Origin of the sequence: Gordonia paraffinivorans NBRC 108238, assembly GCF_000344155.1 — a bacterium.
Lineage (GTDB): Bacteria > Actinomycetota > Actinomycetes > Mycobacteriales > Mycobacteriaceae > Gordonia > Gordonia paraffinivorans.
Genome location: NZ_BAOQ01000009.1, coordinates 1 through 57,671, shown reverse-complemented (window position 1 = coordinate 57,671; position 57,671 = coordinate 1). Strand labels below are relative to the sequence as shown.

Sequence of the window (57,671 nt, the reverse complement as noted above, 5' to 3'; positions counted from 1 at the left end):
GACCGGCGCCACACCACAACTGGCCACCGCCGTGCTGCGCGAACTCCGCATGGTCAAGGACGGCGCCGAGATCGAGGCGCTCCGTCGCGCCGGCTCCGCCATCGACCGGGTGCACGCCCGTATGGGGGAATGGCTGGTCCCCGGCCGCACCGAACGCGAGGTCGCCGACGACATCCGCGCCGCGATCCTCGCCGAGGGCCACAGCGAGGCGGCGTTCATCATCGTCGGCTCCGGACCCAACGGCGCCGATCCGCACCACGAGTTCTCCGATCGCGTCATCGAACGCTCCGACATCGTCGTCATCGACATCGGGGGACCGGTGGAACCGGGCTACAACTCCGACTCGACCCGCACCTACTGCTTCGAGCAACCGCCGACCGAGATCGCCGACGCCTACGCTGTGCTGCACGACGCGCAACGCGCCGCGGTGGCGGCGGTCCGGCCCGGTGTCACGGCCGAATCGGTTGACGCCGCCGCACGCGATCTGCTCCGCGCACATGGCCTGGCGGACAAGTTCATCCACCGCACCGGCCACGGCATCGGTCTGTCGGTCCACGAGGAGCCCTACATCGTCGAGGGCAACGACATCGTCCTGCGCCCGGGGATGGCCTTCAGCGTCGAACCGGGCGTGTACTTCTCCGGTCGCTGGGGAGCGCGCATCGAGGACATCGTCGTCGTCACCGAAGACGGTTGCGAGTCGCTCAACAACCGGCCGCACGAGCTCGTGCAGCTCTGACGCCGCGCCCTCAGCCGAAGAACACCGCCGAGCCCATGACGCGCTTCACCTCGATCTCGATGGCGACGCGGCGCGGATTCGGCTGCGGCTGCCGGTACCGGCGCGCGTAGCGCTCCTCGGCGTCGCGGACCCGTTCGGGCTCACGGGTCACCCGGGCCGGCCCCTCGAGTGTCAGCCACCGCGGGCCGTCGATGTTGGTGACCGACGCGTATCCGCCGCGGTCGACGTTGCGGACCTTCTGGCTGCCCTCGACGGTGATCACGCGGGCGAGACCGGCCTCGGGATCCCAGGTGAACCCGACCGCGACGACGTGCGGCGTGCCGTCGGCGCGCAGCGTCGCGAGCGTCCCGAGGTGGCGTTCGGTGAGGAATTCCGTGGCGGCGGGCCCGATGTCGGCGGCTGTGCGTGGCATGGCAGCAACGCTAGCGCGACACGGCGGTGGGGACCGCGCCGGGCTGATGCATACTGCTGACCATGGCGTCTCACCGGTCCCCAGGCTCCCTCGTGCTCTTCGGCGGACGCAGCGAGATCGGCGTGGCGACGGCCGAGAGACTCGCCGAGGGCCGCACCGTCGTGCTCGCCGCGCGCCGGCCCGACGACCTCGCCGACGAGACCGCGAGGCTCCTCGCCGCCGGGGCCACCGAGGTGCACACCGTCGCCTTCGACGCCGACGACACCGATGGCCACCCCGCCCTGATCGCCTCGCTCGCGCAGCGGTTCGGGCCGATCGGCATCGCGATCGTCGCCTTCGGCATCCTCGGCAACCAGGAACGCGCGGAGAACGACGTGGCCCACGCCCTGCAGATCGCCCACACCGACTACTACGCCCACGTCAGCGTGCTGATCCCGCTCGCCAAGGCCCTCCGCGAGCAGGGGCCGGGCGGGCAGGGTTCGGGCACGATGATCGTCTTCTCCTCGGTCGCCGGCATCCGAGTGCGTCGCGCCAACTACGTCTACGGATCCACCAAGGCCGGTCTCGACGGCTTCGCCAGCGGCATGGCGGACTCCCTGCACGGCACCGGCGTCCGGCTCCTGCTGGTGCGCCCGGGTTTCGTGATCGGCTCGATGACCCGTGAACTCATGGAGTCCGGCGTGAAGCCCGCCCCGATGTCCAGGACCCCCGAGCAGGTCGCCGACGCGGTGGCCCGCGCCTACCGCAAGGGTCGCGGCGAGGTCTGGGTCCCGTGGATGCTGCGGCCGGTCTTCTTCGGGATGCGGCTGCTGCCACGCGCGATCTGGCGGAGACTTCCCCGGTGACCCCTCGTCCGGATGCCCGGCCGAGGTTCGTGGTCGTCGGGATCGGCGCCGACGGCTGGCGTGGGCTCGGTGACACCGCACGCGACGAACTCCGGAACGCGCGCGTGATCTACGGCGCCGCACGGCAGCTGGCCCTGCTGGACGAGGTCGCCGCCGAGCTGGCCGGAGAGCTAGTGTGCTGGCGATCCCCGATGTCGGAACACCTCGCCGAGGTCCTGGCCTCCGTGCCGGACCCCGCGGGTGTCACGGACACCGTGCACATCCTCGCCAGCGGCGATCCGATGTTCCACGGGGTCGGTGCGAGCATCGTGGCCCGCGTCGGCGCCGACCGGGTGCGTGTGTATCCGGCCGTGTCGAGCGTGAGCCTGGCATGCGCCCGCCTCGGCTGGGATCTTTCGACCACGCGGATCGTCAGTGCCGTCACCGCCGACCCGGAGATCGTCCTCACCGAGGCCACCGACGGCGCCCGCGTCCTGGTCCTCAGCCGTGACCGGACCACTCCGGCGGCAGTCGCGACGATCCTGTCCGACAACGGATTCGGGGACTCGACGCTGACCGTTCTGGAGCAACTCGGCGGACCAGCCGAACGCGTGTACTCCGGCACCGCCGGCACCTGGCCCCATTCGGACGGCGACCCGCTCAACATCGTCGCGGTCGACTGCATCGGTCCGCGGGTCTCCCGCGCGCCGGGACGCCCCGACGACTCCTACGAGCACGACGGGCAGATCACCAAGTCGACGATCCGCGCACTGACCGTTTCGGCACTGGAACCCGCCGGGCCGCAACTGCTCTGGGACATCGGGGCGGGTTCGGGGAGCGTGTCGATCGAGTGGCTCCGCACCGACGGGCGGGGCCGGGCTGTCGCCTTCGAGCGTGACCGGGTCCGCGCCGAGCGACTCTCGGCGAACGCCCGCCGCCACGGCGTCGCGCACCGACTCGACGTCCGCGGTCCGGCACCCGAGTCGCTCGCCGGCGCGCTTGCCGACGCGGGGGCTCCCGATGCCGTCTTCATCGGCGGCGGACTCGACGACGGCCTGCTCACCACCGCGTGGGAGGCATTGCGCGCCGGCGGTCGCATCGTCGTCAACGCCGTCACCGTGGAGAACCAGGCGATCCTCATCCGCAGGCGTGAGGAACTCGGGGGCTCGCTTCGCCGTTTCGTCGTGGAAGCCCTGTCCCCGCTGGGCACCATGAGCACCTGGCGGCCCGCCCTGCCGATCATCCAGTGGGCGGCCACGAAGCCGACCGGCACGCCCCCGCGCACGCCCACCCCGGAGGAGGATGTCTCGTGACCGTCTACTTCATCGGCGCGGGACCAGGGGCACCCGACCTGATCACCCTGCGCGGCGCTCGCCTGCTCGGCGAGTGCCGGACCTGCCTGTACGCGGGATCGCTGGTACCGGGCGAGCTGCTCGACCTGTGTCCCGACGGAGCGACACTCGTCGACACCGCACGCATGCCGCTGACCGACATCATCGACCACGTCGTCGCCGCCCACGACCGCGGCGACAACATCGCGCGACTGCACTCCGGCGACCTGTCCATCTACTCGGCGCTGGCCGAACAACAACGGGAACTCCGCGCACGCGGGATCCCGTACGAGATCGTTCCCGGCGTCCCGGCGTTCGCGGCCGCCGCCGCGGCACTCGACACCGAGCTCACCGTGCCCGGCGTCGGGCAGAGCCTGCTCATCACGCGCGTATCGACGCTGTCGACCGACATGCCGCCGGGGGAGGACCTCGCCGAACTCGCCGCCACCGGCGTCACCCTCGCACTGCACCTCGCCGCGCACCGGGCCGAGCAGATCGTCGAGGACCTGACGCCGTACTACGGGGCCGACTGCCCGACGGCGACCGTCGCCTTCGCGAGCCGTCCGAACCAGCAGGTCGTCCGCTCCCCGTTGCACCGGCTCCCCGAGGCACTCGACGCCGCGGAGATCCGCAAGACCGCGGTGATCTTCGTCGGCAGGGTCCTCGACGCCGCGGCCCATCCCGAGGTCACCGACAGTTACCTGTACTCGCACGCTCGGATGACCAAGCTCCGCAAGGACCCCCACCCGTGAGCGACCATCCCGAAGGTCGGCTCGGGCCGACCGCCGAGCAGCAGCCCGAGATCCTCGTCCTCGGCGGCACCGGGGAGGCCCGCACCCTCGCCGCGATGCTGGACGAGGCCGGAGCCGCGTTCGTCAGCTCCCTCGCCGGGCGCGTCGCCAACCCGCGCCTGCCCGTCGGGCCGGTGCGCATCGGAGGATTCGGCGGCGCGGACGGTCTGCGGGAGTGGTTGATCGCCAACCGGATCCGAGCCGTCGTCGACGCCACGCATCCGTTCGCCGCGACCATGACCCGCAACGCCGCCCGGGCCGCGGCCGACGCCGGTGTGCCCCTGCTGCGCCTGCGTCGCGATCCGTGGATTCCCTCGGAGGGCGATCATTGGGTCCGGGTGCCCGACCTTTCCGCCGCCGCACGAGAGGTCCGCCGCCGCGGGCGCCGGGTCTTCCTCACCACCGGACGTCAGGACGTGGGCGCCTTCGCCGACATCGACACCGCATGGTTCCTCATCCGCGTCGTCGACCCGCCGACGTCGGAACTCCCACCGCACCACGAGATCCTGCGGTCACGCGGGCCGTACCACCACGACGCCGAACTCGAACTGCTCCGCAGTCGGCAGATCGATCTTCTGGTCACCAAGAACAGCGGGGGACCGCTCACGAGGGCCAAGCTCGACGCAGCGGCCGAACTGGGCATCGAGGTCGTCGTCGTCGACCGGCCGGCCGAACCCGACCTCCCGACCGTCTCAGATGCCGCCGAGGCCCGCGCCTGGCTCCGGCGGCTGCTCGGCTGATCCCACGGCCGACGACCCCGCGCCATCGGGCGCAGGCTCCTCGCCGCCGACCTCATAGCGTCGCGGCGTGTAGACGAGCCGGCCCGCTGCGCGCGGCACCGACCTGGTCGTCGACGAACCGATGACGATGAGAGTGCGCATGTCGACCACCTCCGGATCGAACTCGCCAACCGTCGTGGTCGTCACCGATTCCTCCGGGCCGCCCACGTCACGGCCGAGCACCACCACGCGGTCCGGCGAGACAGTCTGCAGCAGAGTGTGTTTCAAGGCGCCGACCTGCCAGGTCCGGCTCGCCGACCCCGGGTTGTAGATCGCGATGACCAGGTCCGCGGCCAGCGCGGCCCTGATGCGTCGTTCGATCACCGACCACGGCTTGAGCCGATCCGACAGCGAGATCACCGCGAAGTCGTGTCCCAGCGGGGCGCCGACCGCCGCGGCGACCGCGTTCGCGGCCGTCACGCCCGGCACCACGCGAACCGCAACGTCGTGCCACCGGGGTTCGGACGCCACCTCGGCGACCGCCGCGGCCATCGCGAACACACCGGGGTCGCCCGACGAGACGACCGCGACCCGGGCGCCGCGCCGGGCGAGATCCAATGCGAACTCGGCTCGTTCGGACTCGACCCGGTTGTCGCTGGGATGCACCCGCTGACCCGGTCGGGGCGTGACCCGCTTCAGATAGGTGGTGTAGCCGACGAGGTCGGTCGCCCGCGCCAACTCGGTGCGCACCTCCGGCGTGGTCCAGCTGTCGTGGCCCGGGCCGAGGCCGACGACCACCACCTCACCGGGCACCGGTTCTGCTTCGAAACGCGGATTGTTCCGTCGTCCCGGCACGACGATGATCGAGAAGTACGGCACCTCTGCCGGATTCACCTCAGCGGCGGGCATCACCTTTTCGACCGTCGTCGACGCCCGCTCGACGTAGAACGCCTCGTCGAGGCGGCCGGCCCGGCGCAGGGCCTCCCGCACCCGTTCGAACGTGCGGCCGAGCTTCATCACCACGATGGCGTCGGCCGAACGGAACCGGAACAGCAGTTCTTCGGTGGACGCGGTGCCCGGCACCACCGTCAGCGTCTCGTCGCCCTCGACGAGTGGCACGCCCGTCGCGGCCGAGGCCGCGCTCACCGACGTGACGCCCGGCACGATCTCCGCCTCGAAGTGCGGGGCGAGTCGCTTGTGCATGTGCATGTACGAGCTGTAGAAGAGCGGGTCCCCCTCGGCGAGGAGCACCACATCGCGTCCGGCGCGCAGGTGTCCGGCCAGCCGCTCGGCGCTCTCGGCGTAGAAATCGTCGAGTGCGCCCTGATATCCGCCGGGATGATCGGTGGTCTCCGTGGTGACCGGGTACATGAGCCGTTCCTCGGTCTGCCCGTCGTGCAGGTAGGGTTCGGCCACCGACCGGGCGATGCTGTTGCCGTGGCGCGCACAGTGATACGCGATCACGTCGGCCGTGCTGATGGCGCGCGCCGCCTTCACGGTCATCAGCTCGCTGTCGCCGGGACCGAGCCCGACACCCCAGAGCTTGCCCTGCTTCACGCCGTCTGCGACTCCCGACACGCTCACTCCTTCGGTGTGGCCAGCGCGTTGACGGCCGCCGCGGTGATGGCCGACCCGCCGCGTCGGCCGAGGACCGTGATGAACTCCAGGTCGGTACGGGCGGCCAGCGCCGCGCACGACTCCGCGGCGCCGACGAACCCGACCGGTGCGCCGACGATCGCCGCGGGCCTCGGCGCGCCCTCGTCGATCATGTCGAGCAGTGCGAACAGCGCGGTCGGTGCGTTGCCGACGGCGACCACCGACCCCTCCAGTCGCGGAAGCCAGAACTGCAGTGCCGCAGCCGTTCTCGTCGTTCCCATCCGCTCGGCGAGCTCCGGGAGGCCGGGCTCGGACAAGTGGCAGAGCACCTCGTTGTCGGCCGGCAGGCGCTTGCGGGTGATCCCCGACGCGACCATCGACGCATCGCACAGGATCGGTGCGCCCGCCTCCAGCGCGCTCCGGGCGGCGGCCACCACGCCGGGCGTCGCGACCACGTCGCGGGTCAGGTCGGTCTGGCCGCACGCATGGATCATCCGCACCACCACGGTGGCGACATCGGGTGCGAACGCGGACAGGTCCGCTTCGGCCCGGATGGTGGCAAAGGACTGTCGATAGATCGCAGCGCCGTCGCGCAGGTACTCGCTCATGGTGCGGTCGAGCCTAGCGGCGCCGCCGCTCGTATCCGCCGTCGGGCGTGGCCTGCACCAGCAGATGTGCGGTGCCGGGCGAGCCGCACCGGCGTTCGCATCCCACCCAGTGCTCGCGGTCGGCGACCGGCGATCCGGCCCGCACGTGGGCCAATAGGTGGTCACGTACCCGGGTGTGTGCGGACCCGCAGCCGGGCGCGCCGACGCAGCAGCTCAGGCGGGCCCACGGGGACGAGGCGTCGAAGATGAGCCCCATCGGGGCCAGAACCCGCACGACTGTCTCGGCGACGCCCTCGGAGAGGTCGCAGATCAGGATCTCGCGGTCGGGGGTGAACACGATCGGCTTGTCGACGGCGGCGAGGAACTCGGCCAGGCGGGCGGGAAGCCGGCCCAGTTCGACGACGCATCCCAGCAGCACCGAGCCGTCGTCCTGGTCGAACCAGCCGACGACGGGCGCGGCGTCCTCGACGTCGTCACCCGGCCGTTCACCGACGACCGGGTCGTGCCGGTCTGCGAGTTCGCGGTGCAGGCGGGCACGGTCCTCGTCGCCGAGGTCCCGGACACGCCACGCGCCGGGCGCGATGTCCTGGAGGCCGGTGGCGACCGAGATCAGCGAGGCGACGATGCCCTCGGTTCCGGAGACCGAGCCGATCGGGGCGCCGTCCACGACGATGTCGGCGACCAGGGGTTTGCCCGGCTGCAGCACCGCGCACGCGTCCGGACGGCGGCGGACGATGTCTCCACGGCCGTCGTCGACGCCGAACAGGAAGCGCCCGGAGACGGCGTCGGCGTCAGGGTGCGAACGCAGCGCGTCGTCGAGCGCCTTCAGGAGCGGACCGGCGTCGGCGGCGCCGCCGATGCGTCCGGTCAGCGGACTGACCTCGATGTTGCGGGCCTTGTCGTGGGCCGAGTCCGGCGCGAGCCCGGCCGACACGACCGCCTCGGCCACGGCCTCGACGTCGGCGATCCCTCGGAGCTGGATGTTTCCGCGCGCCGTCAGTTCCAGGAACCCGTCGGCGTGAGCAGCCGACGCCTGGGCGAGTACGCCGAGCTGATCGGCGCGGATCCGGCCGCCAGGCAGGCGGATCCGGGCGAGAGCGCCGTCCCGGGCCTCGTGGGTGGTGAACACCCCGGGGCAGCGGTCGGCCGATGTCCGGACCTTGGTCATCCCACCAGGGTACGACCGGCGTCGCGGGCCGGGCGGGGAGCAGTGGACCCACGTCAGCGCGCCGACGGCCGGCACCCGTAGGCTGTCAGGCACAGCGCGAGGCGGCTGAAGCCGGTGAGAATCCGGCGCGGTCGCGCCACTGTGAGGGTGACGGGCATCCCCGACACCCGAGTCAGACCAGCCTCCTCGCACGAGACCCACCGCCACCGGGCGCGCAACCCGGCGAGGAGACCCGATGATCCTGCTTCTCTCGACCTCGGACACCGATCTGCTGACCGCGGCCGCCGCCGACGATGCCGTCCCCGGGGTCAGCTTCCGAGGTGCCAATCCCTCGCGGCTGCTCGTCGACGACATCGACGGCCTCGCCGCCGGAGCCGACCTGATCGTGGTCCGCATCCTGGGCGGGGTCCGGGCGTGGGAGGACGGACTCGCAACGGTGGAGGCGACCGGAAAACCCCTGGTCGTGCTCTCCGGCGAACAGCAACCCGATCCGGACCTGATGGCCCACTCGACCGTCCCCGCCGGTGTCGCGGCCCAGGCCCACGACTATCTCGCCGCCGGTGGCGTCGACAACCTGGTCAACCTGCACCACTTCCTGTCCGACACGGTGCTGTTCACCGGCCACGGCTTCGAGCCGCCACAGCAGACCCCTACCTGGGGAATCCTCGATCGCGCCGCGCGAGAGGTGCCGGTCGACGCGCCGACCGTCGCGGTGCTCTACTACCGGGCGCAGCACCTGGCCGGCAACACGCGCTACGTCGAGGCGCTCTGCCGGGCCGTCGAAGACCGCGGCGCCCGGGCGCTCCCGGTGTTCTGCGCCTCCTTGCGCACCGCTCCCGACGAACTCATCGACCTGCTCGGCACCGCCGACGCGCTCGTGGTCACCGTGCTCGCCGCCGGCGGCGCCACCCCGGCGACCGCCTCGGCCGGCGGCGACGACGAGGCGTGGAACGTCGAGCGGCTCGCAGCCCTCGACATCCCGATCCTGCAGGGCCTGTGCCTCACCGGTTCCCGCGCCGCATGGGAGGAGAGCGACGACGGGCTGTCGCCGCTCGACGTCGCGACCCAGGTGGCGGTCCCCGAGTTCGACGGCCGGATCATCACGGTCCCGTTCTCGTTCAAGGAGTTCGACGACAACGGCCTGCCCTGGTACCAGCCCGACCCCGAACGCTGTGCCCGCGTCGCCGGTCTCGCCGTCGCCCATGCCCGTCTGCGCCGGATTCCCGCCGCGGACAAGCGCATCGCGATCATGCTGTCGGCCTATCCGACCAAACATTCCCGAATCGGCAACGCGGTCGGCCTCGACACGCCCCGCAGCCTGGTGCGCCTGCTGGTCGCGCTGCGCGACGCCGGCTACGACCTCGGACCGGAAACCGGACCCGACGCGATCCCGGGTCTCGCGCAGGAGGATTCGGATGCGCTGATCCACGCCATCATCGCCGCCGGCGGCCAGGACCCGGACTGGCTCACCGAGGAGACCCTCGCGTCGAATCCGATCCGCATGCCCGCCGCCGACTATCGCGCCTGGTTCGACACGCTCCCGGCAGGACTGCGCGACGCAGTCACCGAGCACTGGGGCGAGGCGCCCGGAGAACTGTTCGTCGACCGCAGCCGGAATCCGGACGGCGACATCGTCATCGCCGCCCTGACCTTCGGCAACATCGCGATCATGGTGCAGCCGCCCCGCGGCTTCGGTGAGAACCCGGTCGCGATCTACCACGATCCGGACCTTCCGCCGTCGCACCACTACCTGGCGTCCTACCGGTGGATCGCCGCCAGGCGCAACGGTGTCGAGGGCACCGGGGTCGGTGGATCGGGGTTCGGGGCCGACGCGGTCGTGCACGTCGGCAAGCACGGCAACCTCGAATGGCTGCCGGGAAAGAACCTCGGCATGTCTGCGGCGTGCGGAACAGACGCCGCCCTCGGCGACCTGCCGCTGATCTACCCGTTCCTCGTCAACGACCCGGGGGAGGGGACACAGGCCAAACGCCGGGCCCACGCCGTTCTCGTCGACCACCTGATCCCGCCGATGGCCCGTGCGGAGTCCTACGGCGACATCGCACGACTCGAGCAACTCCTCGACGAGCACGCCAACATCTCCGCCCTCGACCCGGCGAAGCTCCCGGCGATCCGTCAGCAGATCTGGACACTGCTCACCGCGGCCAAGATGGACCGCGACCTCGGTCTCACCGAGCGTCCCGACGAAGAGGTCTTCGACGACATGCTCCTGCACGTCGACGGCTGGCTCTGCGAGATCAAGGACGTCCAGATCCGCGACGGTCTCCACGTGCTCGGCGATCCACCGCGCGACGATTCCGAGGTGGACCTGGTGCTCGCGATGCTGCGCGCACGCCAACTGTGGGGCGGGACCACCGCGCTCCCGGGCCTGCGAGAGGCGCTGGGCCTGGCCGAGGACGGCAGTGCCGACCGCGGCGCCGTCGACACCGTCGAGGCGCGCGCCCGGGAACTCGTCGCCGCGTGCGCGAAGGCGGACTGGTCGGAGGCGGCCGTCGCCGAGGTCGCCGCCGGACTGCCCGAACCGGTGGGCGAGGTGCTGCGCTTCGCCGCCACCGAGGTCGTGCCGCGCCTGCGGCAGACGACGATCGAGATACCCCGCATCCTGCACGCGCTCGACGGCGGTTTCATCCCGGCCGGCCCGAGCGGTTCGCCGCTGCGCGGCCTGATCAACGTGCTGCCCACCGGTCGCAACTTCTACTCGGTCGACCCGAAGGCCGTGCCGTCGCGACTCGCATGGGAGACCGGCCGCGCCATGGCCGACTCCTTGCTCGAGCGTTACCTCTCCGATCACGGCGCCTATCCGTCGTCGGTCGGCCTGTCGGTGTGGGGGACCAGTGCCATGCGCACGGCCGGCGACGACATCGCCGAGGTGCTCGCCCTGCTCGGCGTGACGCCGGTGTGGGACGAGATGTCGCGCCGGGTCGTCGACCTCGAACTCGTCGACCTCGCCGAACTCGGGCGTCCGCGGATCGACGTCACGGTGCGCATCTCGGGCTTCTTCCGGGATGCCTTCCCCCACGTGGTGACCATGCTCGACGACGCGGTCGCGCTGGCGGCATCCGCAGACGAACCCGATGACGCGAACTTCGTCGCCGCGCACGTGCGGGAGGCGCTGGCCGAGCACGGCGATCGCCGTCGCGCCGTGACGCGCGTCTTCGGGTCCAAGCCCGGCACCTACGGGGCGGGAATCCTGCAACTCATCGACTCCCGCGAATGGCGCAGCGACGATGACCTCGCCCGCGTCTACACCGAGTGGGGCGGCTACGCCTACGGTCGCGACCTCGACGGCGTGCCGGCGGTCGACGACATGCGCGCGGCCTACAAGCGGATTGCGGTCGCCGCGAAGAACACCGACACCCGCGAGCACGACATCGCCGACTCCGACGACTACTTCCAGTACCACGGCGGCATGGTCGCGACCGTGCGCGCGCTGACCGGCAGATCCCCCGAGGCCTACATCGGCGACAGCACCCGGCCCGACGCCGTGCGCACCCGCACGCTCTCGGAGGAGACCGCCCGGGTGTTCCGGGCCCGCGTGGTCAATCCGCGGTGGATCTCGGCGATGCAGCGTCACGGCTACAAGGGCGCGTTCGAGATGGCCGCGACCGTCGACTACCTCTTCGGCTACGACGCCACCACCGATGTGGTCGCCGACTGGATGTACGAGAAGCTCACCGAGTCCTACGTCCTCGACGAGACCAATCGCGAGTTCATGCAGCAGTCCAACCCCTGGGCGCTGCACGGGATCGCCGAGCGCCTGCTCGAAGCCGTCGAACGCGACATGTGGCACGAGCCCCCGGCGGATCTCCTGGACCGATTGCGCAGCGTCTACCTGGACACCGAGGGCGACATCGAGGCTCGGGGAGAATAGGCGGGGGACCGACGGGAGAAAATCCGGCCCGTCGTTCGTTGCATGACCAAGCAGCACCCGACAGACAGGTGAGAGGACACCATGGCATTGCGCTGGTTCGCCGTTTACGCACTCCTGGAGATCGCCGCGTTCGTGGCGATGGCGATGACGCTCGGATTCCCCTGGGCGGTGCTCATCACCATCGGCGCCGGCGTCCTCGGCTTCCTGACGCTGCGCCGGCAGGGTCGCAAGGTCTTCGGCGAGCTGCGCCGCGCCGCCGACAACCAGGTCGATCCGCGCGAACCCCTCGCCGACACCGCCGTGGTCGCCGCCTCGACGCTGCTGCTGGTCATCCCTGGCGTGGTCTCCACCGCCGTCGGCATGCTGATGCTCTTCCCGCCGACCCGCAAGCTCCTGCGCCCGCTGGTGGCGGTGCTCGCGGCGCGGCGTGCCGCGACGCTCATGGACCGCGCGGGGCTGTATGCGACCGGCACGTACCGGCGCACGAGCGTCACCGTCGACGGGAGCGTGGTCGACGGCGCGGTCGTCGACGCCGCGGGTTCCGGCACCCAGGGCCCCGGCGCCGGACCGGCACCGCTGATCACCCCGCAACTCCCGCCCACCCGCTGACCCCGGGGTCACCCGCGGCAAGGCACACTTGACGATCGTGGCAACCCAACTGCTCCTCGGCGGAATCGTCTACTCGGCGGCCGTTCCCGACGCGACCGCGATGGCCGTCACCGACGGCATGGTGGTGTGGGTCGGAACCGACGACGTCGGCCGCGCCCTGCACCCCGACGCGGAGGTCATCGACCTGAACGGGCTGTTCGTGACGCCCGGCTTCGTCGACTCCCACGTGCACCTGACCTCCACCGGTCTCGCGCTCGACGGCCTCACGCTCAACGAGGCGACGAGCCGCACCCACTGCCTGCAGCTCGTCGCGGAGGCGGTCGCCGCCGACGCCGCGGCCGGCCACGACGAGGGCGAGCTGTTGTGGGGGCTGGGCTGGGACGACTCGACGTGGGAGGGTGCCGGTCCCGAGGACGGCCGTTTCCCCACGACCAGCGAGCTCGACGCCGTCGTCGGCGCCCGACCCGTCTATCTGGCGCGGGTCGATGAGCACTCCGCCGTCGCGTCCACCGCACTGCGACGCCTCGTGCCCGAACTCGCCGACGCCGCCGGGTACCACCCCGAGGAACCCCTCGTGGCCGAGGCCCACCACCTCGTCCGCGGTGCAGCACGGCAGTTGGTGACCGCCGCGCAGCGCGAACGCGCCCAACGCCGGGCCCTCGACGTCGCCGCTGCGCACGGCGTCGTCGCGGTCCACGAAAACGGCGGACCCGACATCAGCGGTCTCGAGGACTTCCTCGCCATCGCCGAGCTCGACCACCCCGTCGAGATCCGCCGCTACTGGGGCCAGCCCGTCACCGACGAGGAGCACGCCGCCGAACTGCTCTCGATCACCCGCGCCGACGCCCTCGGCGGCGACCTGTTCATCGACGGCGCGATCGGCTCCCACACCGCGTGGCTCACCGAGCCCTACACCGACGATCCCCACACCAGCGGCATCAGCTATCTCGACGCCGACACGATCCGCGCCCACCTCCGCGCCTGCACCCTGGCCGGCATCCAGGCCGGTTTCCACGTCATCGGCGACGCCGCGACCGGCGCCGTGGTCGAGGCGCTGACCGACCTGGCCGACGAGCTCGGGACCCCGGCCATCGCCCGCTGCGCCCACCGTCTCGAGCACGCCGAGATGGTGACTGCCGCGCAGGCCGAGGTCCTGTCGCGCTGCGGCGTCATCGCCAGCATGCAGCCGCTGTTCGACGCCGAGTGGGGCGGACCGGGCGACCTGTACGAGACCCGACTGGGTCCCGACCGCGCAGCCACCCTCAACGACTTCGCGATGCTCGCCAAGACCGGTGTGGCCCTGTCGTTCTCGTCGGATGCGCCGGTCACCCCGATCGACCCGTGGGCCACCATCCGGGCCGCGGTCCACCACCACCGGAAGACCAACGCGATCTCCCCGCGCGGCGCCTTCGCCGCCACCACCCGCGGCGGCTGGCGGGCCGGCGGGGTCAACGACGGACTCACCGGAACCCTGACCCCGGGCGCCCCCGCGAGCTACGCGCTCTGGGAGGCCGACGAGTTCGTCGTGGCCGGTTCACACGAGAAGGTGCAGCGCTGGTCCACCGACCCGCGGTCGCGCGTCCCCGCGCTCCCGGACGTGTCACCGGGCGCCGCACTGCCTCGTTGTGTGCGCACGGTGCACCGCGGGCGGGTCCTCTACGACCGGGACGCCACGTGAACGGAGCCCCTCCGTCGGATGTGACGGGTACCCCGCAGGCCTCGGAACCCGGCGGTGCCGAGGTCGCCGGTTCCGGGCCCGGCGGCCGTCGTCGCCGGTTCCGGATCGGGCGCGACTCGCTCACCGTCGACTGGGCCTGGCGGACTCTGGTGTCGGTCGCGTCGGGTGTCGCCATGTGGGCCGCCTTCCCGCCCCGCAATCTCTGGTTCCTCGCCGTTCTCTCCCTCGGCATGCTGTTCGCGGCCCTCTACGTGGGCAGGCCGCGAGTGCGCACCGGCGCGTGGCTCGGCTTCGTCTTCGGTCTGTCCTTCTTCCTGCCGCTGCTGCCGTGGGTGGGGGAGTACGTCGGTCCGCTGCCGTGGATCGCGCTGTCGGCGGCGCTCGCCGTATACCTCGCACTGTTCGGCGCGATCGCGACCCTGACGACGCGACTCCCGCTGCCGCCGGTGTGGTTCACGCTGTCCTGGGTGCTGGTCGAAGCACTCCGCTCGTCCTTCCCGTTCGGCGGTTTCCCATGGGGGAGAGTCGCTTTCAGTCAGGTCGACGGCCCGCTGCTGCCGCTGGCGTCGGTGGTGGGAGCCCCCGGTCTGTCGGCCGGGGTCGCGTTGTTCGGCGCCTCGGTCGCGTGGGTGCTGATGATCCTGGCCTCTGCGCTGAGACGCTCGGCGGCCAAGGCGCGCCCCGTCGCCGCCGACCAGCCGACCGGCCTCGTCCGTGCCGGCACCCTGGCCGTGGCGATCGCGTTGCTCGCACCGGTCGCGGCGATCGCGTTGACCCCGTCCACGATCGACCGCACCATCTCGGGATCGAAGGTGCGCATCGCGGCGGTGCAGGGCAACGTGCCGCGACTCGGCCTGGACTTCAACGCCCAGCGCCGCGCCGTGCTCGACAACCACGTGCGGACCACTCTGCAATACGGTCAGGCGATCGACGACGGTCTCGCGCCGCACCCCGACTTCGTGATGTGGCCGGAGAACGCCTCGGACATCTCTCCGGTCGACAACGCCGACGCCGCGGAATCGATCACCGCCGCGTCGGAGGCGGTCGACGCACCCATCCTCGTCGGAACCCTGCTGCGCAATCCCGACGGCCGACCCACCAACTCGGTCCTGGTGTGGGACGGCGCGCGGGGCCCGGTCGACCGCTACGACAAGCACATCGTCCAGCCCTTCGGCGAATACCTGCCGTGGCGGCCGTTCTTCCGCCTGTTCTCCTCCTACGCCGACCTCGCCGGCAACTTCCGGCCCGGCAGCGGGCCTGCGGTGGTCACCGTGCCGGGCTACTCCGCCGAGGTCATCGTCGGTGTCGCCACCTGTTGGGAGGTCGCCTTCGACCGGGCGGCCCGGCAGTCGGTCCGCGACGGCGCGCAGATGCTGTTCGTGCCCACCAACAACGCGACCTTCGGCCGCACCGAGATGACCTACCAGCAGCTGGCGATGTCGCAGGTGCGTGCCGTCGAACACGGACGTGCCGTGGTCGTCGCCGCCACGAGCGGTGTGAGCGCCATCATCGCCGCCGATGGCTCGATCTCGGAACAATCGGGCATCTTCACCCCGGACGTGCTGACCAGCACGCTTCCCCTCCACGACGACCAGACCCTCGCCACCCGTCTCGGGGTGTGGCCGGAGGCACTGGCCATCGTCGTCGCCGTGGGTGGTCTTTTGTTTGCGTTGGGATCGCGTACTAGGTTCACACTGATGTCCCGCAGGGACGCCGCTCGGGCGTCCGACGACACTAAGGAGCTCGATGGCATCGGGGATTGACGCCACGACAGGGCCGCGCCCGTCGGGTGACTCGCCGACTCCCGTGGTCGGCAACGACGGAACGGGTGCGCTGGTCGTCGTTCCGACCTTCAACGAGCGCGACAACCTGCCCGTGATCGTCGAGCGCCTCCAGAAAGCCCTTCCCGGTGCGCACCTGCTGGTCGTCGACGACTCCAGCCCTGACGGCACCGGCGAGGTGGCCGACGAGTTGGCCCGCGCAGACGCCGAGGCCGGCCGGCTCCACGTTCTGCACCGCAAGGAGAAGGACGGGCTCGGCAAGGCCTACCTCGCGGGCTTCGCCTGGGGGCTGGCACGCGATTACCCGGTCATCGTCGAGATGGACGCCGACGGCAGCCACGCCCCCGAGCAGCTCCATCGCCTGTTCGAGGCGATCAACGCCGGCGCCGACCTGGCCATCGGTTCGCGCTACGTGCCGGGCGGCGAGCTCGTCAACTGGCCCAAGCACCGCGAGTTCCTGTCGCGCGGCGCCAACACCTACGCCCGGCTAGCGCTCGGCGCCAAGATCAACGACATCACCGCCGGCTTCCGCGCGTACCGTCGCGGCGTCCTGGAGAAGATCGGGCTCGACTCGGTCGAATCGGCCGGCTACTGCTTCCAGATCGACCTGGCCTGGCGCACGGTCCGCGCCGGCTTCGACGTCCGGGAGGTGCCGATCACGTTCACCGAGCGCGAGATCGGCGTCTCCAAGATGAGCGGCGGGGTCATGTCCGAGGCGTTCACGATGGTGGCCCGCTGGGGTATCCAGAGCCGACTCGAACGGCTGGGTGTGCTCAGGAACAAGTAGGCCCGAGGGCACTTCGTTCCCGGAGACATCCCGAGACCTCGGATTCGCGAGATCAGAAGCGTGGGCCCGGCAGGTTCGTCCTGCCGGGCCCACGCTTCTGTGTTCGGTTAGGGGTTCGCGCTCAGTGCGACGCGCCCTTGCGGCGCTGCCGAAGGAGTTCGAGACGCTCGTTGAGGAGAACCTCGAGCTCTTCCTCGGTACGACGCTCGAGCAGCATGTCCCAGTGGGTGCGCGGCGGCTTGGTCTTCTTCTCCTCGGGCGCTGCGCCCTCGAGCAGCTTGCCTTCCATACCGTTCTTGCACGGCCAGGTCGCGGGGACCTCGGCGTCGTCGGCGAACGGGATGTCGAAGATCTCACCATTGTCGGTGCGGTACTGGACGATGCGACGCGGCGCGAGATCGTGGTCGCGATCGGTCTCGTAGCTCACCGCACCGAGGCGGCTACCCCGAAGTACTCGATCTGCCATGAAGGGTTCCTCTCAGACTTCCTCAGATTCTCAGTTTGCCGGATCTCTCAGCGTGTTCGCGTGGTGTTCACCATCGAACCCAACAACTGAGTCGTCAACAGAAACATTCTACGCGCATCCGACCTCCTGGACGTCATTGCCGGTCAACCGCGCTTTCGCCCGTAACCCGGGCTCCGGCGGCGGTCTTCAGCTCCGGCGGCCACCCGACGTGCCGTACCGCGGTCCGATCCCGGAAAAGGGGTACGGTCTTTCGTTGTGGAACAGCCGTCCCGTCACCGGCGCCGCCCGTACGCATGTGCGTGGTGCGGCTCGATGATGGTCGATTCCGAGCTCGGACGGCGTCGCAAGTACTGCAAACGGTCCTGCAGGCAGCGCGCCTATGAACAGAGAACGCAACTCGAGGGCACCAGCATTCCCGCCGACGCGGTCATCCTCACGCCCGCGGAGGCCGCCGACTTCGGCGATCGCATGTTCGCGTTGCGCTGCGCCGCCGAGGACCTCGGCACGGCCGTCGCCGAACGCGCCGACCACGAGGTCCTCGCCGAACTGACCGACGCCCTGCTCGAACTCGCGAAGGAAGCCGAGAGGCTCCGGTGATCGCCCGCATCTTCGGCCTCTCCTTCGTGGTCACGATCATCACGTTGGTGGTGGCGTACCTCTACATGGGCTGGACGGGCCTGGCGCTGTGCGCGATCCTCGGCATCCTCGAGGTCTCGCTGTCCTTCGACAACGCCGTCATCAACGCGACCATCCTCGAGCGGATGACCGCGTTCTGGCAACGCATGTTCCTGACCGTCGGCGTCCTCATCGCGGTGTTCGGCATGCGCCTGCTGTTCCCGTTGCTCATCGTGTGGATCACCGGCGGCCTCGACCCTGCCGAGGCACTGCGGCTCGCCACCAATCCGCCGCCGGACGGTCAGAGTCACTTCGCCGACGGCCGACCCAGCTACGAGACCATCCTGACCGAGGCCCATCCCCAGATCGCGGCCTTCGGGGGCATGTTCCTGCTGATGCTGTTCCTGAACTTCGTGCTCACCGACCGTGAGCCCAAATGGCTCACGTGGCTCGAGCACCCGCTCGCCAAGATCGGCAAGCTCGAACAGCTGCCCGTCGTGCTCGCCGCGCTGTCCCTCGTGCTGGCGGCCGAGTACCTGGCCGCGGACGGCATCCGGTCGACCGTGCTGATCGCCGGAATCCTGGGCATCGTCACCTACATCACCGTGGACGGACTGAGTTCGCTGTTCATGTCCGACGGGCCCGACGACCAGCCAGCTCAAGACGGAGCGGCGGAAGACGGGGCAGGGGAGTCCGCCGCCGGACGCCGCGGACCGACGCCGGTCACCAAGGCGGCGGGCAAGGCCGGCTTCTTCCTCTTCCTCTATCTCGAGGTCCTCGACGCGTCGTTCTCCTTCGACGGCGTCATCGGCGCCTTCGCCATCACCTCGGACCCGATCATCATCGCCCTGGGCCTCGGTTTCATCGGCGCGATGTTCGTCCGATCCATCACGATCTACCTCGTCCGCAAGGGCACGCTGTCGGAGTACCGCTACCTCGAACACGGTGCGCACTGGGCGATCGGTGCCCTGGCGGTCATCCTGCTCCTCGGCGTCGAGTACGAGATCGACGAGATCGTCACCGGACTCGTCGGGGTCGCTTTCATCGGCGCCTCCCTGGCCAGCAGCATCCGCGCGAATCGGCGTGACGCCCAGCGCAAGTCGCCCTCGTCGGTGAACGCCTGACGGATTTCGTCTCGACCTTTCGCCGGGCTGTTCATGACGGTTCCATGAACCTTTCGGACACGTTTGAATCACTCTGCGCGACCTCCTGTCATCCGGCGGGTGTCCGGTGTACAAAGGACGACGTTGGTGACGTGCGTCACGTTGGTGCGTGGGTGGAGGGGCCCCGAACCACTGCGCGTCCCCGGGTCCAGCACGAACACGAGCCGGTGGTGAGGATGAACGACAAGCAGCTGCAGATGATCCAGTTCGAGAAGAACTGGTACCCGCTCGGCGGGGGGTCGGCCAAGCAGATCACCGAACAGTTCGGGGTGTCCGACCGTGACTTCTTCGCCGAACTCGACCGCCTTGTCGACACCGATCCGCCGGAAACCCTCAGCGACTCCGAACTGCGTCGTATGCGCCAGGTGATCAAACGTCGCCTCTGGATGGCCCGCTGATCCACGCCATCGCCGTCGGCGGGGATAATCGGGTGGTGCCCTTCTCCGACGACGAACTCGAAGCGTTCTATCGCGAGATCGAGGCACGCACGGCATACCGCGAGCTGATGGAGAACCGTCGAGCAGAGCGATCCGCCCGCCGTGCCGAACTCCCTGACTGCCCCACACCCGACAAACTCCCGTTCACCTCGCCGGCCGCGGCGATGGACAGCATCGAACGGATCAAGGCGCGGACCTTCGGGACCGTGAGTCTGCGCTACTACGAGTGCGCGTGCGGCCGATGGCACATCACCAGTTCGGCGCAGCTGACCCACCGGCCGATAGCGCCCGTCCGTCGGCGGAAGGGTAAGAAGAAGCGGTGATCCCGCCGATCTCGTCATCCCGTCCCGTGCCGACCGTGCTCGTCGAACTCGCCTGCCCGAACACCGCCGACACCGCGCGAGCACACGCCGCGCTCCTGGGCCTTCCGGACGGTTCGTCGTCGGGAGGAGACTCGTTCTCCGTGGTCGTCGGCAATACGGAGCTGCGCCTACGCGAATCCGCCGGCGCCGACGCCGAGGGCGATGCGGCGTTCGACGCCGAGCATCGTGTGTACTTCACCGTCGACGATCTGGCCGCGGCCCGGCGGCTCCTGATCCGACGGGGCTTCCCGGTGTCCGACGGCCAATCTGATCCCGGTCCGGTGGGGGAGACGACGCCACTCGGGATCGCCGAGGCCTCGGGCTCCGAGCCGATCCCGGTCGGCGACATCACCGGGATGGACCATCTCGTCTTCGCCGGCGACGACCGTGACCGCGCCGTCGCGCTGTTGGGCGGCGTCTTCGGGCTGGACTTCCGGCTCGACCAGCCGATCGGCGACGCTGCTCGTCAGCTCTTCTTCCGCGCCGACGACCTCATCGTCGAGGTGGTCACCGGTATCCGTGCGGCGGACACCCCTGCCCCTTCGGCAGCCGCATCGCTCTGGGGTGTCGCGTGGCGGGCGCCCGACATCGAGGTCACCCACGCGCGGTTGTCGGACGTAGGACTCGATGTCAGTGAGATCCGCGCCGGACGCAAGAAGGGCACCCGCATCTTCACCGTTCGCGAGCGTGCGCTCGGAACCCGAACCGTCGTCATCGGACCGGCCTGAACCCTCGTACGTCGCGGGGTGCGTCGCCGGTCCACAAGCTGAGTCTGTCCTTTCGACGTCTGCTGCGCTAATCTGACTACGAATGTTGTCGAAAGCGGCTTCGGTCGAGATAGGGGTGTCATGACCGCGGTACACGACGAGTCCGTCGCCACTACGTCGGCCGAGGCCGACGAGAGGGCTGCGGATCGGCTGATCAACCATCGCGACACCGACATCGAGTTGATCCCGCCGGACTCGCTGACCGCCCAACTCGTGGGGCTTTATACGTTCTTGCCGATCAACGGCGCTGCGTTCGTGATGCAGGTGATGCATCCGGTCATCGGCGACGTCGTCGACAAGTTCTCGGTCTTCCGCAAGGACCCGGTCGGACGCGCAATCCGCTCGGCCGACTCCGTCCTGCGCTGGACCTACGGCGGCCAGGAGGCCATCGAAGAGGGCAAGCGTCTGCGCAGACTTCACCAGCCGCTCCAGATGCGAAATGCCGAGGGCAAGCACATCAGCGCTCTCAACCCCGAGGCCTATGCATGGGTCATCGCGACCGCATTCCCGACGATGACCACGGCGGCACCCTTGATGCTGGGCCGCGAGTTCTCCGAGGAGGAACGCAAGGAGCTGCTCCGCGACAACCGGCGCATCGCGAAGATCCTCCAGGTCCCCATGAAGGGGTATCCGGAGACCCTCGAGGAGTTCGACGAGTACTTCGACGACTTCATCGAGAACAAGCTGGTGCGTCACCCGGTCGCCGTCGAACTGATCGAACAGATGCGCACGGCGCCGCCGGTCCCGAAGACGGTGCCCAAGCCCCTGCGACCGGCGCTGCGGAAGGTTGCCGCGACCGCATCGGTGCCTTTCCAGAACTTCAATTACCTCACCACCGTCGGGGTCATGGACCCACGCGTGCGCGAGATCCTCGGCCTCGGTTGGACCGACGAGGAACAGCGCCACCTGGAGAAGATCCACGCCAGGCTACGGGTCGCCTACCGGACCCTGCCCGAGCGACTCACCTATTTCCCGCTCGCGTACCACGCCCGCCGACACAACGACGCCATCCAGGCGATGAAGCGACGCGAGAAGAAGAGCGCTGCGTACAAGTACGCCTCTCGATGATCGACCAGCCGGGTCGAGGCGACGGTGTTGGGGGCGCATCGACTCGGTACCTCCACGGATTCCGTTCGCGCTCAACCGACATGGATCGGTGAGCGCGAACGGAATCCGTGTCTGTGGACCCGTATCGCTATTCACTGTTGAGTTCTCAAAGAGCACGTACGGTCTGCCGGAGCAGCCCGCGGAACCTCGGTTCTGAGAGTGCGGGTCCGCCGGCCCGCGCGAGGTGGTGGATCAGACGAGGGACTCGTGGTCACGGTTCCCTCGACGCCCTGATGGGGTTGGGCTTTCCAGTCCGCGCCCGATTCGAGTGCCGGCCCTGACGGCGGGTCCGGGTCAGGCTGCGAGTGCGTCGAGTGTCATAGTGCGTCGGTTGTGGGCGGGTAGCGGGCGTTGGTGTGGGTCGATGTCGGTGGGTGGGATGAGCCACGGGTGGCGGTCGTGGCCGAGGGTGATGTTCCAGCCGTGGTGGTGGACTCGGGTGTGGCACCGTTGGCAGAGTAGGCAGCCGTTGTCAAGGTTGGTTTCGCCGTCGTGTTCGGTCCAGTGTTCGATGTGGTGGACTTGGCAATGCGAGGGTGGTGCGCCGCATGCGATGCAGGTGTGGTCGCGGATAGTGACCGCTTTGCGGATGTGGGGTGGGAACAGTCGGCGTTCGCGTCCCATCTGTAGGGGCACGGTATCGCCGTCGATGATGATTTCGGTGATGGTGCCGTCGCAGGAAAGGCGTCGGGCGGTGGCGTGGGTGATTGCTCCGGTCCAGGGCATGGTGGCGGGGTCGCCCCCGTCGGCGGGGATGAGCAGGGAGATCTGGGTGCGGGGTGCGCCGATGGTGTCGGTGGCTGCGCCGAGTGCTGCGTGATCGAGCAGCAATTCCAGTGCGTCGACGCGGCGTTGGTCGGCTGTGCGTCGGTCGGGTGAGCCGTCGGGTTCGGGTCGGGGGATGGCGCGTTCGTCGATCATGGCGATCAGTTTTTCGCCGACGACCTGGGTGATGTTGGCGCGCAAGTCGATGCGTCGGTCATCGGTGATCGTGTGTGACAGGGTGTCGAGGTTCTTGTCGTCGCAGGCGGGGATGGCGCCTGTGGTGTCGGTGAGGGTGGTGGCGATGGTGTGTGCGCGGGTGCGGATCTCGGCCGGGGTGGCGCCGGACAGCGCTTGGGTGAGGAGGTCGGTCTCGTACTCGCGGCGGGTGGTGTCGGAGAGCGGGGTGGGGCAGCGTCGCGCGATGGTGGTGATGCCGCGGGTGATGGCGTCGACGGTTTCCGCGGGGAGTCGGGCGTCGGCGGCGTGGCCGGTGGTGGAGCAGAGGGTGTCGAGGTGGGTGGCGTTGTGTGCGAATCGTGTGGCGGCCGCGGGTGGGCAGCCGAGGGTGATGAGCATTCTGGTGGGTGTGGTGCCGGCCCTGTCGGCGGTGGGGGTGAGTGTGGCTGTGTGGGTGGTGATCTGGTGGTCTGCGATGTTGCGGATCTTGAGCCAGGTGGTGAGGGCGGTGTGGGTGGCTTGACCGGTGGGGTCGTCGGCCGGTGGCCGCTTCTGGATGAGGAGGTCGAGGATCTCCTCGAGAGGAATGGTGGACATGACTGCTGCTTTCACGCTGACGGGACGTGGGGTGCGGCGTTCAAGGGAGCGGCGTCGTCGGCTGCACAGTCATCAACAATTCGTTGACATCCGTTGTACATGAGGGGTCTGACAAGAATCTCCGGCAACCCTCCCGGACTGCGAGCCCGAGCGGGAACCCCACCGGCGACACCCGGCCGGAGCGTGCGAGAAGTCTTCTGGCATCGCAGAATCGACAATTCGCCGGACCATCGCAAGCCGATCCGCGACCTCGGGAAGCAGCCGCCCGGCCGTCAAGGCCTCAGGGCACCACGCGCCGCCCACGCCTCAGCCACCCAACACCCCGACCACGTACTGTCCGATGGCCAACGACGAGGTGATCCCCGGGGACTCGATCCCGAACAGGTGCACGAGTCCGGGAACCCCGTGCTCGTCCGGGCCGAGGATGGCGAAGTCCGCGGCGGCCTCACCCGGACCCCCGACCTTCGGTCGGACGCCGGCGTAGGCAGGGGTCAGCGCGCCGTCGGGGAGACCCGGCCAGTACCGCCGGATCGACTCCTCGAACGAATCCCGCCGGGTCTCGTCGACCGAGTAGTCCGGTTCGTCAGCGTCCAGCCACTCCACGTCCGGACCGAACCGGGCGGCGCCGTCGAGGTCCATCGTGAAATGCACACCGAGGCCGCCGTCGACCGGGACCGGATAGACGAGATGAGCGAAAGGTGCCCGCGCACCGGACAATCCGAAATAGTTTCCCTTGGCCAGATGACGCCGGGGGACAGGGCCGCCGTAACCGTCGAGCGACCGCGCGACATCCCACGCGCCGAGCCCGGCACAGTTCACGACGACCTTCGCCGATGCCGAACTCCCATCGGCCAGCTCCACCGTCGCTCCGCTGCCGTCGATCCGTCCGCCGACCACCTTGCTGCGCAACGCCACAGCGCCTCCACGGTCCTCGACGTCGCGTCGCAAGGCGCGGACCACACCGGCGACGTCGACGATCCCGGTCGACGGCGACAGCAGCGCACCCACCCCACGCACTTCGGGCTCCAGCTCGTGCAGTTCGGTGGCGCCGACCCGACGCAGGTCGTCGACCCCGTTCGCCAGCCCGTGCCGCAGCAGTATCTCGAGTCGTCCGAGTTGGGCCTCGTCGGTCGCCACGATCAGCTTTCCCGGCCGGCGCCGGGCAACCCCGCGCTCGTCGCAATACCGCGTCAGCATCTCGCGGCCTCGTACACACAACCGCGCCTTCAGGCTGCCCTCGGGATAGTAGATCCCGGCGTGGATGACCTCTGAACTCCGCGAAGTCGTCTGCGCGCCAACGGTATCCGCGGGCTCCAGCACCACCGTTTCGCGGCCGGTCTCGGCCAGTGCCCGCGCGACCGCCAGCCCGACGATCCCGCCGCCCACCACCAGGCACTCGACTCGTTCCACCATGTCCTCCCGGTTTGCACAGCGAACCTACCGGACGCGGCCTCCGGCCTCGGGCACACTTGGTTGATGAGGCACTCAGACGTACTCGCGATCGTGCAGGCCGGCGGGCGTGGTTCCCGTATGGAGGTCCTGACCGATCGGCGTGCCAAACCGGCGTTGCCGTTCGCGGGGAACTACCAATTGATCGACTTCCCGCTGTCGAACCTGCACCACTCCCACATCGACGACGTCTGGCTGTGCGTGCAGTACCAGGCGGAGAGCCTCACCCGACTCGTCGCGGGCGGGCGGCCCTGGGACCTGGACCGGACTCGTGGCGGCCTCCGGATCGTCATGCCCGAGCAGACCGATGCAGCCGAGACCGAGGACGGTTTCGCCACCGGCAACGCCGACCTTCTCTACCGCATCCGCGACCGCATCGCCGAGCGGTCTCCGGCCGAGGTCATCGTGATGAGCGCAGACCATGTCTACGACTTCGACTTCCGCGACGCCCTCGACACCCACCGAGGCCACGGCGCGGAGTGCACCGTTGTCACCACCACGTGTCGCTCGACGAGGCGTCGCAACACGCCACGGTCACCACCCGCCGGGACGGCACCGTCCGAGAGTTCCGGTACAAGCCCGACCGCGCGAAGACCCGCACCATCGCGACCGAGATCTTCATCTACGACCCGGAGGTCCTCGTCGAGGGTCTCGAGACCCTCAAGCGCGACACCACCCGGGACTCGGCGGCCGACGACACCGGCCTCGGCGACTTCGGCGAGCACCTGCTGCCGTGGTTCGTCGACCGCGGGAAGACCGTCGCCCACGCGATGTCCGGGTATTGGATCGACGCCGGGCGCCCCGAGACCTATCTGCAGGCGCACCGTGACCTGATCGGCGGAAAGCTCGACGTCTTCCGCTCGGACCGGCGGATCCTCACCAACCAGCCCCAGCGGTCCGCCGCCCGCGTCGACGCCGGATCCGTCGTGGAGGACAGTCTCCTGAGCAGTGGGTCCCGCGTGCGGGGCACCGTCCGGCGCAGCGTGCTCGGCCCCGGGGTCATAGTGGAGAAGGGCGCGACGGTCGTCGACAGCATCGTCTTCGCCGACTCGGTCATCGGCGCCGGCGCGACGGTCGCCTGGTCGATCGTCGACGAACGTGTCCGGGTCGGACCGAACGCAACTGTCGGCGGGCACCCCCGGATTCGCCCGGTCCCGACAGAGAAGATCACCCTCGTCGGCATGGACACGCAGATTCTTCGCGGGGCCCGGGTCGCGATGGGAGCGCGCGTCGGGTCCAACCGCCGAGTCCGCTGACACGGCCGCATGGGAGACGACCTGGGCTGATAGCCTCGCGCGCGTGATCGAGACCGCGCGCACCTGGCGAGACCACGACCCGGACCCGGCCGCCCGTGCCGAACTGACCCGGCTGATCGACGCCGCCGACGGAGGGGACGCCGCCGCAGTCGCCGAACTGGGGTCCCGATTCCGCGGACCCCTGACCTTCGGCACCGCCGGCCTGCGCGGTGAGGTCGGGGCGGGGGAGAGCCGCATGAACGTCGCGACCGTCGTCCGCGCGACCCACGGCCTGGGTCGCTACCTCGTCGACACCGTCGGTCCGGACGCCCGCGTCGTCGTCGGGTGCGACGCCCGGCGCGGCTCCGACGCCTTCCTCGACGCTACTGCCGAAGTCCTTGCCGCGCAGGGGCTCACCGTGCTCACACTCCCGCGTCGGCTGCCCACCCCGCTCACCGCATACGCCACGCGTGCGCTCGACTGCGACGCCGGGGTGATGATCACGGCCTCGCACAACCCGCCCGCGGACAACGGCTACAAGGTCTATCTCGGCGGGCGCGCGACCGACGACGCGGGGCGCGGTGTCCAGATCATCTCGCCCGCCGACGTCGAGATCGCCGCCCGCATCGACACCGCACCACCGGCCGACGAGGTCCCACGGACCACGGCCGGCATCACCGCGCTCGACGACGAGATCGTCGACGCCTACATCCGCCGCACCGCGGGCCTCCGGCGCTCCACCGCACCCAGTCCGGTGCGCGTCGTGCTCACCGCTCTCCACGGGGTCGGCGGGCAGACCGCGCTCGCCGTCCTCGACCGCGCGGGCGTCTCCGACGTCCATGTCGTCGACGACCAGTTCACGCCCGACCCGGACTTCCCGACCGTCGCCTTCCCCAACCCGGAGGAGCCAGGTGCTCTCGACCTCGCCCTCGACCTCGCGCGCTCCGTCGACGCGCACGTCGTGATCGCCCTCGACCCCGACGCGGATCGCTGCTCGGTGGCGACACCCACCCGCGACGGCGGCTGGCGACAGTTGTCCGGCGACGAGCTCGGCTGGCTGCTGGGGGAGCAGGCCGCCTCCGACCCCGATCGTGCCGGGCACACGCTGGCCTGCTCGATCGTGTCGAGCCGGCTGCTCGGCAAGATCGCCGCCCACCACGGACTGGACTTCGCGGCGACGCTCACCGGCTTCAAGTGGATCGCGCGCACCCCCGACCTCCGGTTCGGGTACGAGGAGGCGATCGGCTACTGCACCGATCCGGAAGCGGTACGCGACAAGGACGGCATCTCCGCGATGGTCCGCGTCGTCGACCTCGTCGAGGACCTGGCCCGACGCGGCCGGACCCTGGAGGACCAGCTCGACGACCTCGCCCGACGCCACGGCCTGCACGCCACCGCGCCGCTCACGATCCGCGTCGACGACGTCGCCGAGATCGCCCCGATGATGTCCCGGCTCCGCGACTCGCACGTCGCCTCGCTCGCCGGCTCCGACGTCGTGGAGTTCCGCGACCTCGCCGACGGCTCCGCAGGCCTCCCGCCGACCGACGGCATCCTCCTGCGCACCGCGGCCGACGACCGGGTCGTCATCCGGCCGTCGGGCACCGAACCGAAGCTCAAGTGCTACCTCGAGGTGGTCCTCGGCTGCCCGGACGGCACGATCCCGCGGGATGCGGCCGCCGCTCGCCTCGCCGCGTTGAAGGGCGACGTCGCCACGCTTCTGCGCAGCTGAAGCCGCGTCCCGGACCCGGGACCGGGCCTACCATCGAGGCCATGCCCCGATCCGACGACGCCCAGCGTCTTCGTGACCTCACGCTGCTGCGCAGGGTCCGCGACCGGATAGACCGCGAGTACGCGCAACCCCTCGACGTCGAGGCGCTCGCGCGCGGCGTGAACATGTCGGCCGGACACCTGAGCCGAAAGTTCAAACAGGCCTACGGCGAATCCCCGTATTCGTATCTGATGACCCGCCGTATCGAACGTGCGATGACCCTTCTCCGCCGGGGCGACCTCAGCGTCACCGAGGTCTGCTTCGAGGTCGGTTGCCAATCGCTGGGCACCTTCAGCACGCGCTTCACCGAGCTCGTCGGCGTTTCCCCGACCGTCTACCGGGAGCGTTTCGGCGACGAGGCCGACGGCATCCCGTCGTGCATGGCCAAGAACGTCACCAGACCGATCAGGAATCGAGAAGCGCGGCGCGGCTGACGCTGCCTAGCCTGAATCCCATGAACATCACCATCCAGTACGCATTCCTCCCGCACACCGATGCCGAAGCGACACTCGGCTTCTACCGCGATCTCCTCGGTTTCGAGGTCCGCAAGGACGTCGGTTACGAGGGCATGCGGTGGCTCACCGTCGGACCGCCGAACCAGCCCGGCACCTCGGTCGTCCTGTACCCGCCCGGCGCCGAACCCGGTATCACCGACGCCGAGCGCCAGACGATCCTCGAACTCATCGCCAAGGGTGCCTACGGCGCACTGACTCTCGCCACCGAGGACCTCGACGGCCTGTTCGAGAAGCTGCAGGCAGAGGGCGCCGACGTGGTGCAGGAGCCGATGGATCAGCCCTACGGCGTGCGCGACGCCGCCGTGCGGGATCCCTCCGGCAACCTCATCCGCATCGACCAGGCGAGCTGACCCGTGTGCGGGCCGGGCCGGCTCCCGCCGCCGGAGGCCTTCGCCGAAAGCCCCGGCGACCCCGACCGCGAACGTGGTTGGATCGACGGGGACCCACAGACGCAGACCGCCTACGACCTGCGAGCCGGTGCCGAGGCGGCTGCCGAAATCTGTACGAATCGTGAAGATCGCTGCGCCCCAACGGTCGTGGCCTGATGGAGAGACGATGAGCCAAGCCACCAGTTCCGCCTCCCGCTCGACGAAGCGCGGCACCGATGACCCCGGTGTGCATCCGGCCGACACGCATGACCGGATCCGGGTCCACGGTGCCCGCGAGAACAACCTCAAGGACGTCGACGTCGAACTGCCCAAACGCCGTTTGACCGTTTTCACCGGTGTGTCGGGTTCGGGCAAATCGTCCCTGGTGTTCTCCACGATCGCCGCCGAGTCGCAGCGACTGATCAACGAGACCTACAGCACCTTCGTCCAGGGCTTCATGCCGGCGATGGCCCGGCCCGACGTCGACGTGCTCGAGGGACTCACGACGGCGATCATCGTCGACCAGGAACGCATGGGCGCCAACGTGCGCTCCACGGTCGGCACCGCCACCGACGCCAACGCCATGCTGCGAATCCTGTTCAGCCGCTTGGGCAAGCCGCACATCGGTCCGGCGCAGGCGTTCTCGTTCAACGTCGCGTCGGTCAGCGGCGCCGGCGCGGTCACCGTCACCAAGAGCGGCCGGCAGGTCAAGGAGCGGCGCAGCTTCTCGATCACCGGCGGCATGTGTCTGCGCTGCGAGGGGCGCGGCGAGGTCTCCGACTTCGACCTCACCGCCCTCTACGACGAGACGAAGTCGCTCAACGAGGGCGCCCTCACCATCCCCGGCTACTCTATGGACGGCTGGTACGGGCGGATCTACCGGGGCTGTGGCTTCTTCGACCCCGACAAGCCGATCGCGAAATTCACCAAGAAGGAGCTCGACGACCTCCTCTACAAGGAGCCGACGAAGATCAAGGTCGACGGCATCAACGTCACCTACGAGGGCCTCATCCCGAAGATCCAGAAGTCGATGCTGAGCAAGGACCGTGAGGCCATGCAGCCGCACATCCGGGCGTTCGTCGACCGCGCCATCACCTTCCAGACGTGCCCGGAGTGCGAGGGCACACGCCTGACCGCGGAGGCCAGGTCGTCGAAGATCAAGGGCATCTCGATCGCCGACGCCTGCGCCATGCAGATCAGCGACCTCGCCGAGTGGGTGGCCGAACTCGACGAGCCGTCGGTCGCACCCCTGCTGAAGAGCCTGCGCGAGCACCTGCAGTCCTTCGTCGACATCGGCCTCGGCTATCTCTCCCTGGATCGTCCGGCCGGCACCCTGTCCGGCGGTGAAGCCCAGCGCACCAAGCTGATCCGTCATCTCGGGTCGTCGCTGACCGACGTCACCTACGTCTTCGACGAGCCGTCGATCGGCCTGCACCCGCACGACATCCAGCGCATGAACGACCTGCTGCTGGCCTTGCGCGACAAGGGCAACACGGTGTTGGTCGTCGAACACAAGCCCGAGGTCATCGCGATCGCCGACCACGTCGTCGACCTCGGCCCGGGTGCGGGCACCGACGGAGGCGAGATCGTCTTCGAGGGTTCCGTCGAGGATCTGCGCAAGGCCGACACCCTCACCGGACGTCACCTCGACGACCGCGCCCAACTCAAGCCGGAGGTCCGCACGCCCACCGGCACGATCGAGGTGCGCGGCGCCGACAAGCACAATCTGCAAAACGTCGACGTCGACATCCCGCTCGGGGTCCTCGTCGTCCTGACCGGTGTCGCCGGATCCGGCAAGAGCTCGCTGGTCGACTCCTCGGTCGCCAACCGCGAGGGCGTGGTCTCGATCGACCAGACCGCGATCAAGGGTTCCCGACGCTCCAACCCGGCGACCTACACCGGCCTGCTCGAACCCATCCGCAAGGCGTTCGCCAAGGCCAACGGGGTGAAACCGGCCTTGTTCAGCGCGAATTCGGACGGCGCATGTCCCAACTGCAACGGTGCCGGCGTGGTCTACACCGACCTCGCCATGATGGCGGGAGTTGCCGCGCCGTGTGAGGTGTGCGAGGGCAAGCGATTCCAGCCGGAGGTGCTCGAGTACACCTTCGGCGGCCGCAACATCAGCGAGGTGCTCGAGATGTCCGTCGCGCAGGCCGAGGGGTTCTTCGGTTCCGGCGATGCGAAACTGCCTGCCGCGCACAAGATCCTGAAGCGACTCGTCGACGTCGGGCTCGGCTACATCAAGCTCGGACAGCCGCTGACCACACTCTCCGGCGGCGAACGCCAGCGCCTCAAGCTCGCCGTGCACATGGGGGAGAAGGGCGACGTCTACATCCTCGACGAGCCGACCACCGGCCTGCACCTCGCCGACGTCGAGCAACTGCTCGGACTCCTCGACCGTCTGGTCGACTCCGGCAAGTCGGTCATCGTGATCGAGCATCACCAGGCCGTGATGGCGCACGCCGACTGGATCATCGACCTCGGCCCCGGCGCCGGCCACGACGGCGGACGGATCGTGTTCGAGGGCACGCCCGCCGACATCGTCGCCGACCGGTCGACGCTCACCGGCAAACACCTCGCCGAATACGTGGGCGCCTGACCCCAACGCCATGGCTCCGGCTCCGCGCTCACCTGCGGTGTGGGGTCATGGCGTTGGTTCCGCGCATCTCACAGCCCGCTCGAGGCCGTGTGAGATCACCGTTACCCGCCCCTTGCGGCGTCACAGCCTCGACGCAACGCGGCGGCGTCAGTGTCTGTGCATGGACAAACAACTATTGGAAGAAAGCCTCGCCCTCGTCGATCTCCCCGATGCCGGTCTCACGGTCAGGTTCTACGACATCCTCTTCGAGCGTTACCCCGCGGTGCAGCCGATGTTCCAGCGCGACAGTCGCGTACAGGCCGAGATGCTGCGGACCGCGGTCGTCTCGGTCCTCGACCACCTCGAGGACGCCGAGTGGCTCACCACCAATCTGCACGCGCTCGGAAGGCGCCATGCCGAACTCGGCGTCACCCGGCCCATGTACGCGGCGGTTGCCGAATGCATGATCGCCGCCATGAGCGAGATCGGTGGCAACCGGTGGACCGACGCGATGACCGAGGCGTGGCAGGAGGCGCTCGGAGCAGTCGCCGGCATCATGCTCGACGGCTATCCGGAGGAGTCGGCCGAATCCGGCGCCGCCTGAGACCGCAGATCGTCTGACAGCCCAGGCCTGCAGCGGGGTCGCCGCCGCCCCCGCTGAGGTCCCGACCGTCCGCGATACGATCCCGCTCGGAAGAGAGAGGGCTCGTGACAGTTGTGGACATTCCCCGGCAGGGGATCGATCGTTTCCTTCACTCGACATGGGCACGAGGACTGGCGCTGGTCGTCTTCCTCGCGAGCGCTGCGGCGGCGATCTTCCTGTTGCCCAACCAGCCGCCGGTGCCGTACCGCATCGACTTCGACGTCTATCGGCTGGGCGGGCAGGTCCTGCTCGACGGCGGCGACCTCTACGGCCCCCTGCCGCAGCTCGCCGAGGGTGCGTATCTGCCCTTCACCTATCCGCCGCTCGCCGCGGCCCTGTTCACGATCTTCACCGTCGTCCCGCTCGGAGTCGGCCAGGCGGTCTTCGCCGCGATCTCCATCGCGTGCCTGCTGCTGGTCTGCCGCATCGTCCTCGGGCACCTGTCCGTACGGCCGAACGTCGACCTCTGGTGGCTGGCCGTCGCCGCGACCACGGTCGGGCTCTGGCTCGAACCGGTCCGCGACACCCTCAACTTCGGGCAGATCAACCTCGTCCTCATGACGCTGGTGATCGTCGACGCCCTGGTCGGTCGCGGGAAGTGGTGGAGCGGGCTGCTGGTCGGCCTGGCCATCTCGATCAAGCTGACCCCGGCGGTCTTCCTGCTGCTGTTCTTCCTGCGTCGCGACTGGCGCACCCTCGTCGTCAGCGCGGTCTCCGCCGTCGCCTACGCCGGTATCGGCTACCTCGTCGCGCCCGACGACTCGGTCACCTACTGGACCTCGACGCTCTTCGACACCGACCGCATCGGCAGCCCGCATTTCGCCAACAACCAGTCGCTCAAGGGCGAGCTCGGCCGCCTCGGCACCGAGTCCACGGTCGCCTGGTTCGTCGCGTCGCTGATCGTCGGTCTTCTCATCGCCTGGGCGGCGTGGCGGCTGATCTCGGCATCCGAGGCCCCCGCATCCGAGGTCCCCGTAACCGTGGCCCCCGCAACCGAGGCCCCCGCAACCCCGGCCCCCGCGACCGAGGCCGCTGAGGCCGGCACCACCGCGCGGCCCGACGGTCCGACCGATGTCGCGTCCGTTCTCACCGTCGCCTTCGCTGCCCTGTTCTGCTCACCGGTCGCCTGGGACCACAGCTGGGTCTGGATCGTGCCCCTGCTCCTGACGCTGGCCGCCTTCGCGGTCCGCCCGGGCGCGTCTGCGATCTGGTGGTGGCTCATCGGCACCGGTCTCGTCGTGTTCGCCGTCTCCCCGCATCAGCGCATCCCGCAGCGCTACGACGCGGAGCTGAGCTGGGCCTGGTGGCAGCACCTGGTCGGGTCGTCGTACCTGATCTGGGGCCTGGCCGTGATCGTCGCCTTCGGGGCTCTCGCGCCACGGCCGGCCGCGACGAAGCCCGCCCCGGACAGCTGGGTCGCTTGACCCGCTCAGATCTTCACCGACACGCCTCTTGAAACAAGCCGGAAAATCCGTTCCAATGGTGCATGGTGATGTAACGCACATCGGAACAACGGGGAGTGTCAGATGGTCAGTCGGAAGAAGCAGATCCAGGGCGTGCTCGGCAAGGTGAGCAGCATGTATCCCAGCAAGCCGCGCCCGCTGGCCGAGCCGCCGGCAGGTTCCGGACTCAAGCCGGTCATGGGCGACCCGGGCCTCCCGTTCCTGGGCAACACGCTCGAGGCGCTCGCGGACCCGCTGAAGTCGGCAATGGAACGCTTCGAGCGGTACGGCTCGGTCTCGTGGTCGGGCGCACTCGGCATGAACATGGTGACGCTGGTCGGCCCCGACGCCATCGAGACGGTCTGGATGAACCGCAAGAAGGCCTTCTCCAGCGAGCTCGGCTGGGAGCCGATGATCGGCCCGTTCTTCCGCCGTGGCGTCATGCTCATGGACTTCGACGAGCACATGCAGCACCGTCGCATCCTTCAGCAGGCCTTCAGCAACAAGCGTCTGGTCGGCTACCTCGACATCATGACGCCGCACATCGAGAAGACCCTCGCCAACTGGCAGGTGGGCAAGGGCTTCCACATGTACTCCAACACCAAGGACCTGACGCTGTCGCTGGCGACCGAGGTCTTCATGGGCGCCCACGTGTCCGAGGCCGAGGCGCACCGCCTCGAGCGCGCCTTCGAGGCCGCGGTACGCGGCGGCCAGGCGCTCATCCGCCAGGACGTCGGCAACTGGACCTGGGCGCAGGGCCTGCGCGGGCGCGAGGCCCTGCAGGAGTACTTCCGCTCGGAGATCCCGCTGCGCCGCGGCAACGACGCCGATGACCTGTTCAGCGTTCTCTGCAACACCGAGAGCGAAGAGGGCGAGTCGTTCTCCGACGAGGACATCGTCAACCACATGATCTTCGCGATGATGGCCGCCCACGACACGTCGACCATCGCGCTGTCGATGCTGACCTACTACCTCGGCAAGAACCCCGAGTGGCAGGAACGGCTGCGTCAGGAGTCGCTGGCCCTCGGCAAGCCGACCCTCGACTACGAGGACATCGACAAGCTGACGAGCATGGACCTCGCGTTCAAGGAGGCGCTGCGCCTCAACGCCCCGGTCGGCATGCTGTTCCGGATGGCGATCGAGGACACCGACATCTGCGGGCACTACATCCCGAAGGGCACGCTCATCGCCATCCACCCGTGGGCGACGATGCTGCGCGAGGAGTGGTGGCCCAATCCCACAGAATTCGATCCCGAGCGCTTCTCGCCGGAGCGCCGCGAGGACAAGGTCCACCGCTTCGCGTGGGCCCCGTTCGGCGGTGGCGCACACAAGTGCATCGGCCTGTACTTCGGTGGCATGGAGGTGAAGTCGATCCTGCACCAGATGCTGCAGCGCTTCGAGTGGACCGTCCCCGCCGACTACACGCCGGAGCTCACCTATGGCACCGGCCCGACCCCGGCCGACGGCCTGCCGATCGACATCCGCCACCGCGCGCTGTAGCGGTCGAGATGCGAGAACGCCCGGAGGTCGTCATGACCTCCGGGCGTTGTCGTGCAATCCGTGGTGTGGATCAAGCGCCGAAAGCGGCTCTGTCGCAATCGCACACGGCCGCAATCGATCACGCGGCCGACAGAATTCCGATCTCGAAGATCAGGGTGTCACCCGGCTCGATCCCGGCCGCGGGCTGGCCCTGCGGGTAACCGTCCTGCGGCGTCATCGCGACGGCCACCTGCGAGCCGACCTTCTCGCCGGCGATGGCCTTGCTGAAGCCCTTGATCACACCGTCGAGCGAGAAGGTCGCCGGGGAGCCGCCCTCGCGGTAGTTGCCGTCGAACCTCTCTCCGGTGCGGCCGTTGACGCCGAGGTAGCAGACCGTGACGGTCGCCGTCGGCGCGACGACCTCGCCGTCTCCCTCGACCAGGGTCTTCACCTCGGTCTCGTCGACCTTGAACGGCGCCTCGACGGTGATCTTCGGGGCCTCGTTCTCGGTCGCCGCGACCACCTCGAGCTCCCCGGTCGCGCCCTTGAGCGTCCACTGCGGGGAGGCGTCGGCCTTGGTCGGCTCGGCCGGGCAGCTCTCGACGCCCGAAGCGGCGGTGGTGTCGGCGGCAGTCGAATCGGAATCAGAGTCGGAGCTACAGCCGGCCACCGTGAGGACGAGGGCCGCGCCGAGCGCGAGCATCACATTCTTCATGTACACCCCGCCGACGCTACCCGAGCAGGGGTGTCTCACCGAGCGCTGTCGGCGACAATCCGTGCCGCACGCCGCAGATCCGCCCGGATCGCACGCGCCGCCGGCCACCGGTTCACCAGCAGCACCGGCACCCCGATCGTCGGGACCGTGAGGATCGCCTGCGCCCGCACATCGGTGCCGCCGTCCCGGTCGTCGAACTCGAGCGTCAGCACCGCGTCGACCGACCGCCACGTCCCGATCTCGCGCCACAGGCGCGGAGGCTCGCACGCGGTCACCTCGAGCCGGGGCGCCACCCCGGGGACCACGGTGACGTCGGTCCAGCTCGTCCCGACGTCACCGGGCCTGTCTCCGAGTTCGGCCACGTCGTCGACGCGCCGCAGGCTCGATTGCCATTGCGCCCGGTTGCGCGGGTCGGTGAGGTAGTCGAACACCGTCGGCGCCGGGGCGTCGAACCGTACGACGTCGTCGACGAGCGTGATCCGGCCGGCCATCAGCGGATCAGCTCGGCCAGCCGGTTGATCTCCTCGATGGAGCGCGGTGAGACCAACATCGTGGTGACGCCGCACGACTCCCAGACCTTGATCTGCTCGCGCACGAAGTCGAGGTCGCCGACGATCGCCGAGTCCTCCACGACCTCGTCCGGGATGATCTGCGCCGCTTCCTCTTTGCGGCCCGACCGGAAGAGCCTGGTGACCTCGTCGACGACGTCGGAGTAACCCATCCGGCGGTACACGTCGGCGTGGAAGTTGGTGTCCTCGGAGCCCATCCCGCCCATGTAGAGGGCCAGGAACGGCTTGATCGCCGCGAATGTCGACGCGCGGTCGTCGGTGATGACGATCTGCGCGGTGGCGATGATCTCGAAGTCCTCGCGGCTGCGCCGTGCGCCCGGACGCGCGAATCCCTCGTCGAGCCACTCGTTGTAGGTGTCGGCCATCCGCGGGGTGTAGAACAGCGGCAACCAGCCGTCGGCGATCTCCGCGGCCAGCGCCACGTTCTTGGGTCCCTCGGCGCCGAGCATGATCGGGATGTCCGACCGCAGCGGATGCGTGATCGGCTTGAGCGGCTTGCCGAGTCCGGTCGCGCCCTCGCCGGTGTACGGCAGCGGGTAGTGCGGTCCGGGGCTCGTCACCGGCGCCTCGCGGGCGAACACCTGACGCATGATGTCGATGTATTCGCGGGTGCGGCCAAGCGGTTTCGCGAACTTCTGCCCGTACCACCCCTCGACGACCTGCGGTCCGGACACACCCAGGCCGACGATGTGCCGGCCGCCGGACAGGTGGTCGAGCGTCAGCGCCGCCATCGCACACGCGGTGGGCGTCCGCGCCGACAGCTGCAGCACCGACGTCCCGAGGCGGACCCGGTTCGTCGACGACCCGAGCCAGGCGAGGGGAGTGTAGGCATCCGATCCCCACGCCTCGGCGGTGAAGATCGAGTCGAAGCCCGCCTCCTCGGCCGCGGCGACCAGGTCGGCGTGACCGGCCGGCGGCTGCGCGGCCCAATATCCCAGCTGCAGTCCGAGTTTCACCGGCCGGCCTCCTTGGCGGCTTCCTCGGCGGCGGCCTCGGCAGCGATCTGGTCGAACTGCGCGCCCATGGCCGCGGCGAGGGCCTGCGCCCCCGACAGCGGGCGGACCATCACCATGAAGTCGTCGATCTTGCCTTCCTCGTCGACGTGGATGAAATCGCACCCGGTGACGCGCTTGCCGTCCACGGTGGCCTCGAAGACCAGTGCCGAATCCCGGCCCCCGGTGTCGTTGATCTCGCGGATGTAGCGGAAGTCGGTGAAGACGCGCAGCACGCCCCGCAGGATCGCCGAGGTGATCGCCTTGCCCGGGTACGGCTTGAACGCGACCGGGCTGGTGAACACGACGTCGTCGGCGAGGAGCTCCCTCATCGCGTCGGCGTCGCGGGCCTCGACGGCCTCTCGGAACTGCTTCATGCATCGACCTCCTCGTCCGCGGCGCGATCGCCGCGCTTCACGTCCTTGCGCGTCCGACGCTATCCGATGGCCGACGCCGCGCGGGCGCCATCAACACGACCAGCGCCACCGCCAGCACACCGATCCCGATCCAGCCGACGACGGTGATCGGTTCGGCCAGCACCACGACCGCCAGCATCGTCGCGACCGCCGGTTCGATGAGCGTGATCGTGGTGGCGGTGGAGCTGTCCACGAACTTGAGCCCGCGACTGAAGAACACGTAACCCAGGAACTGGGGGACGAGCACGAGATACGCCAGGACCAGCAGCGTGTCCGGATGATCGGCGATCGACGGGATCGAGAACGCCGCGACCGGGAGCAGCAGGGCGCCGCCGAGTCCCATGACGCCGCCCGCGGCCGCGCCGCGCGGAACCCCGTCGTTCATGAGGCGGCGCATCGCATACGAGAAGCCCGCATACGTCAGACCCGCGAGCAGGCCCAGGACGACGCCCCACGCCGACGCGTGATCGCCCGGCAGGTCGTCGGCGTGCGAGGACTCGCTGCGCGAGAGCGCCAGTGCCACCGTCCCGGCGATCCCGAGCAGGCACGCCACCGCCCACCGGGTCGACAACGCCCGGCCTTCGACGACCCGCTCGACGGCTGCGGAGAACAACGGCGCCGACGCCAGCGACACCACGGTGCCGAGCGCCACGCCGCCGATCCGCATCGACCCGAAGAAGCACAGCGGGTAGACGAACACGCAGACGCCGCCCGCCAGGAGGGTCGGCCACCGCGCGAGCAGCGACCGCCACGCCGCCCGGATCTCCCCGGTGTTGGCCAGCGCCTGGAGCAGTCCGCCGCCGCCCATCGCGACCGCCCCGACCGTGACCGCGCTGAGCGCGGGTGCGAGAGCCGCCGCGGTGCCCGACGTGCCCCACAGGCACGCGGTGACCATCACCAGGATCATCCCGAGGCGCTCCGATGCGCCTGCGCGCGTGCTCATCTCGAACCGACGACGGGACCGTCTTCCGCGGTGGGCGCATCGCGGGGCATGGGGTGACGCGCGTAGAACTCCAGGTGCCGACGCGCCGCGTCCTCCCACGTCAGCGACGACGCCAGGGCCCGCCCGGCCTCGGCGCGTCCGCAATCCGGCGTCAGCGCCGCCTCCAGCGCGTCCGCCAGCTCGGGCACGGTCGACGCGTAGGTGACGGTGTCGGCGAACACCTCCCGCAGGATCGGCAACTCCCGCACGACGACCGGCCTTCCCGCCGCGAGCGCCTCCATGGCAGCCAGGCCGAAACCCTCCTTGACCGACGGGAACGCGAACACCCGGCATGCGGCGACCAGCGACGGCAGGTCGTCGTCGGGCACGTTGCCGAGCACGATCGGCTCGACGTCGAGTTCGGCCCGGCGACGGTCGAACTCGGCGCGGTAGTCGCGATAGTCGAACAACGTCTCCCCGCCGGCGAAGACGAGCGTCAGCTCGGGATGCCGCTTGCGCAGCAGCGCATACGCATCGAGCAGGTCGATGCTGCCCTTGCGAGGCTCGATCCCGCCGACGGCCAGCACATAGTCGCCGAGCCGGTCCGACCAGCGTCGTCGCGCCTCGACGGCTCCGGGGTCATCCGACGCGGCGTCGGCGAACCGTTGGTAGGCAACGCCGTTGGGAATGACGGTCGGGGACAGGCCCCACCCCTCCTCGACTTCCTGCGCCACGGCTCGCGAGACGCAGATCCGCGCGTACGGAGTGACGACGGCCTTCGCGTGGCATTCGACGAGGACCGGTGTCGTGAACTGATCGAGGTGGTGGATCGTGCGGATGCAGGTGCCGACGGCATTGGCGCTGATGCAGTCCTGTGCGTGGACGATGTCGTAGGCGTCCGGCTCGAAGGCCTCGCGCAGGGTGTCGATGGAGCGGACGATGCGCTCGGTGATCGACTCGCCGTCGCGGTCGGCGAACGGGACCAGTCGCAGCGTCACCGCCGGGTCGACATCCCGGAAGAATCCCGCGTCGCCGCCGCGCGCCAGCGACCACACCGTCACGTCGACACCGAGGGCGGCCATCGCCTCGGCGAGGTCGAGGGTGTGCACCACGCCGCCGCGCGGCTTGGTCGAGTAGGTCAGCAGCGCGACCCGCGGCGTGGGGGAGTTCACCTGCGTCATGATAGGTCCGGCACCCCGGACTCCGCCTGCGGTGAGAGCGCGGGAGACGACGAGGCAGACGACGCCGGTGTGGGCGCGCACAGGGCGCGGTAGGTGTCCGGCCGCAGCTCGTCGAGGTGGTTCAGCACGCGTCGCGCGCGGGCGATCTCGCCGTCGACGTCGACGGTCGCCGTCGCGAGCCCGCCCTTCGACCGGGTCGTGGAGAGGATGTCCCCGCCGGGCCCGACGACCTTCGCCTGGCCGAGGAACCGCAGTGAGCCCATCACCCCGGTCTGGTTCGACGACACCACGAACACCTGGTTCTCCGCGGCCCGGGCGCAGTCGTAGAGGTCGAACAGCCGGGCCTGCCGGTCCGCGGGCAGACGGGCCGCCCGGTCGGTGACACTTGCCGGCCACGCCGACAACGCGGCGATGATCCGCGCACCGTCGAGTGCGAGCGTGCGCGCCGACTCGGGGAACGTCTTGTCGTAGTCGATGAGCATCCCGATCCGCCCGACCGGGGTGTCGAAGGCGCCGAACGCATCTCCCGCCGCATACGCGAGGGACTCACCTGCGGGCTGATGCACCTTGCGGTGGGTGCCGAGGATGCCGTCGCCGGACACGCACACCGCGGTGTTGTACCGCCGGTCGCCGTCGGCCTCGGTGTAGCCGATGCACACGGTCATCGACCCGGCCGCGGCGATGATCGCCGCCAGCTCGGGCCCGTCGGGACTCAGCGCGGGCGGCAGCTCGGCGGGGTTCGGGCACCGCAGGTCCCCGAGATAGCCGCCGATGGTCGCGTCCGGGAAGACCAGCAGGTCGACGCCGTCGCGGCGTGCGGCCTCGACGATCCCGACCGCCTTGGCGACGCCGCGTTCGACGTCGCGGCCGAAGTGCCCGGCGAGCGCACCGAGCGTGACGATGCCGCTCATGATCGTCGGGACGTGCTCACGCCGCAGCACGAACGGCGGGTCACGCGACCCCCAGCCCGGTGACGGTCGAGTCCACCGCGACGCTCACCTCGCCGTCGGGCCAGCGCAGCCGCACGCCCGGTTCGGCGGTGAGGCGTCCGCAGTCGGCGATCGTCAGCGTCTCCGGCGCCGCGACGCCGGCGCCTCGTCCGGGACGGTCGGCGCTGAGCATCGCGTATCCGGGGAAGCAGGTGAGCCAGGCGCCCATCGACGCGTCGCGGGGACGGGGGAGGGCGGTCACGTCGAGTTCGGCGCCCGTGCCCGACGCCTCGGCGAGCATGCCGAGCGTGCCGGCGATGCCGGCCATGCTGACGTCCTTCGCGGCCGCCGGCGCGACCCGTGCGAGATGACCGGCCATGGCGCACAATTCGTCGCTCGACCGCGAGCTCGTCGAATCCCACTGGCGGTCGTGGTAGCCGGGTCGCCACGATCCGCCGAGGTCGGCGTGCAGGGTGACCGTGTCCCCGACGGCGCCGCGGCCGGCGCGCAGGGGAGCAGGCGTGGTCCCCAGCGCGGTCACCGACAGGGCCGACGGCACCCCGACCTGCGTGTGCCCGCCGAGAACCGGTGTGCGCCAGGCCCGCGCGGCGGCGGAGATGCCGCGGATGATCCTCGTCAGGTGCGAGGTGGTGGGTGCTCCCACCGCGTCGAGCAACCCGATCGGACGGGCGCCCATCGCCGAGAGATCGTTGACGTTGACGAGCACCGAACACCATCCGGCCCACTCGGGATCCCGTTCGATCATCGACGGGATGATCGCGTCGCACGCGGCGATGACGTCGGTTCCGGGCAGCGGCACACCGTCGTCACCGCGGAAGCCCGACGCGCCGAGGCCGCCGTCCTGATCGGCGAAGGGTGCGAGCGCTTGCGCAAGAACCGCTTTGGTGCCGTCGACGGTCCGCTGGATGCGGTCGATCGGCCACCGCATCTCGCGATGCGCCCGGCCGGCGATCACCTCGCCCGCGCCGACGTCGACCCAACCGAGGCGCCGGAACATCGGCGCGTACCGATCCTGCACCGTGGCGTCGAACCGCACCGCGCCCTGCTGTTCGACGTGGGCGCACGCGGCGCGGACGAGCGCGGGCCCGATCCCGGCGGCGTGGCGGTGGTCGGCGACGACGAGCCTGCTGCCGAACCACCAGCCGATGTCCTCGGTCGAGGAGTTCCAGCGCACCGGCGCCACCCGCACCCCGCCGACGATGGTCCCGTCGTGCAGCGTGGCGACGAGCACCACGGCAGCCGGGTCGTGGTCGGTATCGTCGAGGTCGGAGTGAGGGAACAGCTGTTGTCGTTCGACGAACTCCAGGTGCCGCAGCCGCCGGTATGCCGCGTGTTCGGCGGGCGTGTCGGCGACGGTGATCAGGAAGTCGGGGCGGGGGTCGGCGTGGCGGCGACCCGCGAGGATCGACAGCTCGCCGCGCAGGCCGAGTGCTCTGTCCATCTCACCCACCCACCGTCGGCAGGATGCTGCACGCCCCGCAGGCGGCGCACCCGGCGCGCTGATCGGCCCCCGACATGCCGATCAGGTGCAGGTAGGACGCGACCTCGCGGCTGACCTTCTCGAGGACCGCCGGGTCCGGCCCCGACGCCTTGTCGACGTCGACGGCGAGCGTGCCGGCGTGCGGGCGGAACGGCACGACGAACGGGTAGACGCCCATGTCGGCGAGCTCCTTCGCCCCGGCGATCAGCTCGTCGGGGTTCTCACCGAGACCGACGAGCAGGTATGTCGACACCTGGTTGCGCCCGAAGACGCGCACCGCCTCCTCCCACGCGGCCCGGTACTCCGACAGCGGAACGGTCGACTTGCCGGGCATCCATCGCCGGCGCACGTCGTCGTCGAGCGATTCGACGTGGATGCCGATCGCATCGGCCCCGGCGTCGCGGAGTTCGGTGATGACGGCGTGCTCGGCGGGCGGTTCGCACTGCACCTGGATCGGGAGGCCGGGGACGGCCGCCTTGACCGCGCGGACGCACCGCGCGAGGTGGCGGGCTCCGCGGTCGCGGCCGTTGGTGGTGCCGGTGGTCATGACCATCTGCGTCACGCCGTCGAGGTCCACGGCGGCGCGGGCCACCTCGGCCAGCTGGTCGGGCTTCTTCACCGCGATCGTCGAGCCCGACCTCAGCGATTCCTCGATCGAGCAGAACCGGCACCGCTGTGACTCGTCGTACCGGATGCACGTCTGCACGACGGTGGTCGCGAGGACGTCGCGTCCGTGCAGCCGGGCGATCTTCTCGTAGCCGATGCCGTCGGCGGTCTGCAGGCCGTAGAACCGCGGCCGGCCGATCGCCTCGACGTCGATACCGACGTCCGCGCCGTCGTAGAGCACGCGGTTGCCGTCGAAGACATAGGGGCTCTGCGGGTTCCGCGGGATCGCGGCGTGCAGCCCATCGATCATCAGGTGGCCGTCGTCGCTGGGTCCGGCTCCGCCCGTGCGTTGCACGGGCGCTTCTCCCCGGATGCCGAGCAGGGCCAGATCGACTCTCGTGGAAACAGTCATGGGTGCTCCTCGTGGAGGTGGTCTCAGGTCTTCTGGGCCGGGCTACTGGGCGGCGGCCAGCCTCGGCCGGTTCTCGCCGAGGCTGGCGACGATGTGCTCGGCCACGTACCGCGCGTCGCGGTCGATGCCGAGGAACCGCCCCGATCCCCAGGTGTGCATCCACGGCAGGCCGATGAAGCTCAATCCCGGGACCTCGGTGATCCCCCGGGTCTGCATGGGTCGGCCGGCGCCGTCGAACGCACTCGCCTCAATCCACCGGTAGTCGGGGCGGTATCCGATGGCCCAGATGATCGACGTGATCCCCGCGGCCGCGAGATCCAACTCGGCGGGGTCCTCGGGCGGTGTCCACACCGGTTCGTAGCGCGACGGCGGCGGGGCGTCGATGCCCCTGGCGTCGATGTAGCGGTCGATGTCGCCGCAGATCGAGTTGTAGACGGCATCGGCCTTGTCGAGCGATTCGGTGAGCGTCGGCGCGAACCGCAGCGTGGAGTCCTTGCCGTCGGTGAGCATCCCGTACAGCTTCATGCCGTCGAGCGCGAACGCCCGCAGGTCGATGTCGCGGCCGCCGTCGCGCCCGGTGACGTAGTGGTTGGTCTTCTCCTGCGCGGCTCGTCCGCCCGGGTACTCCTGGGTCGGTGTGTCGTAGAGGCCCATGTCCGCCAGCCACGTCATGCAGTCGCGCCCGCGGTAGGTGCGGGCCACGCGCGGGGCGTTCCCGACCGCCAGGTGCACCTGTCGTCCCGCGAGGTGCAGGTCCTCGGCGATCTGGGTGCCGGACTGGCCGGTTCCGACGACCAAGACCGCGCCGTCGGGCAGCTGCTCCGGGTTGAAGTACTGCTCGGAGTGGATCTGGTGGACGCCCGGATCGAGTGCCGGCGCGAACGGCGGGATCACCGGCAGCGGGTACCCGCCGGTCGCGATGACCGCCTGGTCGCAGGTGACGGTGTCGGCGCCGTCGGGTCCGTCCAGCGTCAGCTCGAAGCGGTTCCCGTCGATCCGGCACAGGCGAGTGACGGTCGTGTGCTCGACCAGCGGCGCGTCGAAGGTCTCCAGCCATCCCCGGAGCCACGCGACGACCTCGTCGCGGGTCATGAACCCGTCCGGGTCCGGTCCGGTGTAGGTGTAGCCGGGGAGTCGGCAATGCCAGTTCGGCGTGACGAGAGTGAAGTTGTCCCAACGCTTGTCGGCCCACGCGTGGACGGCGGTCTCAGCCTCGACGACGAGGTGCTCGATGCCGGACCGGCCGAGGTACCAGCTCACCGACAGCCCGGCCTGGCCACCGCCGATCACGACGACCGGCACATGTGTGCTCATGACGCCTCCTGTGCCTGTCGCGCGGTCTCGCGGCTCGGTTCCGGGAGCGGCGGGTACATGGTCACCACCACGACCTCCGCCGACGCCGGATGCCGTCGTGAGTCGTTGACGATCGCCTCGGACGACGCGGCCGCCGAGGTGCAGGCGAAGCCGAACGTGGCCTTCACCCGCTCGCCGGCCTCCCGGAGTCCGGCACAGGCGCGGGTCGTGAAATCGTCGACCCGATATGTGCCCGGGGCCAGGTGGTCGTGGAGCACGAGGCTGGGGGAGTAGTACTGGCGGAGGATCCCGTCGGGCCAGCGCACCTGCAGTGTCATCTCAGGCATGGGCCAACTCCATCCAGGCGACATCGGCGCCCTGTGGTTCGGTGATCGGTCCGTACACTTCGGGCCGGCGGTCCCGCAGGTGGAACATCCCGGCCCGCATCGTGGTGAACGCCGACGCGACGTCGATCTCGGCGACGGCCATGCCGCTGCCGAGAAGCGTTGTGGCGAGGATGTTTCCGCCCGGGTCGACGATTTTCGCGTTACCCACGTACCGCAGCGAGCCGAACGTCCCCGACTGGTTCGACGCCACCCAGAACACCTGGTTCTCCAGGGCGCGGGCGGTGTCGAAGAGGTTGAACCGGTAGGTCCACCGGTCCTCCTGGAGGTTCTCGGCGGTCGCGGTGCGGGCCGCCGGCCATGCCGAGAGGCTCGCGATGATCTCCGCGCCCTCGAGCGCCATGATCCGGGCGGCCTCGGGAAAGGCCTTGTCGTAACAGATCTGGAGCCCGACGCGTCCGACCGGCGTGTCGAACACGTCGTACCCGGTGCCCGACGAGTACGACATGTTCTCGCCGAGCGGTTGGTGCACCTTGCGGTAGCTGCCGTAGACGCGGTCGCCGTCGAGGACTGCGGCCGCGTTGTAGCGGGTCTCACCGTCCTCCCCGAGCTCGCAGAACCCGATCGCCACCACCAGATCCCCGACGATGGACTGCACCCGGGCGAGCTCGGGTCCGTCGAGGGTGATGGCCGGCGGCAGCGACCGGGCACTGGTCTTGCGGGTGTCGCCGTGGTTGCCGAGCGACGAGAGGTAGCCGCCGATCGCCGCCTCCGGGAAGACCAGGAAGTCGACGCCGCGCGCACGCGCCTCGGCGACATACTGCTCGATCGTCGCGTAGTTCTGTTCCAGGTCGCGGGTGAAATTCGCCGCGACGGATCCGATGATGGTCATGGGCGTTCCCCAGGGTCGGTGATCATTGTCGAATCGTGGTGTCGCTCAGACCATGTACGTCGAGTTGATGATCGCTCCCTTGCGGGCGTAATGGATGATCGCGTCCTGCACGTCGAGCGGGTGCGCGGGGATGACGCCCTCGATCAGGTCCTCCTCGCGACCGCCGTGCAGGGCCAGGCCGAAGCGGCAGCAGAACACCGTGCCGCCCTCGGCGATGAAGGTCTCGAGCGCGTTGTTGATGTTCTGCTCACCGGGGAAGCCGGAGTCGCCGGTCGTCGGAAATCCGCGTGTGGCAAGGCAATTGATCGCGCCGGGACCGTAGAAGTACATGGCCGACTCGAAGCCCTTGCGCAGTGCGCGGGTGGCCTGCAGGACCGCCACGAACGACACCGACGACTCGTGCGCGATGCCGTGCACCAGCGTGAAGTAGCTCTCGCCGTTCTCGGCCTGGTAGTCGGGGAAGATCTTGGTGCCGCCGTAGATGTTCGAGCCCTTCGGCAGCGAAGGGTGCGGGATCTCCGCCAGCGAGGCCTCGATGTTCGCGGTGATGGTTTCGTCGAAAGAGGGCACGGGAACTCCTGAAGACATGACGACGCCGCAACACGTGGGCGGCGTGAGGGAGAAAGGCCGATCGGGCGGCGCTGCCCGGGAGAGAAGGTGGATCGTAACGTCGATCTCGATGAGTAGCTGTCTGCGCTACAGGGACCAGTTCACCGCTTGTCGATTACCGGGTGGTTACCGCCGGACTAAATCGACACGGGATCCGCGAAACATGGCCGTCGGGCACACCAGCAGGAATGCCCGCGCAGGGACCTGACCGGTCGCGCGCAAAATAAATGTCCGACGAACCGGTCGGGTCGGGGGTCTGACCGGTCCATCGGACATAAGTCAGCATATCCTCTGTCCGGCCTCAGGTCGAGTGCGGGATCCGCAAATTTGTGACCTGTTCGGTGCGGAATCCGGCGAACCGGCGCTCGAGTGTCGCCAATCGGACAGTTCCGCGCGCTGTCGGGTGCCCTTACCCATCCAGGCTCGTTCACGCGTCCGTTGCGACTGCTTCCCCGCGCCCATCCGAACCCACGATCGAAAGCGCAGCCATGCTGACCGCCATCATCTACGGACTCGCGACCGCCGTGCCGATCGCGATCGGCGCCGCCGTGGGGCTGCGCTGGGACCTCCCCGCACGTCTCCTCGCGACGCTGATGGCATTCGGTGCGGGCACCATGATCGCCGCGGTCTCCTCCGAGCTCTTCCAGCCGGCCTTCGCCCAGGCGGGGATCGGCCTCGCGGGGCCGGCGCTGTTCCTCGGGACGGCCGTCTACGTGCTCGCCGACCATCTCGTCGAGACCCGGCTCTCCTCCAGTGCGATCGGCCCGGCGCTCATGCTCGGGGTCTTCCTCGACGGCGTGCCCGAGAACACGGCCCTCGGTGTGTCGCTGAGCGCGGGCGGTTCGATCGTCCTCGTGGTGGCGATCGCGGTCGGCAACGTCCCGGAAGCGGTCAGCGGGGCGTCTCTGATGCGCCGGGAGCACGACGCCTCGATCCGCTCGGCCCTGATCCTCTGGATGACGACCGCCGCGATCCTCGCCGGCGTCACCGTCGGCGGGTCCGCGGTCTCCGGGTTCACCTCGCCGACCGCCACCAGCGTCGTCCAGGCCTTCGCCGGCGGCGCGACGCTCGGCGTGCTCGCCAACGGCCTGATGCCGGAGGCCTACCGCGAGGGCGGCTGGTGGGTCGGACTGGCGACGGCTGGTGGCTTCCTGCTCGCGTTCGTCCTGGCCTGATACATACGAGGCCTCGGAGATCGTGCTGCGAGCGTCAGTGCGTCTGAATCGCGGCCGGGTCGGTGGTGACGTGCTCCTGGGCGAGCTCGTGCAGCGCGCGGAACACGCGCTTCGACGCCTCTGCCCAGGGCATGAGGATCGGGAAGACATGGAACATGCCGCGCTCCTCGATCGTGTGGGTCGGGACCCCGGCTTCCTTGAGCCGTGCCGCGAACTCCCGGATGCCGTCGCGGAACATCTCGTCCTGCCCCCAGCAGATGAAGGTGGGCGGAACCCACTCCGGATCCGGATCGGCGTTGGTCAGTGACACCCGCTCGTCGTTCGGCTGGATGCCGTGGAGGTAGGGGGTGACCGGGATGTTCCACGGCAGCACGTCGAGCTTGGCGTTCTCGGTGACCGACGGATGGTCGAGGTCGAGGTCGATCTCGGGGGAGAACAGGGCGAGTGCGGCCGGTTTCGGCATGCCCTCCGAATGCAGGTAGGAGACCAGCGACGCCGCGAGCCCGCCGCCGCCCGAGTCGCCGGCGACGATGATGTGATCCGGCGTCACCCCGCGCCCGATGAGGTCCTTGTACACCTCCGCGGCGTCGAGAACGCCTGCGGGGTAGGGGAATTCGGGGGCCATCCGGTAGTCGGGGATGAACACCTCGAAGCCGGTGATCTTTACCAGCGACGACGCGAACGACGCGTACATCATCGGGGTGGTCCCGACGTACCCGCCGCCGTGCAGGTAGAGGATCGTCGCGCCGATCGCCTGCTTGTCCTCGTCGTCCTCCACATAGGCGTCGGTCGACGCCTTGGCGCGGCACCACAGGCCGGGGATTCCGCCGACGGTGTCGTCGGTGAGTTCCACTCCGTCGGTGAACTCGACGAAGGGCGGCATCACGACGCGGCAGATCTGATCGAGGATCTTCTCCATCGACCGGAACTCCTCGATGGGCAGTCCCGCCGAGTAGCCCATGAACGATCGGATGGTCTGGCGCGTGACCGCCTGGCCGATGTTGTCGAGCAGCCCCGACGGGCCGGACCACGGTTTCGTGAACGGAACCCGGGCGAGTCCGTTCAGCATGTTCTGGGCCAGGCCGATGACAGTCAACGCCGTCAGCGGAGCGGATGCGGTCTCTACCTCGGGACGATCTGCCATCACCATTGGCTCAGAATAGACGCGAGTCGCTTCGCCAGCGCACGCCAACCGTCCTTGAGCCTGGACGGGATCGGAGCGCATATGCCTTGTTCTGTTACTACCATGCGACGAATGGAACAGCCTCGTAGTCTGCTTCGCGAGCTCCGGGACCGTGTCGCGGAGACTCTGAAGACGTCGATACGCGAGCGTGCCGCCGACAGCCCAGACTCTGGGCGGCGGCAAACGAAGAAGCCGAAATCAAGGAGAGCGACTGCCAACACCGATCATGTACCCGGGACAGACCTGTCGGTTGAGGAGGCCAGCGCGGCGGGTGGGGACGCGGTAGATAGTGCGGACGCCACGCAATCGGCGACTGTTACTTCGCCCGGAGACGCCACGCCGGTGTGTTTTGATCGGGAGCTGGAGCAGTACGACATTGCGGCAGAAGAGCTTGCCAAGCAGGAGAAGGAACTCCTGGAAAAGCTGGCTGAGTGCCGAGACGGCGGTGACCTCCTCGCCGATTATCGGCGGTACGAGCAGCGACTCCGCCAAGTGAAAGAGCGGCAGCGTGGACTCATCATCGGCCGCGAACAGTACATCGTTGACCGTGACAAACTCGCCGCTTGGGGCCCGACCGACGATTGGGTGGTGGCAGGTTCGATCGTGACGGTCCGATACCTAGACGGGCATCGCGACACCTTTGTGCTCACAGAGCGCCACACCGACACCGAGTACGAAACCATCTCGTACGACTCTCCGATGGGGCAGGCCGTGAGGCGTCGTCGAGCCGGTGACAAGGTTCACCTGCCCGCCGGAGCTTCGTTGGTCGTCGAGAGCGTAGAACCCGGCTTTCGAATGCCACCGCTTGCAGAGGGCCAGAGGCACCCGAGTGGTCGCCCTCCTCGCCAGACAGGAGGAGCCCGGCAGGTGCCGACTGCGGCCAATGCGGCGGAAGCGTTGTCACTTCAGCGCTGTAAGGACAAGGCATACCGAGACGATTTGTACCGGCGTCGATACGAGCCACAAGTGAGGTCCATCAATGAGTACGTCGACAGACTGCGAACTGAACGCAAGACACTGATTCCGTATGTGGCGCCGACCTACGGCGGAGTGAAGGCGAGACTCTTGACGCTTATGCAGGACCCAGGCCCGAAGACAGACCTTGGCAAGACTGATGGGTCCGGCATGATCTGCCTCGAGAATGCGGACCTGACTGCTGCTCGTCAGAAGTTCTTCCTCAACGAGGCCGGTATCGCTGTATCGGACATAGTTTCGTGGAATGCGTACCCGTGGCCAAAGCCTCATCCGCAGACGACCGATACTGACCGCCGTGCTGCATTGGCGCTGCGGGATTTCCTCGCGCTGACTCCCGACATCGAAGTCGTGATCCTCAATGGTGTCGTGGCGAAGCGAATCTGGGGGCTGTTGGCGGGGGAGATCGCCCCGCGGTCGGTGGCCGGCATCAGATCGATCCCGACTTTTCACACGAGTGAACGGGCGATCAACCCTGACCAGAAGTCTGCGGAGTACATCGACCGCGTTCACAAAGACTTGAGTGCCAAGTACGCAACGGCTGCGAGGCTCCTATACGGCTACAGCGAGTAGGGCGGCTACTGTCCGGGCGCGGACACCTGAGCGGCGACTGCCACTCTGCTCGCTGCCCAGACTGATGCCCGGTTTGCGGGACGTGGCACACTACCTCGGGTCCTGTAGTCCCCGAGATCCACGTGAGGCGGCGATGGAGAGTTCTGCCTTCCCGGCTCAGCACGAGGTCGGGCGCGCAGCTGCGCCGTCGGAATCTGCGCAGGTCACGCTGCACGACGCCCTCGAGGCGAACCGTTCGCTGCAGAAGTCGGCGGCCGTCCGGCTGTTCGCGGCGTCGAACTCGGCTCTCTACGTCACCTTGATGGAACGCCACCTGGACTACGGCGCCAAGATGAGCGAACCCGAGCTGACGATGCGTCTCGATCGCGACCTCACCCAGCTCGAACTCTCCGACGACCAGCCCACCGGCCTCGAACTGGTCAAGCTGTGGGCGCGGCAGGGCTGGCTGCACCGCGTCACCGACACCAGCGACCCCAACGCACCCAATATCTGCCACCTCACCAGCGAGGCCCGCTCGGTCCTGGACTTCATGCGCCGCCAGCGCCGCGAGGACTCGGTGGCCACCGGCGGCTCGATCACCGGCATCGCCTCGGAGCTGCGCCGCGTCGCCGGACAGGTCACCAACGATCCCGAGCAGATCCGCTCGGAGATCGAGGCCCAGATGGAGGAGCTCGACGCCGAGCTCGCCGACCTCGAGGCCGGCCGCCGCCCGCCGCCGGACCTGCGGGTCGCCGAGGACTCCGCCCGCGCCATCGCCTATCAGATGGAGCAGATCATCTCCGACATCGGCCAGTACGGGGCGATGCTCGACCGCATCACCACCGCGCTGCTCGACGACCCGGGTGACTCCGATCTCGCCTACCGCGACCGCCAGCGCCAGCTGTTCGACGACTACGAGGCGCTGCTGCAGTCGTCGCAGTCGGCGTCGTACCAGGCGTTCGTGCAGATGATCCAGGATCCGGAGCGTCGTGTTCGGCTGCAGGCCGACATCGACACCATCATCGAGAACTTCCCGGGCATGGACGCCGGACTGCGGTCGGTGATGGACAACTTCTTCAGCATCGTGTCCGAGCAGATGGCCGAGGTCGGCCGCACCCGGCAACGGTGTGCGCGTCGTATCCGGCGCTTCGTCGCGTCGGGCACCCTCGAGCAGAGCCGCGGCCTGGCCCGGCAGCTCAACGACGCGCTGGCCACCGCCAACGAGCTGCTCAAGTCCTCGCTCGCCGACCGCCGCCTCGGCTACGAGCTGCCGCTGGCCGCCCCGACCGTCAACTCGATCGGACGCCTGACCTTCGAGATCCGCGAGCACGTGCCGCCCGCCCCGGCACTGCCCGCGGCCCACGACGCCGCGGACCTCTCGGCGTTCGCATCGCTGACCGGCCAGGTCGACACCGTCGAGCTCACCGAGACCGTCAACAGCGCCGTCGCCGACGGGCCCGTCCCGCTCACCGAGGTGATCGAGGGGCTCGACGAGCCGTACCTCGCGCACGTCATCGTGCTGTGGTCGTGGGCGCAGAAACAGGCGAAACCGGGGGAGAAGATACCGATGACCACCGTGCGATTCCGGTCCCTCGTCGGGGAGGACCACGTCATCGACGTCCCCGACCTGACGTTCATCGAACCGATTCCGACTGCGGAGGTCGACGCCGAATGACCACCACCGACGAGACCGTCAACGAGGGTCCCGAGACCGCCGAGGCCGATACGCCGGAGACGGAGGCCAGGGAAACCGACGCCTTGTCATCCGAGTACGCCGGCTTCGACGACCTGCCGACCGTCGCGGCGACCGCCGCGCAGTCGCACGCCACGAGCGCACCGCGCTTCGACGGCGACGTCAGCGAGCTGCCCGACCGCGCCTGCTGGGCGTTGCAGAACCTGCTGACCCGTCGCTACATCTCCGGCGACCGGCAGCCGCAGCTGTGGTCGTGGGTGGCCGAGTACCAGGACGCGCTGCGCGTGCGCCTCTCTGAGCTGGACCTGCGCCTGCGCATCGTCGACGAGCTGCAGGTCGCATTCGTCGAGCAGGCCGGCTACGAGTCCCGGTGGGGCCGGCGGATCCTCAAGCGCGAGACCATCCACACCTACGACGCCATCCTGGCGCTGCACCTGGCCAAGTACATCCGCGCCGCGCGCGACGAGCCGGTGCTGATCACCCGCGAGGAGATCCACGAGCTCTTCGCCGGCGTCACCAACACCATCGACCGCGACCTCGCCCTGTTCGACAAGCGCATCGAGCGCGCCATCGACAAGATGGAGGAACTGGAGTTCCTGCGCAAGCAGCGCGACGACGCCGACACCTACGTGATCAGCCCGGTGATCTCGGCGGTCATGACCGCCTCCGTCATCACCGACCTGCAGCAGCAGTTCGAGCAGTTCATCGGCTCCGGCGAGGAGGGGGAGGAGCCCCCGGAGGGCGCCGCCGATCCCGGCGAGTTGGATACCGACGATGCCCGTGATCACGACGGCCGGGACTTTGACGACGCGGACGCCTACGGAGACGAAGGAGACGACTGGTGAGCGGGCAGGTCGACCAGTACCACCTGTCCCGGTTGCAGCTGATCAACTGGGGCGTGTTCGACGGGTATCACTCGATCCCGTTCAGCGCCAACGGATCTCTGATCACCGGCTCATCGGGTAGCGGTAAGTCGTCGTTGCTCGACGCCATCTCGCTGGCGTTCCTGCCCGACCACCGCCGCAACTTCAACGCCTCGAGCGACGCCACCGCCGCCGGGTCGTCGAGCGGCAAGCGCACCGTCGGCAAGTACGTGCGCGGCGCCTGGGGCGAGAAGCGCGACGGCGCGGGTGCGCACCGCGAAATCATGTACCTGCGTGGGACCGGTCCCGCGTGGGCGGCGATCGCCGTCACCTACACGTCCACCTCGGGCACGTCGATCACCGGCCTGGTCCTCAAGTGGCTGGCCGCCGGCAAGATGACCGACGCCCACAGCGCCTACTTCATCTACGACGGCGACGCCGACATCGTCGACGTCTGCAACGAGTGGGCCGCGTCCAACCACAACTCGGCCAAGTTCCGCGAGCGCGGCTGGAAGGGCGGCCCTGGCGAGGGCAAGTACCTGTCGACGCTGTACTCGCTGATCGGCATCCGCGCCTCCGAGGCCGCCCAGCAGCTGCTCGGAAAGGCCAAGTCGCTCAAGAGCGTCGGCGGTCTGGCGCAGTTCGTGCGGGAGTTCATGCTCGACGCCCCGACGTCCATCGTGGGCATCTCCGACGCGCTCGAGCAGATCGACCCGCTCGTGGAGGCCCGCGAGTTGCTCGACATCGCCCGCCGCAAGCGCACCATCCTCGGCAACATCGAGGAGATCCACGAGCGGTACGCGGGGGAGTCGGCCACGTTCAGCGTGCTCGACACGATCGATTCCGCCACCGTTCGCGCGTACGTGAACAACCTGCGGATCCGCAACGCCGAGCCGGAGATCGCCGACCTCGACGACCAGATCGCCCGGCTCGACGGCGATCTCGCGGCGCTGACCACCCAGCACGACCAGCTGCGCCAGGACCACAGCCTGCTGCTGGCCCGCATCGCGACGTCGACCGGCGACCTCGCCCCGCTGCGCGAGCAGCTCGGTGGCGCGCAGAAACTCAGCACCGAGGTCACCGCGCGACGCAACGCCTACGAGGACAAGATCTCTGCGCTGGGCTTCTCGCCCCCGACCAACGCCGAGGGCTTCTGGTCGCTGCGCGAGGAACTCCTCGAGGAGGCCACCAAGCTCGACAACCAGCTCGAGGCCGGCCGGGCCCACTACGCCGAGGCGCTCGCGCGCGAGGTCGCGGCGCGTACCCGCCGCGACACCGCGCAGGAGGAGCTGAGCCGCGTCGAGCAGGCCGGTAGCGCGCTGCCGCGCACCGAGCACGAGATGCGCCGCATGATCGCGCACGCGCTGCAGATCGACGAGTCGGAGCTCAAGTACGTCGCCGAGCTCGTCGAACTCGACCCCGACGAGGAACGCTGGCGCCTGGCCGTCGAGAAGGTTCTGCGCAACGCCGGACTCCGACTCCTCGTGCCGGACAAGCACTTCCGCGCCGCCCTGCGCTTCGTCAACTCGCACGACATGCGCGGGCGGATCCAGCTGCACCAGGCCGAGACCCGGCCCATGCCGGACGTCGAGCCGGGCACCCTGGCGTCCAAGCTGCGTCCCGTCGACCCGAAGCATCCGTGTGCCGCCGAGGCGATGACGATCCTGGCGCGCCTGGGCAACCACATGTGCGTCGACAGCCCCAACGAGTTCGGTCAGCACGCCAAGGCCGTCACCGACCAGGGCCTGCGCAAGGACTCGGCGAAGCTCGCCGTCAAGGACGACCGCCAGCAGCTGCGCCGGTCGCAGTACATCTTCGTCGGTGACGTCGAGTCCAAGATCTCCGCGCTCCGCGACGAGTTGGCCTACGAGGAAAGGGCTTTCGAGGACGCGCGTGAGGACTGCGCCGAGCTCGACCGCGAACGCTCCGCCAAGGAGAAGCGCCGCGACGCCTACCGCCGGGTGTGCGAGCAGTTCACGCAGTGGAACGAGATCGACGTCGACTCCGTCGACGATCGCGTCGATCAGCTCACCGACCAGTACGACCTCCTCATGGAGGAGAACCCCGACGTCGAGGCGCTGCAGCGCAAGGCCGAGGACCTGTGGGAGCAGGTGCGGCACGCGATCTCGCAGGCCGCGCTGGTGCGGGACAAGATCGCCAAGCACGACGAGCGCCGCACCCAGCTGCTCGATCTGCTCGACCGGCTCAAGCCCGAGGCGATCTCCGCGCAGGCGGAGAAGACCCTCGACGGCTTCGTCGAGGACCTGTCGGCAACGCTCGACGTGCTGCACCCGGAGCCGTACCGTCAGGAGATCATGAAGGCGTGCGCCCGCGAGCGTGACCGGATGCGCTCGGACGCACGGCGTTCGCGCGATGAGCTGGCCCGCATCCTGGACACCTATGACAAGGAGTTCCCGGACGCCATCCCCAACGACAGCGACGACTTCGACGAGCGCATCCACGACTACGTCGCGGTGTGTCGGCGTATCGACGAGCGCGAGCTGCCGGCCGCTTACGAGCGGATGCGCCGCCTGATCACCGAGCAGGCGCCGGGCGCGATCCTGGGCCTGCACATGGCCGCCGACGCCGAGGAACGCCGCATCGTCGAACAGATCGAGCGCGTCAACACCGGCCTCGGTGCGGTGGCGTTCAACCGCGGCACTCGTCTGCGGTTGGTGCCGGGCCGCAAGAAGCTCGCCGCGGTGGAGGAGCTGACCGAGAAGGCGCGTCAGATCTCCAACCGGGCGACCGCCGTCAGCTTCGGCGACGAGCAGGCCATCCTGGAGCAGTACTCCGACATCCTGCTGCTGCGTGAACGACTCGCCGGCAACACCCCGGAGGACCGTCAGTGGACGCGGGACGCGCTCGACGTGCGCAACCGGTTCGACTTCTACTGTGAGGAGCTCGACGCCGAGAGCGGCGAGATCATCCGCACCTACTCCAACGCCGGCGACAACTCCGGCGGTGAGCAGGAGAAGTTGATGGCGTTCTGCCTCGCCGGCGCGCTGAGCTTCAACCTGGCCAGCCCGAACGGCAAGGACAACCGGCCGATCTTCGCCCAGCTGATGCTCGACGAGGCATTCTCGAAGTCCGACCCGCAGTTCGCCCAGCAGGCGCTGAGTGCGTTCCGCAAGTTCGGGTTCCAGCTGATCATCGTCGCCACCGTGCAGAACACCAGCACCATCCAGCCGTACGTCGACAACGTGGTGATGGTGTCGAAGACCGAGGCCGGGGCGGATTCACGGCCGACTGCGTCCGCGGTGTCGACGACGATCAAGGCGTTCTCGGAGCTGCGGCGGTCGGGGAGTCAGTTGTCGGTGTGACGCACCGAACGGCGAAGTGCCCGTCTATTGGCTGAGACTCGATGCGGCACGTTCAGGCGTTCACTCGGGCTTCGTCAGGCTGTCCCAGTACCTTTATCTCGGGTCTTGCTATCGAATAGAGGAGAAGCTTCGTGTCTGCAACTGTCACTTACACGCCTGTCTCGCACGACGGCATGAAGTGTGAAGTTCGTTCTCCTATGGGCCGGAAGCTGGAACTGAGCGGGACACTCGAGACGATCGAACCCGAGCTCACCGGAGACGAAGCGATGATGCGCAACGCCGCGCTCGTTCACAACGCTTGGGCGTTCGCAAAACATGAGAAGCAGTTCCGCAGGTTCAAGCTCGCAGAAAAGAAGAAGAGCCACCGTGCGCAGGCAGATGCCCATGAGAAGACCGCCGCGGGAATCGCTGAACTCATCGACGCGCTGACGGACACAACTCGAGACGGATGGTGTTCGGGGTGCTTTACGTTCAGCCCGCATCGGAAGGTTCGAACATCGGGCATTGAGGTGCCCGCGTATCTTTGCGAGACTTGTGGTTCCCCAACCTTGCGATGCGCGTCGCCGCGATGCGCGCATATGGCGCGACGGTCGTTCGGATCGCTGCGGGTCCCGAGGTTTTGCGCCGAGCATCGTCACGAACTGCCCAGTTTCGAGCGGGCGGGCGAACAGGTCGACTCGCTCGAAGACTACGAAAAGTTGAGAGTCTTTGACAGTCGCAACCTCAGTCGGGTGTCGCGAATTGCAATGGCTGGGGCTGCAGCCGCGGGCGTCGTTGCCACCGGGGGGTTTCTTGCTGCTCCGGCTGTCGGAGGAGCAATTGGTGCGCTGGCTGGTTACAGTGGCGCCGCCGCAGCGAGTTACGGACTTGCGCTGCTCGGAGGCGGTGCGGTCGCAGCGGGTGGCTTCGGCATGGTCGGAGGTACTTACGTCGTGGCCGCCCTCGGAGCTGCCCTGGGAACAGCGCTTGGCGCGAGTGTCACGAACGCGTATCTCAGCGAAGACAAGTCATTCAAGATCGAAAAGTTCAGCGACGGCGACGGAATCCCGGTAATTGTGGCCCGCGGATTCATGACGGAGAAGAACCCAAACTGGGGACCCGCGATAAAGGTGATCCAGGACCGATATCCCGACTCGCCGATCTTCTTGCTTCGGTGGGGGAGCAAAGAGCTGTCGGCACTCCGAGCGATGGTCCTGAGGAACGTCGGTGCCCGACAGCTGGTTGAGGGAGCCGTCGGAGCGGCTGCGAAGGCAAGTCGTGTCGCGGCGAAGAAGTTGGCCCCTGTGGCACCTGCACTGCTGGCTGCCGACTTAGCGAAGAATCCCTGGCACAGTGCGATGGTCCGAGCAGACCGTACTGGCGTGGCTCTCGCGGGCATCTTGGCGCGTACTCGCGTCGAGAGCTACGTGCTGGTCGGCCACAGCCTCGGTGCTCGGGCGATGATCACAGCCGCCGAAACGCTCGCTACAAGCAAAGGTGCACCGTCAATTCAGACGATGCATCTCTTGGGAGGGGCAGAGGGACGGAAGCAGGACTGGCGTCCATTGAATGACGCTGTAACTGACGTCGTGCACAACTACTACTCAGAGAACGACGCCGTGCTGAAGTATGCGTTCGCACTCGCGCAGGGTGGGAGTATTGCGATCGGACTTCGGGGGTTTTCAGGC

51 protein-coding genes and 1 pseudogene (1 of these 52 running past the window's edge) are annotated in these 57,671 nt (G+C 69.0%); 31 read left to right on the top strand and 21 right to left on the bottom strand.

Annotated elements, in window-relative coordinates:
• Positions 1-736 carry the 3' portion of a M24 family metallopeptidase gene (locus GP2_RS05195; protein WP_006899427.1) on the top strand. The gene continues 425 nt to the left of window position 1, outside the view, so only the last 736 of its 1,161 coding nucleotides appear in the window; its start codon lies off the left edge, out of view; the stop codon is at positions 734-736.
• 10 nt (positions 737-746) lie between these two features.
• Here the strand turns inward: GP2_RS05195 and GP2_RS05190 are convergent, their stop codons facing one another.
• Positions 747-1,148, bottom strand: coding sequence for a PPOX class F420-dependent oxidoreductase (locus tag GP2_RS05190; protein WP_006899426.1), 402 nt, complete (start codon positions 1,146-1,148; stop codon positions 747-749).
• 62 nt (positions 1,149-1,210) lie between these two features.
• Here GP2_RS05190 and dprE2 point away from each other — a divergent pair, with 62 nt between their 5' ends.
• The 4 genes from dprE2 (at position 1,211) to GP2_RS05170 (ending at position 4,834) form a co-directional block, all read left to right on the top strand.
• Positions 1,211-1,993: a decaprenylphospho-beta-D-erythro-pentofuranosid-2-ulose 2-reductase gene (gene dprE2 / locus GP2_RS05185; RefSeq protein WP_040526445.1), complete on the top strand. Its 783-nt coding sequence runs from the start codon at positions 1,211-1,213 to the stop codon at positions 1,991-1,993.
• Positions 1,990-3,285: a precorrin-6y C5,15-methyltransferase (decarboxylating) subunit CbiE gene (gene cbiE, locus GP2_RS05180; protein ID WP_255218588.1), complete on the top strand. Its 1,296-nt coding sequence runs from the start codon at positions 1,990-1,992 to the stop codon at positions 3,283-3,285. Before dprE2 ends, cbiE begins: the two co-directional genes overlap by 4 nt.
• Positions 3,282-4,055 carry a precorrin-4 C(11)-methyltransferase gene (gene cobM, locus GP2_RS05175; RefSeq protein WP_006899423.1) on the top strand — a complete coding sequence of 258 codons (774 nt, stop codon included), beginning with the start codon at positions 3,282-3,284 and terminating at the stop codon, positions 4,053-4,055. Before cbiE ends, cobM begins: the two co-directional genes overlap by 4 nt.
• 95 nt (positions 4,056-4,150) lie before the next feature.
• Positions 4,151-4,834, top strand: a complete 684-nt coding sequence (locus tag GP2_RS05170; protein WP_051997169.1) for a cobalt-precorrin-6A reductase — start codon at positions 4,151-4,153, stop codon at positions 4,832-4,834.
• Here GP2_RS05170 and GP2_RS05165 read toward each other — a convergent pair.
• Genes GP2_RS05165 through GP2_RS05155 form a run of 3 tightly spaced genes read right to left on the bottom strand, consistent with a single transcriptional unit; the run spans position 4,787 to position 8,185 of the window.
• On the bottom strand, positions 4,787-6,391 hold the full coding sequence (locus tag GP2_RS05165) for a precorrin-2 C(20)-methyltransferase (protein ID WP_006899421.1): 1,605 nt from the start codon (positions 6,389-6,391) through the stop codon (positions 4,787-4,789). The two genes, GP2_RS05170 and GP2_RS05165, sit on opposite strands and share 48 nt — an antisense overlap.
• A 2-nt stretch (positions 6,392-6,393) precedes the next feature.
• Positions 6,394-7,017 (bottom strand): precorrin-8X methylmutase, encoded by a 624-nt coding sequence (locus tag GP2_RS05160; protein WP_006899420.1) that lies wholly within the window; start codon positions 7,015-7,017, stop codon positions 6,394-6,396.
• A gap of 13 nt (positions 7,018-7,030) precedes the next feature.
• The gene (locus tag GP2_RS05155) at positions 7,031-8,185 is read right to left on the bottom strand and encodes a ferredoxin-like domain-containing protein (RefSeq protein WP_006899419.1); all 1,155 of its coding nucleotides are present in this window, start codon (positions 8,183-8,185) and stop codon (positions 7,031-7,033) included.
• 235 nt (positions 8,186-8,420) lie between these two features.
• On the opposite strand from GP2_RS05155, the gene cobN reads away from it, so the two are divergent.
• From cobN to GP2_RS05130, 5 genes are all read left to right on the top strand, one after another.
• Positions 8,421-12,074 (top strand): cobaltochelatase subunit CobN, encoded by a 3,654-nt coding sequence (cobN, locus tag GP2_RS05150; RefSeq protein ID WP_006899418.1) that lies wholly within the window; start codon positions 8,421-8,423, stop codon positions 12,072-12,074.
• 81 nt (positions 12,075-12,155) lie between these two features.
• Complete coding sequence (locus GP2_RS05145) at positions 12,156-12,683, top strand: FxsA family protein (RefSeq protein WP_006899417.1); 528 nt, start codon at positions 12,156-12,158, stop codon at positions 12,681-12,683.
• A gap of 37 nt (positions 12,684-12,720) precedes the next feature.
• A complete protein-coding gene (locus GP2_RS05140; RefSeq protein WP_040526444.1) occupies positions 12,721-14,361 on the top strand; it encodes an amidohydrolase in 1,641 nt (546 codons plus the stop codon).
• A 173-nt stretch (positions 14,362-14,534) separates the two neighbouring features.
• Complete coding sequence (gene lnt / locus GP2_RS05135; RefSeq protein ID WP_085950499.1) at positions 14,535-16,124, top strand: apolipoprotein N-acyltransferase; 1,590 nt, start codon at positions 14,535-14,537, stop codon at positions 16,122-16,124.
• Positions 16,108-16,929, top strand: coding sequence for a polyprenol monophosphomannose synthase (locus GP2_RS05130; protein WP_006899414.1), 822 nt, complete (start codon positions 16,108-16,110; stop codon positions 16,927-16,929). Before lnt ends, GP2_RS05130 begins: the two co-directional genes overlap by 17 nt.
• Positions 16,930-17,050: 121 nt before the next feature.
• Here GP2_RS05130 and GP2_RS05125 read toward each other — a convergent pair whose 3' ends face one another.
• On the bottom strand, positions 17,051-17,395 hold the full coding sequence (locus GP2_RS05125; RefSeq protein WP_006899413.1) for an RNA polymerase-binding protein RbpA: 345 nt from the start codon (positions 17,393-17,395) through the stop codon (positions 17,051-17,053).
• Between the two features lie 312 nt (positions 17,396-17,707).
• On the opposite strand from GP2_RS05125, the gene GP2_RS05120 reads away from it, so the two are divergent.
• From GP2_RS05120 to GP2_RS05095, 6 genes are all read left to right on the top strand, one after another.
• Positions 17,708-17,992 (top strand): hypothetical protein, encoded by a 285-nt coding sequence (locus GP2_RS05120; RefSeq protein ID WP_083900193.1) that lies wholly within the window; start codon positions 17,708-17,710, stop codon positions 17,990-17,992.
• Complete coding sequence (locus GP2_RS05115; RefSeq protein ID WP_006899411.1) at positions 17,989-19,134, top strand: DUF475 domain-containing protein; 1,146 nt, start codon at positions 17,989-17,991, stop codon at positions 19,132-19,134. The genes GP2_RS05120 and GP2_RS05115 overlap by 4 nt, the downstream gene beginning before the upstream one ends.
• Before the next feature lie 215 nt (positions 19,135-19,349).
• Complete coding sequence (locus GP2_RS05110) at positions 19,350-19,571, top strand: DUF3263 domain-containing protein (protein ID WP_006899410.1); 222 nt, start codon at positions 19,350-19,352, stop codon at positions 19,569-19,571.
• Positions 19,572-19,606: 35 nt separating this feature from the next.
• Positions 19,607-19,933: a hypothetical protein gene (locus tag GP2_RS05105; protein WP_040526464.1), complete on the top strand. Its 327-nt coding sequence runs from the start codon at positions 19,607-19,609 to the stop codon at positions 19,931-19,933.
• Positions 19,930-20,700: a VOC family protein gene (locus GP2_RS05100; RefSeq protein WP_006899408.1), complete on the top strand. Its 771-nt coding sequence runs from the start codon at positions 19,930-19,932 to the stop codon at positions 20,698-20,700. Before GP2_RS05105 ends, GP2_RS05100 begins: the two co-directional genes overlap by 4 nt.
• Positions 20,701-20,820: 120 nt before the next feature.
• Entirely contained in the window at positions 20,821-21,807 is a 987-nt protein-coding gene (locus tag GP2_RS05095) for an oxygenase MpaB family protein (protein ID WP_006899407.1), read from the top strand.
• Positions 21,808-22,140: 333 nt separating this feature from the next.
• On the opposite strand, the gene GP2_RS05090 is transcribed toward GP2_RS05095, so the two are convergent.
• Together GP2_RS05090 and GP2_RS05085 are read right to left on the bottom strand one after the other, a co-directional pair.
• Positions 22,141-23,385 carry an HNH endonuclease gene (locus tag GP2_RS05090; RefSeq protein WP_006899406.1) on the bottom strand — a complete coding sequence of 415 codons (1,245 nt, stop codon included), beginning with the start codon at positions 23,383-23,385 and terminating at the stop codon, positions 22,141-22,143.
• Positions 23,386-23,691: 306 nt separating this feature from the next.
• Positions 23,692-24,795: an NAD(P)/FAD-dependent oxidoreductase gene (locus GP2_RS05085; RefSeq protein WP_006899405.1), complete on the bottom strand. Its 1,104-nt coding sequence runs from the start codon at positions 24,793-24,795 to the stop codon at positions 23,692-23,694.
• A 66-nt stretch (positions 24,796-24,861) separates the two neighbouring features.
• On the opposite strand from GP2_RS05085, the pseudogene GP2_RS22050 reads away from it, so the two are divergent.
• The 9 genes and pseudogenes from GP2_RS22050 to GP2_RS05045 form a co-directional block, all read left to right on the top strand.
• Positions 24,862-25,275 (top strand): annotated as a pseudogene (locus GP2_RS22050) (sugar phosphate nucleotidyltransferase); the annotation flags it as partial.
• A 59-nt stretch (positions 25,276-25,334) separates the two neighbouring features.
• Positions 25,335-26,090 (top strand): GlgC family sugar phosphate nucleotidyltransferase, encoded by a 756-nt coding sequence (locus GP2_RS22045; RefSeq protein ID WP_006899403.1) that lies wholly within the window; start codon positions 25,335-25,337, stop codon positions 26,088-26,090.
• Between the two features lie 43 nt (positions 26,091-26,133).
• Positions 26,134-27,798: a phospho-sugar mutase gene (locus GP2_RS05075; RefSeq protein WP_006899402.1), complete on the top strand. Its 1,665-nt coding sequence runs from the start codon at positions 26,134-26,136 to the stop codon at positions 27,796-27,798.
• Positions 27,799-27,839: 41 nt separating this feature from the next.
• The gene (locus tag GP2_RS05070; RefSeq protein WP_006899401.1) at positions 27,840-28,271 is read left to right on the top strand and encodes a helix-turn-helix transcriptional regulator; all 432 of its coding nucleotides are present in this window, start codon (positions 27,840-27,842) and stop codon (positions 28,269-28,271) included.
• A gap of 20 nt (positions 28,272-28,291) precedes the next feature.
• Positions 28,292-28,702, top strand: coding sequence for a VOC family protein (locus GP2_RS05065; RefSeq protein ID WP_006899400.1), 411 nt, complete (start codon positions 28,292-28,294; stop codon positions 28,700-28,702).
• Positions 28,703-28,907: 205 nt separating this feature from the next.
• Positions 28,908-31,319 (top strand): ATP-binding cassette domain-containing protein, encoded by a 2,412-nt coding sequence (locus GP2_RS05060; protein WP_006899398.1) that lies wholly within the window; start codon positions 28,908-28,910, stop codon positions 31,317-31,319.
• A gap of 160 nt (positions 31,320-31,479) precedes the next feature.
• Positions 31,480-31,902, top strand: coding sequence for a globin domain-containing protein (locus tag GP2_RS05055; RefSeq protein ID WP_006899397.1), 423 nt, complete (start codon positions 31,480-31,482; stop codon positions 31,900-31,902).
• 104 nt (positions 31,903-32,006) lie between these two features.
• Positions 32,007-33,365 carry a glycosyltransferase 87 family protein gene (locus GP2_RS05050; RefSeq protein ID WP_006899396.1) on the top strand — a complete coding sequence of 453 codons (1,359 nt, stop codon included), beginning with the start codon at positions 32,007-32,009 and terminating at the stop codon, positions 33,363-33,365.
• Between the two features lie 102 nt (positions 33,366-33,467).
• Positions 33,468-34,883, top strand: a complete 1,416-nt coding sequence (locus GP2_RS05045; protein WP_006899395.1) for a cytochrome P450 — start codon at positions 33,468-33,470, stop codon at positions 34,881-34,883.
• A gap of 118 nt (positions 34,884-35,001) precedes the next feature.
• Here the strand turns inward: GP2_RS05045 and GP2_RS05040 are convergent, their stop codons facing one another.
• From GP2_RS05040 to GP2_RS04980, 13 genes are read right to left on the bottom strand one after another with little or no spacing between them, the layout of a single operon-like run.
• Positions 35,002-35,577 (bottom strand): FKBP-type peptidyl-prolyl cis-trans isomerase, encoded by a 576-nt coding sequence (locus GP2_RS05040; protein WP_040526461.1) that lies wholly within the window; start codon positions 35,575-35,577, stop codon positions 35,002-35,004.
• Positions 35,578-35,612: 35 nt separating this feature from the next.
• On the bottom strand, positions 35,613-36,068 hold the full coding sequence (locus GP2_RS05035; RefSeq protein ID WP_006899393.1) for an SRPBCC family protein: 456 nt from the start codon (positions 36,066-36,068) through the stop codon (positions 35,613-35,615).
• Positions 36,068-37,102, bottom strand: a complete 1,035-nt coding sequence (locus GP2_RS05030) for an LLM class F420-dependent oxidoreductase (protein WP_006899392.1) — start codon at positions 37,100-37,102, stop codon at positions 36,068-36,070. The genes GP2_RS05035 and GP2_RS05030 overlap by 1 nt, the downstream gene beginning before the upstream one ends.
• Positions 37,099-37,515, bottom strand: a complete 417-nt coding sequence (locus tag GP2_RS05025; protein ID WP_006899391.1) for a nuclear transport factor 2 family protein — start codon at positions 37,513-37,515, stop codon at positions 37,099-37,101. Before GP2_RS05025 ends, GP2_RS05030 begins: the two co-directional genes overlap by 4 nt.
• Positions 37,516-37,552: 37 nt before the next feature.
• On the bottom strand, positions 37,553-38,497 hold the full coding sequence (locus GP2_RS05020) for a DMT family transporter (protein ID WP_040526440.1): 945 nt from the start codon (positions 38,495-38,497) through the stop codon (positions 37,553-37,555).
• Positions 38,494-39,657 carry an MSMEG_0565 family glycosyltransferase gene (locus GP2_RS05015; protein WP_006899389.1) on the bottom strand — a complete coding sequence of 388 codons (1,164 nt, stop codon included), beginning with the start codon at positions 39,655-39,657 and terminating at the stop codon, positions 38,494-38,496. The genes GP2_RS05020 and GP2_RS05015 overlap by 4 nt, the downstream gene beginning before the upstream one ends.
• A complete protein-coding gene (locus tag GP2_RS05010; protein WP_040526459.1) occupies positions 39,654-40,568 on the bottom strand; it encodes a carbon-nitrogen hydrolase family protein in 915 nt (304 codons plus the stop codon). The genes GP2_RS05015 and GP2_RS05010 overlap by 4 nt, the downstream gene beginning before the upstream one ends.
• Before the next feature lie 40 nt (positions 40,569-40,608).
• Entirely contained in the window at positions 40,609-42,048 is a 1,440-nt protein-coding gene (locus GP2_RS05005) for an MSMEG_0567/sll0787 family protein (RefSeq protein ID WP_006899387.1), read from the bottom strand.
• A 1-nt stretch (position 42,049) separates the two neighbouring features.
• On the bottom strand, positions 42,050-43,105 hold the full coding sequence (locus GP2_RS05000) for an MSMEG_0568 family radical SAM protein (RefSeq protein WP_006899386.1): 1,056 nt from the start codon (positions 43,103-43,105) through the stop codon (positions 42,050-42,052).
• A 42-nt stretch (positions 43,106-43,147) separates the two neighbouring features.
• Positions 43,148-44,419, bottom strand: a complete 1,272-nt coding sequence (locus tag GP2_RS04995; RefSeq protein WP_006899385.1) for an MSMEG_0569 family flavin-dependent oxidoreductase — start codon at positions 44,417-44,419, stop codon at positions 43,148-43,150.
• Positions 44,416-44,745, bottom strand: a complete 330-nt coding sequence (locus GP2_RS04990; protein ID WP_006899384.1) for an MSMEG_0570 family nitrogen starvation response protein — start codon at positions 44,743-44,745, stop codon at positions 44,416-44,418. The genes GP2_RS04995 and GP2_RS04990 overlap by 4 nt, the downstream gene beginning before the upstream one ends.
• On the bottom strand, positions 44,738-45,634 hold the full coding sequence (locus GP2_RS04985) for a carbon-nitrogen hydrolase family protein (RefSeq protein WP_006899383.1): 897 nt from the start codon (positions 45,632-45,634) through the stop codon (positions 44,738-44,740). The genes GP2_RS04990 and GP2_RS04985 overlap by 8 nt, the downstream gene beginning before the upstream one ends.
• Positions 45,635-45,679: 45 nt before the next feature.
• Positions 45,680-46,204: an MSMEG_0572/Sll0783 family nitrogen starvation response protein gene (locus GP2_RS04980; protein WP_006899382.1), complete on the bottom strand. Its 525-nt coding sequence runs from the start codon at positions 46,202-46,204 to the stop codon at positions 45,680-45,682.
• A gap of 527 nt (positions 46,205-46,731) precedes the next feature.
• On the opposite strand from GP2_RS04980, the gene GP2_RS04975 reads away from it, so the two are divergent.
• Entirely contained in the window at positions 46,732-47,418 is a 687-nt protein-coding gene (locus GP2_RS04975; protein ID WP_006899381.1) for a ZIP family metal transporter, read from the top strand.
• Positions 47,419-47,452: 34 nt separating this feature from the next.
• On the opposite strand, the gene GP2_RS04970 is transcribed toward GP2_RS04975, so the two are convergent.
• Entirely contained in the window at positions 47,453-48,568 is a 1,116-nt protein-coding gene (locus GP2_RS04970; protein WP_006899380.1) for an alpha/beta hydrolase, read from the bottom strand.
• A gap of 105 nt (positions 48,569-48,673) precedes the next feature.
• Between GP2_RS04970 and GP2_RS04965 the strand changes: the two genes are divergently transcribed.
• The 5 genes from GP2_RS04965 to GP2_RS21120 form a co-directional block, all read left to right on the top strand.
• On the top strand, positions 48,674-50,146 hold the full coding sequence (locus tag GP2_RS04965; RefSeq protein ID WP_006899379.1) for a GreA/GreB family elongation factor: 1,473 nt from the start codon (positions 48,674-48,676) through the stop codon (positions 50,144-50,146).
• 133 nt (positions 50,147-50,279) lie between these two features.
• On the top strand, positions 50,280-51,800 hold the full coding sequence (locus tag GP2_RS04960; RefSeq protein ID WP_006899378.1) for a DUF3375 domain-containing protein: 1,521 nt from the start codon (positions 50,280-50,282) through the stop codon (positions 51,798-51,800).
• On the top strand, positions 51,797-52,663 hold the full coding sequence (locus tag GP2_RS04955; protein WP_006899377.1) for a DUF4194 domain-containing protein: 867 nt from the start codon (positions 51,797-51,799) through the stop codon (positions 52,661-52,663). Before GP2_RS04960 ends, GP2_RS04955 begins: the two co-directional genes overlap by 4 nt.
• Positions 52,660-56,004, top strand: a complete 3,345-nt coding sequence (locus tag GP2_RS04950; RefSeq protein ID WP_006899376.1) for an ATP-binding protein — start codon at positions 52,660-52,662, stop codon at positions 56,002-56,004. The genes GP2_RS04955 and GP2_RS04950 overlap by 4 nt, the downstream gene beginning before the upstream one ends.
• 131 nt (positions 56,005-56,135) lie before the next feature.
• The coding region (locus tag GP2_RS21120; protein ID WP_006899375.1) for a DUF726 domain-containing protein at positions 56,136-57,671 on the top strand (1,536 nt) is incomplete at its 3' end.

Coding starts and splice junctions, on each gene's coding strand:
- GP2_RS05190 (WP_006899426.1), bottom strand. CDS start 1,148: ATGCCACGCACAGCCGCCGACATCGGGCCCGCCGCCACGGAATTCCTC.
- dprE2 (WP_040526445.1), top strand. CDS start 1,211: ATGGCGTCTCACCGGTCCCCAGGCTCCCTCGTGCTCTTCGGCGGACGC.
- GP2_RS05170 (WP_051997169.1), top strand. CDS start 4,151: ATGCTGGACGAGGCCGGAGCCGCGTTCGTCAGCTCCCTCGCCGGGCGC.
- GP2_RS05160 (WP_006899420.1), bottom strand. CDS start 7,017: ATGAGCGAGTACCTGCGCGACGGCGCTGCGATCTATCGACAGTCCTTT.
- GP2_RS05155 (WP_006899419.1), bottom strand. CDS start 8,185: ATGACCAAGGTCCGGACATCGGCCGACCGCTGCCCCGGGGTGTTCACC.
- cobN (WP_006899418.1), top strand. CDS start 8,421: ATGATCCTGCTTCTCTCGACCTCGGACACCGATCTGCTGACCGCGGCC.
- GP2_RS05145 (WP_006899417.1), top strand. CDS start 12,156: ATGGCATTGCGCTGGTTCGCCGTTTACGCACTCCTGGAGATCGCCGCG.
- lnt (WP_085950499.1), top strand. CDS start 14,535: ATGTGGGCCGCCTTCCCGCCCCGCAATCTCTGGTTCCTCGCCGTTCTC.
- GP2_RS05130 (WP_006899414.1), top strand. CDS start 16,108: ATGGCATCGGGGATTGACGCCACGACAGGGCCGCGCCCGTCGGGTGAC.
- GP2_RS05125 (WP_006899413.1), bottom strand. CDS start 17,395: ATGGCAGATCGAGTACTTCGGGGTAGCCGCCTCGGTGCGGTGAGCTAC.
- GP2_RS05120 (WP_083900193.1), top strand. CDS start 17,708: ATGATGGTCGATTCCGAGCTCGGACGGCGTCGCAAGTACTGCAAACGG.
- GP2_RS05110 (WP_006899410.1), top strand. CDS start 19,350: ATGAACGACAAGCAGCTGCAGATGATCCAGTTCGAGAAGAACTGGTAC.
- GP2_RS05095 (WP_006899407.1), top strand. CDS start 20,821: ATGACCGCGGTACACGACGAGTCCGTCGCCACTACGTCGGCCGAGGCC.
- GP2_RS05090 (WP_006899406.1), bottom strand. CDS start 23,385: ATGTCCACCATTCCTCTCGAGGAGATCCTCGACCTCCTCATCCAGAAG.
- GP2_RS05070 (WP_006899401.1), top strand. CDS start 27,840: ATGCCCCGATCCGACGACGCCCAGCGTCTTCGTGACCTCACGCTGCTG.
- GP2_RS05065 (WP_006899400.1), top strand. CDS start 28,292: ATGAACATCACCATCCAGTACGCATTCCTCCCGCACACCGATGCCGAA.
- GP2_RS05060 (WP_006899398.1), top strand. CDS start 28,908: ATGAGCCAAGCCACCAGTTCCGCCTCCCGCTCGACGAAGCGCGGCACC.
- GP2_RS05055 (WP_006899397.1), top strand. CDS start 31,480: ATGGACAAACAACTATTGGAAGAAAGCCTCGCCCTCGTCGATCTCCCC.
- GP2_RS05045 (WP_006899395.1), top strand. CDS start 33,468: ATGGTCAGTCGGAAGAAGCAGATCCAGGGCGTGCTCGGCAAGGTGAGC.
- GP2_RS05040 (WP_040526461.1), bottom strand. CDS start 35,577: ATGAAGAATGTGATGCTCGCGCTCGGCGCGGCCCTCGTCCTCACGGTG.
- GP2_RS05035 (WP_006899393.1), bottom strand. CDS start 36,068: ATGGCCGGCCGGATCACGCTCGTCGACGACGTCGTACGGTTCGACGCC.
- GP2_RS05025 (WP_006899391.1), bottom strand. CDS start 37,515: ATGAAGCAGTTCCGAGAGGCCGTCGAGGCCCGCGACGCCGACGCGATG.
- GP2_RS05020 (WP_040526440.1), bottom strand. CDS start 38,497: ATGAGCACGCGCGCAGGCGCATCGGAGCGCCTCGGGATGATCCTGGTG.
- GP2_RS05015 (WP_006899389.1), bottom strand. CDS start 39,657: ATGACGCAGGTGAACTCCCCCACGCCGCGGGTCGCGCTGCTGACCTAC.
- GP2_RS05010 (WP_040526459.1), bottom strand. CDS start 40,568: ATGAGCGGCATCGTCACGCTCGGTGCGCTCGCCGGGCACTTCGGCCGC.
- GP2_RS05005 (WP_006899387.1), bottom strand. CDS start 42,048: ATGGACAGAGCACTCGGCCTGCGCGGCGAGCTGTCGATCCTCGCGGGT.
- GP2_RS05000 (WP_006899386.1), bottom strand. CDS start 43,105: ATGACTGTTTCCACGAGAGTCGATCTGGCCCTGCTCGGCATCCGGGGA.
- GP2_RS04995 (WP_006899385.1), bottom strand. CDS start 44,419: ATGAGCACACATGTGCCGGTCGTCGTGATCGGCGGTGGCCAGGCCGGG.
- GP2_RS04990 (WP_006899384.1), bottom strand. CDS start 44,745: ATGCCTGAGATGACACTGCAGGTGCGCTGGCCCGACGGGATCCTCCGC.
- GP2_RS04985 (WP_006899383.1), bottom strand. CDS start 45,634: ATGACCATCATCGGATCCGTCGCGGCGAATTTCACCCGCGACCTGGAA.
- GP2_RS04975 (WP_006899381.1), top strand. CDS start 46,732: ATGCTGACCGCCATCATCTACGGACTCGCGACCGCCGTGCCGATCGCG.
- GP2_RS04970 (WP_006899380.1), bottom strand. CDS start 48,568: ATGGTGATGGCAGATCGTCCCGAGGTAGAGACCGCATCCGCTCCGCTG.
- GP2_RS04965 (WP_006899379.1), top strand. CDS start 48,674: ATGGAACAGCCTCGTAGTCTGCTTCGCGAGCTCCGGGACCGTGTCGCG.
- GP2_RS04960 (WP_006899378.1), top strand. CDS start 50,280: ATGGAGAGTTCTGCCTTCCCGGCTCAGCACGAGGTCGGGCGCGCAGCT.
- GP2_RS04955 (WP_006899377.1), top strand. CDS start 51,797: ATGACCACCACCGACGAGACCGTCAACGAGGGTCCCGAGACCGCCGAG.